This is a genomic window from Streptomyces sp. NPDC051776 (assembly GCF_040681345.1).
In the GTDB taxonomy this organism is placed as follows: Bacteria; Actinomycetota; Actinomycetes; order Streptomycetales; family Streptomycetaceae; genus Streptomyces.
The window spans coordinates 1-57671 of the sequence record NZ_JBFAYQ010000007.1; the positions used below are offsets into that span (position 1 = coordinate 1).

Sequence of the window (57671 nt, forward strand, 5' to 3'; positions counted from 1 at the left end):
CACGTCGAGTCGGTGGAGCTGCTCCACGCCGCACACGTGGAGGGCTTTGGCTCGTCCCCCGACCGGGGGAGCCCGGATGCGCCGCAGCGTGCTGTGCGGATCAGGCTCTATCGGTCCACGCCAATGACGCGCCGCAGGTCGGAGCCGGTACTTTCGGAAACTCCCGCAAGGCGTCCGTGACGTGCGACGATCCCCGCGTGCGGCATGATTGACGGATCGTCGGTCAAGCGATAGCTCTAGTCGGGCTGTCCCCACCCACCGACTGCTCGTCCCCCACCCGTCAGTCTGCGCATCACCTGGCACAGCCCAGCCCGAGGAGGCTGCATGCGAGGATCCGCTCCCGACAGTGCGAGAACCACGCGTCGACGCATGACCCGGGCGGCGGGCGCCACGGCGACCGCCGCTCTGCTGTTCCCCCTACTCTCCGCCGCACCTCCGGCAACCGCCGCGCTGCCCGGTCCCGACGGTTCCCCCGCCTCCCTGCAGCGCGCCTTCTCCGACGCCGCCCAGCACTACAAGGTGCCGCAGAGCGTGCTGCTCGGCGTCGCGTATCTGCAGTCGCGCTGGGACACGCACCACGGCGCGCCCAGCGTGTCCGGCGGCTACGGCCCCATGCACCTCACCGACGCGCGCACCGCCCTCGCCACGGCGCCCCACCACAGCCACGGCTCCGAGGACCCGCGCGGCGACGACGCCCGTCCGGCCGAGCGGCTCACCCGTGCCGTGCCCAAGGCCGCCGAACTGCCCGCCCGGCTGCGGACGCTGGACAGGGCCGCCGCCGTGACCGGCATCGCCCCGAAGAAGCTGCGCGAGGACGCGGCGGCGAACATCCGCGGCGGTGCCGCCCTGCTCGCCGCCGCACAGAAGAAGCTCGGTCTGCCGCTGAGTGCCGACCCGGCACAGTGGTACGGCGCCGTGGCCCGCTTCTCGGGCGCCGACGACAAGACCACCGCCTCGACCTACGCCGCGGACGTCTTCGACGTCATCCGCAAGGGAGCGTCCCGGACCACCGACAGCGGCCAGCGCGTCGTCCTGTCCGCAGCGCCGGGCCTCACCCCGGACACCGGGCAGAGCCGGAAGCTGGGCCTGCGCACCGTGGACGCCACGAAGGCGGACTGCCCGCGAACTGTGGCCTGCGAGTGGTTCCCCGCGGCGTATGCGGAATTCGGCGAGGGCAACGAGCGGGACTACGGCAACCACGACAAGGCGGACCGCCCGCGCAGCCAGACGATCGACCACATCGTCATCCACGACATCGAGGGCTACTACGACTCGGCCCTGGAGCTGGTCCAGGACCCGACGTATGTGTCCTGGAACTACACACTCCGCTCCTCCGACGGCCACACCGCCCAGCACGTGGCGAACAAGGACGTCGCCTGGCACGCGGGCAACTGGTACATCAACTCCAAGTCCATCGGCCTGGAGCACGAGGGCTTCCTCACGGCGCCCGACACCTGGTACACGGAGGCGATGTACCGCGCCTCGGCACGGCTGGTGCGGTATCTGGCCTCGAAGTACGACATCCCGCTGGACCGGCAGCACATCCTGGGCCACGACAACGTCCCCGGCCCGACCCCCATGACCGTCCCCGGGATGCACACCGACCCCGGGCCGTACTGGGACTGGGCGCACTACTTCCGTCTGCTGGGCGCACCGCTGAAGGCCACCGCGGGCGCGCGCAGCGACCTGGTGACGATCCTCCCGGACTACGCCGGTAACCGGCCCGTCTACATCGGCTGCACCGACGCCGGCGACGACACCTGTCCCGAACACGGCTCGGCGGCCGTACGCCTGCACACCGAGCCGCGGACGGACGCGCCGCTGGTGAAGGACATCGGCCTGCGTCCCGACGGCTCGGACTCCACCAGGGGCGTCAACGACACCGGCGCCCGGGCGACGACCGGCCAGCAGTACGCGGTCGCCGAACGAAAGGGCGACTGGACCGCGATCTGGTACCTCGGGCAGAAGGCGTGGTTCCACAACCCGCGGACCCAGCCGAAGGCGGTGCCCGCCAAGGGAATGGTCCTCACGCCCAAGAAGGGCCGTGGGGAAGTCCCGGTCTACGGGAGGGCCTACCCGGAGAAGGCGGCCTACCCGGACGGCATCACCGTCCAGCCCCTGGACCCGCTGCCGTACAAGCTTCTGCCCGGCCAGAAGTACGCGGCGGGACTGAAGACGCGCGGCGAGTACTACTGGGCCACCACGTTCGACACGACGAACCACACGGTGGTGCGGGGCAAGCTGCAGTACTACCAGATCCAGCTGGGGCACCGGGTCGCCTTTGTGAAGGCCGACGATGTGACCGTGCGCCGCTCACTCTCGTAGGAGCGGAACGCTCGCAGGAGGTTCGAGAGCCGCCGTCCGGCAGGGCCGGGCGGCGGCTCATCGTGATGTGTGGGGATATGCGGCCGCGACACGGGGACGGTTGCTTCAGGACTGCTGGAACATCTCCGCGGGAAGCGGCTTGAGCAGCGCGTACAGATCCTCGGTGATCGGCCGGTCCCAGCTCGCGATGGTGACCAGCACACCGTCGCTGCGGTCGAACTGGACGCAGGAGACCCGCTCCTCGGAGACCACGATGCGCTTGACGATGAGGAGGTTGTCCTCCTGCATCACGGGCGTGTCCTCGGTCTCGACGACATGCACCGGCTCATCGTTGCCGAGGGCGGCGAGGAGCTGCGCGACCTCGAACGGGGGCTGATCCTCGCCGACTTCCCGCGCCGGGGAGCCCTCGGGCAGATTGCCGATGATCATCGCAGGGCCGCGTCCGCCGAACAGGTCGTAGCGGAGAAAGACGCCCTGGCAGCTTCCGTCGGGGGCAGGCAGCAGGCCGGCGCCCAGATTGCCGGGCCAGTCGCCGGGGTCCATCGCCAGGACGTCGAAGTCCGGCCCGGTGGGCGAGGCTGCGCTGCGGCGGCGGAGGAAGGACATGCGGACATGGTACGTGCCCGCGCGTCGCCCGCGTCCGGGGGCACGGGCGCGTCATGCATGGGCCGGGCCGGTGCCGCCCCGGCGCGGCCGCTCCTGCGTGGCGTCCCCGGGCACGGGCCGGGGCGGCTTCCCCGGGCACGTTTGCCGGGGCGGCAGCCCCGGCCGCGGGCGGGGCGCAGGGTGCGGTCGGGACGGGCGGGAAGAGGGATGCCGCTGTGGTCGTCTCGGAGCCGCCGGCCTTGTGCTCTCGTACGTCGAGGGCTGTGCCGGCCTCCCCCCGGGCGGACGGCGTGCGCGGGTGGAAGGCGAACCGAGCACGGCGCGCGACGAGGGGCGCCCGTCGCGCGACAACGGGGCCCGGCGCGCGCCACCGCGATCGTGCGGGCGCGGGCCGTACGGCAGGACGCGGCCGATCGGCCGGAAACGACATCGCACCCGGGTCGTGCCCGCTCGGATGAGCGGGGACGGCGCGGGTGCGATGTCCTGCTCCGGGTCTCCGTCCGTCAGGTGAGGTCGAACTCGCCGTCACGCGCGCCGAGGACGAACGCGCGCCATTCCGCGGGGGTGAAGATGAGTGACGGTCCTTCCGGGTTGCGGCCGTCCCGCATCGCGATATAGCCCTCGACAAAGGCGATCTGGACATCGCCCGTGCCCTGGCTGCTTGACTGCCACTCGGCGGTGCTCAGATCGAGCTTGGGCTTGGTGAATTCCGCCAGTGGCTGTTGTGTGGTGCTGTCGGCCACGTCCGTGCTCCTCCCGGTTCGTCTACCCCGGTCAGCCTAGCGATCGTGACGGGAGGCGCACAGGCCGCAACGGCATTACGCACCCGGGGGTTCGGATCCGACCAGCCACATGGAGAAGAACTGCGAGCCACCGCCGTACGCATGACCGAGCGCCAGCCGGGCGCCGCCCACCTGGTGCTCCCCCGCCCGGCCGCGGACCTGCAGTGCGGCCTCGGCGAACCGGATCATTCCCGATGCGCCGATGGGGTTGGTGGACAGAACTCCGCCCGAAGGATTGACGGGCAGGTCCCCGTCCAGCTCGGTAACACCCGATTCGGTGAGCTTCCACCCCTCGCCCTCATCGGCGAAGCCCAGGTTCTCCAGCCACATCGGCTCGTACCAGGAGAACGGCACGTACATCTCGACGGCGTCGATCTCCCGGCGTGGATCGGTGATCCCGGACTGCCGGTACACGTCGGCGGCGCAGTCCTTGCCCGCCTGCGGGGAGACGAAGTCCTTGCCCGCGAACATCGTCGGCTCACTGCGCATGGCGCCGCCGTGCACCCAGGCCGGCGGATACGGGGCACGTGCGGCGCCCTCCCGTCCGGTGAGGACCATTGCGCAGGCGCCGTCGGAGGACGGGCAGGTCTCGGAGTAGCGGATGGGGTCCCACAGCATGGGAGAGGACTGCACCTTCTCCAGGGTGATGTCGTGCTCGTGCAGATGGGCGTACGGGTTCTTCAGGGCGTTGCGGCGGTCCTTGTACGCGACGAGGGAGCCGACGGTGTCGGGTGCGCCGGTCCGCCGCATGTACGCCCGTACGTGCGGTGCGAAGAAGCCGCCCGCACCGGCCAGTAGCGGCTGCTGGAACGGGATCGGCAGGGACAGGCCCCACATGGCGTTGGACTCGGACTGCTTCTCGAACGCACACGTGAGGACGGTGCCGTGGATACGGGCGGCGACCAGGCTCGTGGCGACGAGCGCGGTCGAGCCGCCGACCGATCCGGCCGTGTGGACGCGGAGCATCGGCTTGCCCACCGCGCCGAGCGCGTCGGCGAGGTAGAGCTCCGGCATCATCACGCCCTCGAAGAAGTCGGGCGCCTTGCCGATGACGACGGCGTCGATGTCGGCCCAGGTCAACTGGGCGTCGTCCAGGGCACGTACAGCCGCTTCGCGCACGAGTCCGGCGATGGAGACGTCGCGGCGGGCGGCGACGTGCTCGGTCTGGCCGATCCCGACGACGGCGACGGGCTCTTTGCTCATGCCGGATCCCCTTCCAGGACGGCGACGAGGTTCTGCTGGAGGCAGGGGCCGGAGGTGGCGTGCGCCAGCGCGCGGTCGGAGGCGCAGCGGTGGATGCGGGAGGCGGCCTCGCCGAGCCGGATGAGCCCGGCCGCCATGACGGGATGGGCGGCGAGAGCCCCGCCCGAGGGGTTGACGTCGACGCCGTCGCCGAGCCGCAGCGCCTTGCGCAGCACGACTTCCTGGGATGTGAAGGGGGCGTGCAACTCCGCGGTGTCGACGGGCTGTCGGAAGGCGCCGGCCCGTTCTGCCGCGAGCCGGGTGGACGGTGAGTCGGTGAGGTCGCGTACACCGAGGCTGTGGGCCTCGATGCGGTGGTCCATGCCGCGGATCCAGGCGGGCCTTGAGCACAGCCTGCGCGCGGTGTTCCCCGCGGCCAGGACGATGGCGGCCGCGCCGTCGCCCACCGGTGGCACGTCGTGGCGGCGCAGAGGCCGCACGAGGTAGTCGTCACCCAGGAGTTGACCGGGGTCGAGGTCGGCCGGGCCGCCGAGTTGCGCGTACGGGTTGTCCGCGGCGGCTGCACGGCTGCGGGCGGCGACCCCGGCGAGCGCACGCTCGTCCGTCTCCCCGGCGTCGATGAGCGCCTGCGCCTGGAGTGCGGCGAGCGAGACGGCGTCCGGCCAGAGCGGGGCCACGTAGTACGGGTCGAGCTGGCGCGTCATCACGTCGCGGACCCGGCCGGGCGAGGACTTGCCGTAGGAGTAGACGAGTGCGGTCTCCGCGTCTCCCGTGAGGAGCTTGACCCAGGCTTCGTACAGCGCCCAGGCGCCGTCCATCTCGACGTGGGACTCGGAGATCGGCGGCCAGGCGCCGACCCCGTCCAGGGCCATCGTGAAGGAGAACGCCCGGCCCGCCAGATAGTCGCTGGAGCCGGAGCAGGTGAAGTCGATCTCGCCGGCCTTGAGCCCGACCTGGCCGAGGACGTCCTCCAGGACCGGGAGCAGCATCTCGACCTCGGAGACCTCGGCCGTGTCGGCCCGGTGGCGGGTCTGGGCGAAGGCGACGATCGCGACGCCCCGACCGTCGTCGCTGAAGTCGGGTGTCACAGCAGCTCCTTGTACGTGTCGTAGTCCGCGTCGGGCTCGCCGGTGGGCCGGTAGTGGTCGGGGTAGCGGCCGCCCTCGGCCCAGACGGGCTCGACGCGCAGTCCCATGCGGACCTGGTCGTAGGGGATGCCGGCGATGCGCCCGTGGAGCGCCAGGTCGGCGCCGTCAAGGGCGATATGGGCGTAGACGTAGGGCACTTCGATGTCGAGGTTCTTGGCCTTGATGTTGACGATGCAGAAGGTGGTGACCGTGCCGCGCGGCCCGCACTCGACCTGCTCGGTGGTGGCCACCCCGCAGGTGGGGCAGGCGCCGCGCGGGGGCACGTAGACCTTGCGGCAGGACGGGCAGCGCTCGCCGGTCATGCGGTGCGCGGCGAGGGCGGTGAGGTAGCGGGTCTGCGCCCGGCCTGGCGAATAGCTGTACTCCAGCCTGGCGGGGGCGACGATGCCGGTGACGGGATCGTCGAACTCCCCGCTGTGCGAGGCCGCTTGGGGTTCGGCCGTGTCACCGCCGGGCGCGTTCCCGTGCTGCCCCTCCTCCTCCGGCTCGAAGCAGGCGATGTCGGTGATGGCGCCCGTGCGCTCGGCGGCCCACCGGACACGGACGCGCAGTCCGGTCCGTACGGCCTCTGGGCCGGGGACGTCGAGCGCGTGCAGCAGGGCGGTGCCGGCGCCGTCGAGACGCACGAGGACCCAGGCGAAGGGGGTGGAGAGCGGTTGGTTCGGTCGGGGGGCCGGGTTCCAGGCCCAGGTCGTGACGGTTCCGGTCGTGCCGACCTCGACGAGGTCGCGGAGTTCGTCGGCGGTCACCGGGTCGTACTCCACGGGCGGTACGAGCACCCGCCCGTCGCCGGTTCGCGCGCCGAGGACGATGCGCTCGCGCAGCCCGGTGAGGAAAGCGCTCTGCACCGGCCCGAGGGAACGGGTGAAGGGGAATTCCACGACCAGCTGTGCGCGGAGCACCTCCGGTGCGGGGGTGGATGTCATGGCTGTCTCTCCTCCGTCGGGGGCGGCGGTTCGTGCCGCGGCGGGGACGCCCTCCCGCACCAGCGGCACGGCGTACGGGGCGTGGCAGGGCAGACGGCGGCATGGGCTGGCGGTGCCCGTGGGCGGCAGGGCGCCGCCCGTTGGGTCGGCGCGTCCCGCTCGCCTCGCCCCGTCGGCCGATCGATGGGGAACCGGGTCGGCCGCCGCACCGGAGCGGGGCGGCACTAGGCGCGCCGGAAGTCGGGCCTGCGCTTCTCGGCGAAGGCCCGGGAGCCCTCCTTGGCGTCGGCGGTGTCGAAGATCGGCCACCCGCGGGCGAGTTCGTGCTTCAGCCCCTCCTCCTCGGTGCAGTCGGCGGTCTCGTACACGCTGGCCTTGACGGCCTCGACGGCGAGCGGCCCGTTGGCGTTGATGAGCTCCGCGGTCTCCAGGGCCATCTCCAGCGCGGTGCCGTCGGGGACGACGTGGCCCACGAGCCCGATGCGCTGTGCCTCGGCCGCGCTGTACGGGCGTCCGGTGAGCAGCATTTCCAGCGCGTGCGTGCGCGGGATCTGGCGCGGCAGGCGGACGGTGGAGCCGCCGATCGGAAAGAGGCCCCTGCGCACCTCGTAGAGGCCGAAGGTGGCACCCTCACCCGCGATGCGGATGTCGGTGCCCTGGAGGATCTCGGTACCGCCCGCGACGCAGTGGCCCTCGACGGCCGCGATCACCGGCTTGCGCGGCCGGTAGTGCCGAAGCATCGCCTTCCAGTGCAGGTCGGGGTCGGCCTTCATCCGGTCGCGGTACTCCTGCCCGTCCCTTCCGTTGCCCGCGAGGGCCTTGAGGTCCATGCCGGTGCAGAAGGCCCCGCCGGCGCCGGTGAGGACGACCGACCGGACGGAGTCGTCCTCGTCGGCCTCCGACCAGCCGTCGTGGAGACCCACCAGCATCGGCAGGGAGAGCGCGTTCTTCGCCTCCGGCCGGTTGAGGGTGAGCACCAGGGTGGCGCCTTCGCGCCGCACCGTGAGGTGCGCGGTCCCGCCCATGACAGTCCTCCCGTCTCGAGACCTGGAACAGGTTGCAGGAGGTGGAGGAGCAGTTCAAGAGTTTTTCTGACAGGTAGTCAGATTTCTTGGGGCGGGACTCTTCCCACCTGCGCCCGCTGACGCTCTAATAACCGCCCAAGGCCCGTGGCCGCACGCCGGGAAACACCTCGGTCGGCTGGAGCCCCCGACGGGATCAGGAGGAACGGTGGAGTTCAACCTTGCCGACCTGTTCGAGTCGATCGCCGATGTCGTCCCGGACCGGGAGGCGCTGGTGTACGTCGACCATCCCGGCAGCGGTGCCGAGCGCCGTCTGACGTACGCCGGACTCGACACGGCGGCCAACCGACTGGCCCACCACCTCGCGGACAGCGGCATCGGCGCGGGCGAACACGTCGGCCTGTACCTCTACAACGGCGTCGAATACCTCCAGACCGTCCTCGCCTGCCTCAAGCTCCGGGCCGTTCCGGTCAATGTGAACTACCGGTACGTGGAGGAGGAACTGGTCTACCTCTTCCGCGACGCCGATCTGGCCGCGCTGGTCTTCGATGCCGAGTTCACCGGTCGGGTGGCGGGGGCTCTGCGCCGAACCACGGTGCTGCGCCACCTCATCCGGGTGGGCGCAGCGGACGCGGAAACGCCCCGGCCCCTTGTCCGGCCGGTCGAGTTCACCGATGCCGAGGCGGCCGGCTCCCCCGGCCGCGGCTTCGGATCGCGCTCCGCCGACGACCGGTTCATCATCTACACCGGCGGCACCACCGGCATGCCCAAGGGTGTGATGTGGCGTCAGGAGGACCTGTTCTTCGCGGGCATGGGCGGCGGGGCGCCGACCGGCGTGCCGGTCTCCCGGCCCGGGGAGCTGGCGGAGCGGGTGGCCGGGAGCGGCGAGGGCATCGTCTTCTTCCCCACTCCGCCGCTGATGCACGGCACGTCAACGCTCACCGCGTTCATCGGCTTTCACTTCGGGCAGAAGGTCGTCCTGCACCGCAAGTTCGTGCCGGAGGAGGTTCTGCGCACCGTCGAGCGCGAGAGGGTGACCAGCATGTCGCTGGTCGGGGACGCGATGCTGCGGCCACTGGTGGACGCTCTGGCGGGGCCGCTGAAGGGGACGGACACCTCGTCGCTGTTCAGCGTCAGCAGCTCGGGCGCGGTCCTGTCCGAGACGATACGAGAGCGTTTCCGCGAACTCGTGCCGCACGCCGTCCTGCTCAACAACTTCGGCTCTTCCGAGTCCGGCTTCAACGGCACCGCGACGGACGACGCCGGGCCCGCCACGGGTTTCCGGATCCGCGTCAACGACCGTACGACGGTGGTGGATCCGGTCACACTGGTGCCCGCGGGGGTCGGTGAGCCGGGCCGGGTCGCCCAGTGCGGTCACGTACCCCTCGGCTATTACAACGACCCCGCGAAGACCGCCGAGACCTTCTTCGAGCGGGACGGCACGCGGTGGGTGCTGCTGGGCGACATGGCGACGGTGGACGAACACGGGGTCGTGACCGTCCTCGGTCGCGGCTCTCAGTGCATCAACACCGGGGGCGAGAAGGTCTATCCGGAGGAGGTCGAGCAGGCCCTCAAGGCGCATCCGGACGTGTACGACGCCCTGGTGACGGGCGTACCGGACCCGACCTGGGGCAACCGGGTCTCGGCGGTGGTGCAGGTGCGCGAAGGCGCGGCCGAGCCGACCCTCGAGGAGATCCAGGAGCACTGCAGGCCCAGACTGGCCGGATACAAGGTCCCCCGCGGCCTGGTCGTCGCCCCGTTCATCCAGCGCTCCCCCAGCGGCAAGGCGGACTACCGGTGGGCCCGTACGGTGGCGGCGGAGGGCCGGGTATGACCGGCGGCGGGCCGGGCCTCGGGAACGGCCTGCGCCTTCGGGGCGCTTCACGAACGGCCCACGCATGGAAGGGGCTTGACGAGCCGTCCGCCCCTCTTTGGGGGGCGGACGGCTCCGGGCTTCCGGGTGCGCGGACGGGGCCGCGACTCCTGGTGGGTGCGGACGGCTGCGGACTCCCCGGCGCCGCGACTCCCGGGGGGAGCGGCTCCGGGCTCCCTGGCCCCGCGACTCCTGGTGGGCGCGGACGGCTCCGGACTCCCTGGCGGCTCAGCCCTGCCGGGCGGTCACGGGGAACTCCGTCACCACGGCGTCGATGAACGCCTTGAGATCGGCCGGCTTGCGGCTGGTGATCAGCGTGCTCGGGGCTTCGCGACAGATGTGCACCTGCTCGTCGACCCACAGGCCGCCCGCGTTCCGGATGTCGGTCTGCAGGCTCGGCCAGGACGTCAGTGTGCGGCCGCGCACCACGTCCGCCTCGACGAGCGTCCAGGGCGCGTGGCAGATGGCGGCCACCGGTTTGCCCGCGTCGAAGAAGCTCTTGACGAAGGCCACGGCCCTTGCGTCCATCCGCAGGAAGTCCGGGTTGGCCACGCCACCGGGCAGTACGAGTGCGTCGTAGTCGTCCGCCGATGTCTCGGTGACGGTCCGGTCCACGGAGAAGCTGTCGGCCTTGTCGAGATGGTCGAACGCCTGGATCTTGCCGCCCTTGGTGGAGACGAGCTCCGGCGTGCCGCCGGCATCGCGCACGGCCTGCCAGGGATCGGTCAGCTCCACCTGTTCGACACCCTCGGGGGCCACGAGGAAGGCTACCTTCACGTTCTTCACGTCCTCTCGGCCATCGGCTGTGCTTGCCCTGCACCGCTCGACTGCCCGGCTCGAGGAGGACGAAACGGGCCTCCGGGGGCCACGGTGTGCGGTCAGGCACGCGCCCCGGGTGATCCCTCGAGGGTCTCGCCCAGGATCGGGGTCCCTTCGAAGATGCCCAGCCGCTCCCGGTAGAGCTCGATGGGCACGCCGTTCGGATCGTGCAGATAGAGGCTGTCCTCCACGCCGCGGTCCGGCCCCGCGTACGGTATCCCGGCCGCGTCGAGCGCCTTGCGCGCGGCGCCGAACTGCTCCTCGCCCACCGAGATCGCCAGGTGCTGGATCCCACCGACGGTCTCGGCGAACGAGGGGTGGTCATGGCCGGGAAAGTCGAAGAATCCGAGCAGATTGCCGTGGCCGATGTCGAAGAAGAAGTGGGTGGAGCCGCGGTAGTCGCGGTTCTCCACGATCTCGACGAGCGGGAAGCCGAGGAACTCCTGGTGGAACCGGATGGTCTCCTCGACGTCGCGGCAGATGAACGCGACGTGGTGGACGCCGCGCGCCGTGGTCACCGGCCGGCCCCGCCCCTCGCGGAGATAGCGGGCCCGAAGCTCCTCACGATGCGCTCGCAGGGCCTCAAGTGCGGCTCCCTCGGGCTGGGGCATTCCTGCACACCTCCTGAACGGTGATTGCATTCTCAACCATTATCCTGCGGTCGCCGTGCATACGGCGAGAGGGCCTCGGCCGGGGACCGTTCCGCGGGTGTGCGGGCAGAGGACGCGTACGGCGGGGTGCGTGAGCCGTACGGCGACAGGAGTTCAGAAGGGGGGCGAGCATCGGCGGTGCCCGGAACCGGCTCCGGAAGAACCGGCTCCGGAAGGCGGTGCCCGGTACGGATACCCCAGGGCGGCGCTCAGGAGGGGGTGAACCGCTCCCGCAGCTCACGCTTGAGAATCTTCCCGCTCGCGTTCCGCGGCAGGGCGTCGACCAGGAAGACCTGCTTGGGTGCCTTGAAGTGGGGCAGCCGTTCCCTCGCGTGGTCGAGCAGATCCCGCGGCTCGACCTCGCCGCGCGGGACGACGACGGCCGTGACCGCCTCGATCCACCGCTCGTCGGCGAGCCCGATGACGGCCACCTCGGCGACGGCGGGGTGCTCGTACAGCACGTCCTCCACTTGGCGGGACGCGACGAGCACACCCCCGGAGTTGATCACGTCCTTGACCCGGTCGACAACGGTGAAGTAGCCATCGCCGTCGCGTACGACGAGGTCACCGGAGTGGAACCAGCCGCCCCGGAAGGCCTCCTCCGTCTCCTCCGGCTTGCCCCAATAGCCTTCGCAGAGCTGCGGCGAACGGTAGACGACCTCTCCTGGCGTTCCGTCGGGCACCTCCTGACCCGCCTCGTCGACGACGCGTGCCTCCACGAAGAGCACCGGCCGCCCGCAGGAGTCCATGCGGCCCTCGTGCTCGTCCGGGCCCAGGACGGTTGCGAGCGGACCGATCTCGCTCTGGCCGAAGCAGTTGTAGAAGGCCAGGCCGGGCAGGCGGGCGCGGAGGCGCTCCAGGACGGGTACGGGCATGATCGAGGCGCCGTAGTAGGCCTTGCGCAGCGCCGTCAGATCGCGGTCGGCGAACCCGGGATGGCTGGACAGGCCGATCCAGACGGTGGGCGGGGCGAAGAGGCTGTCCGCGCGCCCGGACTCCACGAGGCCGAAGATCCGCGCCGCGTCGGGGGCGTCGAGGATCGTGTTCTCCGCCCCGACCGCGAGGCAGGGCAGCAGGAACACATGCATCTGCGCGGAGTGGTACAGCGGCAGTGCGTGGACCGGCCGGTCCGACTCCCTCAGATCGAGCGCGGTGATGGCGCTGACGTACTCGTGGACCAGCGCGCGGTGCGTCATCATCGCACCCTTGGGCAGCGCCGTGGTGCCGGAGGTGTACAGGAGCTGGACGAGTTGTTCGGCGGCCGGATCGGCGTCCCCTTCGTACGGGCGGGCACCGCCCAGCCGCGCAAGGAGCGAGTCGTCCACGTCGCGCAGCGGCAGGACCTCGAACGGTTCCGGGATCTCCCCCCTCATCCCGGGGTCGGCCAGCACCAGCGAACTCCCCGACTGCTGAAGGATGTAGCGCAGGTCGTCGCCCGTGAGGTGGTGGTTGACGGGTACGTGCACCAGCCCCGCGCGGGAGCAGCCGAGGAAGCCGATCAGATAGGCGTCGGAGTTGTGACCGTACGAGGCGACCCGGTCGCCGGGCCGGAGCCCTTGGTCGCGCAGGACGGCGGCCGCCGCGGAGACGGCCCCGTCGAGTTCGCCGTACGTCCAGGCGCGAGGCCCGTACCGTACGGCGGTACGCCCGGGCACCCGCCGTGCGCTGCGCCGCAGAACCCCGTCCACCGTGCTGCTCCATGCACCGGTCATGGCGTGATCCTGTTGGTCCGCACCTCCCGGGTCAAGTCGCCTGGCCCGGGCAGGCGCGAGGAGGATCCGGCCACGACCGGGCGGCCGGGCCGCTGTGTTGACGGGCCGTCATACTGCGCGTTCGCGACCTTCCCAGTACGGCTCGCGCAACCGTCGTTTGTAGAGCTTGCCGTTGGGGTCGCGCGGCATGGCATCGGTGAAGTCGACGGACCGGGGGCGCTTGTACCCGGCGAGCCGTTCCGCGCAGTGGGCGAGGATGGCCTCGGCGAGCACGGGTCCGGCGGTGTCGCCCTCTGCCGGTTCGACGACCGCCTTCACCTCCTCGCCCCAGTCGTCGTGCGGGATGCCGAAGGCGGCCGCGTCCGCCACGGCGGGGTGGGTGAGGAGGACGGACTCGATCTCCGCGGGGTAGATGTTGACCCCGCCCGAGATGATCATGTCGATCTTTCGGTCGCGGAGGTAGAGATAGCCGTCCTCGTCCAGGAATCCGAGATCGCCGACGGTGAAGAAGTCGCCGATGCGGTTCTTCCGGGTCTTGTCCTCGTCCTTGTGGTAGCTGAATCCGCCGGTGCTCATCTTCATGTAGACGGTGCCGAGTTCACCGGGCGGCAGGCGGTTGCCGTCGTCGTCGAAGACGGCGAGTTCGCTGATCGGCCATGCCTTGCCGACCGTTCCCGGCTTCTTCAGCCAGTCATCGGCAGGCGCGAAGGCGCCGCCGCCCTCGCTCGCCGCGTAGTACTCCTCGACGCAGTGGCCCCACCATCCGATCATGGCGCGTTTGACGTGGTCGGGGCACGGGGCGGCGCCGTGGATGGCGTGCCGCATGGCCGACACGTCGTACCGCTTCTTCACCTCGTCGGGCAGGGCGAGGAGCCGGTGGAACTGGGTCGGCACCATGTGCGTGTGGGTGCAGCGGTGACGGTCCATCAGTCGCAGCATGCCCTCCGGCGTCCACTTGTCCATCAGGACGACCCTGTGACCGATGTGCAGGGAAGCGCCCGCGAATTGGAGAACGGCGGTGTGGTAGAGCGGCGAGCAGACGAGGTGGACGTTGCCGTCGAAGGGCCGGATGCCGAAGATGCCGAGAAAGCCGCCGAGATGGGTCTCCTCCGGTGGCTTGCCCTGGAGCGGCCTGCGGATGCCGCGCGGCCGGCCGGTGGTGCCGGACGTGTAGTTCATGACCCAGCCGAGGGTGCGTTCGGCCGGCGGGGTCGCGGGACGTCCGGCGAGCAGGTACTCGTACGGCCGGAAGCCGTCGATGGCACCGACCGCGTAGCGCTGCTCGACGGGCAGGCCCGCCTCGTCGGCCGCCCGCCTCGCCTGCTCGGCGAAGCGCTCGTGGGCGATCAGCACCTTCGCCCCGGAGTCGGCGACGATCCAGGCGATCTCCGGGCCGACGAGATGGTGGTTGACCGGCACGAGGTAGAGCCCCGCCTGGGAGGCGGCGAGGTAGGCGGTGAAGAACTCCACACCATTGGGGAGGACGACGGCGAAGGCGTCGCCCTTCCGGAGCCCGGCCGCGCGCAGCCCGTGCACGAGCCGGTTGCACGCGGCGTGCAGCCGGCCGGCGGTCCACTCCTCGCCGTCGGGGGCGATGAGGACCGGACGGTCCGGGTCCTGGACCGCCTGGGCCCAGAATCCGTTGGGGGCTTCCGACATGGCTCGGGTCTCCTTCCGGGGAGGACCGGGGCTGATGGAAACGGACTGGCCGATTGCTGGTGACGAGGCGTCAGGATTCCTGTCCTGCGATGCGGTTGATGCGGTCGACAGCGCTCTCGAAGCCCCGGGTGAGGTCGTCGACGACGGCCTGCACGCTGCGCTCGGAGGTCATCGACCCCACGATCTGGCCGACGGGCGTGCCCAGCAGCGGCTCCACCTCGTACTTCTGGATGCGGGATACGGCCTCGGCGACCAGCAGCCCCTGGAGCGGCATCGGCAGGGCGCCGGGTCCGGCCGGGTCGTCCCAGGCGTCCGTCCACTCCGTGCGCAACTGGCGTGCGGGCTTGCCCGTGAGAGCCCGTGAGCGGACGGTGTCGCCGGAGCCCGCGGCGAGAAGCTTCCGCGTGAGGGCCGGTGAGTGCAGGTCGGCCTCCTCGGTGGTGAGCCAGAGGGAGCCGAGCCAGACGCCCTGAGCGCCGAGCGCGAGTCCGGCGGCGATCTGTTCGCCGCTCCCGATGCCGCCCGCGGCGAGTACGGGCAGCGGATCCACGGCGCGTACGACCTCGGGGACGAGCACCATGGAGGCGATCTCTCCGGTGTGGCCGCCCGCCTCGTAGCCCTGTGCGACGACGATGTCGATGCCCGCCTCGGCGTGGCGCCGCGCGTGCTTGGCGCTGCCGGCCAGGGCGGCCACGAGGATGTCGTTGTCGTGGGCGCGGGCGACGACATCGGCGGGTGGCGAGCCGAGGGCGTTGGCGAGGAGCCGCACCGGGTAGTCGAAGGCCACGTCGAGCTGGGAGCGGGCGACGTGTTCCATCCAGCCGGTGATGCGCCATCCGGACGCCTCGCCGGACCTCAGCTCGGGGACGCCGTGCTTGGTGAGCAGGTCCTGGACATAGGCACGGTGTCCCTCGGGGATCATCGCCTCGACGTCCGCCTCGGTCACGCCCGCGACCCTCCTGGCGGGCATGACGACATCCAGGCCGTACGGCCTCCCGTCGGTGTGATCCTCCATCCAGTCGAGGTCGCGTGCCAGATCGCCGGGCGCACCGTAGCGGACGGCACCGAGGACGCCGAAGCCGCCGGCGCGGGTGATGGCCGCGGCCACGGCGGGGAACGGCGTGAACCCGAAGATGGCGTGCTCCGCGCCCAGTTTCCTGCTCAGCTCCGTCTGCATGCGCGCAGGATGCCGCAGCGGGCCGGACGAGGGAAGAGATTTTCTGATGCGGCGTCAGATTGGCTGGGCTCCTTGACAGGGCCACGGTACGGGAAGAAAGTTTCGACGTCGGATCGGTGGATCGAAAGATTCTTTCAGGAGGTCCTGTGAATCGGCGTCAGTTCGGTGCCGGTGCGCTGGCGCTCGGCGGATCGTTGTTGCTGGCCTCTCCGCCCGTGCACGCCACCTCCGCGCCGGGTGCCCGCTCCCGCGCGCACACCACGCTCCGGCGTGGCACCCCGGCCCGCGCCGGACTCCTGGAGCAGCACATCGGGCAACTGGTCACCGACGCCGGTGCGTACCTGGGTCCGTCGCCGAAGTACCCCTACTACGCGGGGGCGGCGATGCTCGCGGGCCGCGGAGGCACGGTGGCGCTGGAGGACGCCATCGGCTACGCACTGCGGTACTCCCGGTACGACGAGGCCACCGACACCGGTGTGGAGCTCCCGGCCGCGGAACGGATCCCGATGGCCCCGGACACCGTCTTCGACCTCGCCTCCGTTTCAAAGCTCTTCACCTCGATCCTCGCCGTACAGCAGATCGAGCGCGACGAGCTGAAGCTGGATGCCACGGTCGCCTCGTACCTCCCCGAGTTCGGCGCCGCGGGCAAGCAGGCCATCACCATCCGGCACCTCCTCACCCACACCTCCGGGTTCCGGCCGGACCTGAACTTCTTCGACCAGCCGACCTGGGAGGAGAAGCTGCGGCTGCTGTGGAACGAGGCGCCGCTCAATCCGCCGGGCAGCAAGTACCTCTACTCGGATCTCAACCTCATCTCGCTCCAGTTCGTCCTCGAGCGGATCACCGGCCGCCCGCTGGACGTCCTGCTGCGCGAGGACATCACCCGCCCGCTCGGGATGGCGTCCACCCGCTACAACCCGCCCGCCGACTGGAAGCCCCGGATCGCCGCCACCGAGGACGAGCGCAAGCCCTGGGCACGGCTGGACCGGGGACTGGTGTGGGGCGAGGTGCACGACGAGAACGCCTGGTCCTTCGGCGGAGTCGCCGGGCACGCGGGCGTCTTCTCCTGCGCCTGGGACCTCGCCGTACTGTGCCGCACCCTGCTGAACGGCGGCGCGTACGGCTCCGCGCGCATTCTGCAACCCGAGTCGGTGGAGCTGATGTTCACCGACTTCAACACCGCCTTTCCCGGCGACGAGCACGGGCTCGGCTTCGAGCTGTACCAGCACTGGTACATGGGTGCGATGGCGACCCCACGCACCGCCGGGCACACCGGCTTCACCGGCACCTCGATCGTGCTGGACCCGAGCACCGACTCCTTCCTCGTGCTCCTCTCCAACTCCGTTCACCCGTGCCGCACCTGGCGCTCGGGCAGCGCGCCGCGGGCCGCCGCGGCGGACAACATGGCGCGCGCCGTGCCGGTACGCCCTGCTCACGGGGGTACGGCCTGGTTCTCCGGGATGCCGACGGCCCGCTCGGTCACGCTCGCGCTGCCGCCCGTCACGGTCACGCACGCGAGCGCGTCGCGGCTGCTGTTCTCGCTCTGGTGGGACACCGAGCCGTCGGCCGACCGGCTGTTCCTGGAGGCGTCCACGGACGGCGGCGAGAGCTGGCAGCGCGTGGCGTTCGCAACGGCGGCTCCCGGCGGTTCGCCGGTGCAGCACCCGGACGGTGCGCTGACCGGCTGGTCCGGGCGCGTCTGGCACAGGGCGCAGGCCGACCTGTCGGCGTGGCGCGGCAGGCCCGTGACCCTGCGCTGGCGATACACCACCGATGCCCAATACGTGGGGCGGGGCGTGTACGCCGACGGGATCCGGGTCGAGGACGGCGGGCGCATCCTCTTCGACGACGCGCGGTCCGCGGACGCCTCCCGCGTCGCCCTGGCGGGCTGGTCCGCGGAGAGGAACTGATCCCGGGCACCCGGAAAGCCGCGGTGCTCCGCGAGTGGCCGACGTGGTCCGTGAGTGGCCGGCGCGCTCCGCGAGTGGCCGACGCGCTGCGTGCGTGGCCGGCGCGCTGCGGGTACGTCGTCGCGCAGAGGACGTGTGGACGGCGGTCCGGCACACACGCCGTTCTGGGCGCCGCTGTGCGCCCCCCCACCGCGAGGAATCGCACAGCGAACTCCCCCGCTACTCCCCCATCACCGCCATCGCCGCGTTGTGCCCCGGGATACCGCTGACACCACCGCCGCGGACCGCACCGGCGCCGCACAGCAGGATGTTCGGATGCGCCGTCTCCACGCCCCAGCGGCCCGTGGATTCGGTCGCGTACGGGAAGGAAAGCTCGCGGTGGAAGATGTTGCCGCCGGGCAGCCCGAGGTCGCGTTCCAGGTCCAGTGGCGTCTTCGCCTCGATGCACGGCCTGCCGTCGGCGTCCGTCGCCAGGCAGTCCGTGATCGGCTCGCCGAGACAGGCGTCGAGCTGGGCCAGCGTGGACTTCAGCAGCTCCTCCCGTACGGCGTCGTTGTCGCGCTCGAACAGCCGGGCGGGCACGTGCAGCCCGAAGAGGGTCAGCGTCTGACAGCCCTCGGCGACCAGCTCGGGACCGAGGATCGACGGGTCGGACAGGGAGTGGCAGTAGATCTCCGACGGCGGTGCGGACGGCAGCTCACCGGCCGCGGCCTGCTCGTAGGCCGTCGCCAACTGCCCGTATCCCTCGGCGATATGGAAGGTCCCGGAGAAGGCGTCGCGCGGGTCGACGTCCGGGTCGCGCAGCCTGGGCAGCCGCTTCAGCAGCATGTTCACCTTCAATTGCGCGCCCTCGGGCTTGGGCACCGTCGCTTCCTCACCGAGCAGGGCGGCGAGGGCGTGCGGGGCGGCGCCTACGAGGACGTGCCGGGCGCCCACAGTCCCTTCGCCGTCGGCGGTGCGGTAGGTGACCTCCGCGTTCCTGCCGTCGGTGGCGATCGCGGTGGCCTCGTGTCCGGTGACGATCTCTGCGCCCGCGGTCCGGGCCGCGCCCGCGAGGGCGTCGGTGAGCGCCCCCATTCCTCCGACGGGGACGTTCCAGTCGCCGGTTCCGCCACCGATCACGTGGTAGAGGAAGCAGCGGTTCTGCCGGAGCGTCTCGTCGTGCGCGTCGGCGAACGTGCCGATCAGCGCGTCGGTGAGGACCACGCCGCGGACGAGGTCGTCCTCGAAGGTCTCTTCCAGCGCGACCCCGATCGGTTGCTCGAACAGCGCCTGCCAGGCCGCGTCGTCCCTGACCAGCCTGCGCAGCTCCTCGCGTGCCGGCAGCGGCTCGGTGAGAGTGGGGAACACGCGACCGGCGAGCCGCAGTGTCATGCCGTAGAACTCCTGCCAGGCGCGGAAGTCCCGGTCCGACTCGGTGAGCCGGGTGAACGCCTCGCGAGTACGCGCGTCGCTCCGGCTGTCCACCAGCAACCCGGTCGCACGGCCGTCCCGTACGGCGGGGGTGTAGGAGGAGACGGTGCGTTCGGCCACCGCGAAGCCCAGGTCCAGGTCCCGCACGATCTTCTGCGGCAACAGGCTGACCAGGTAGGAGTAGCGGGACAACCGGGCGTCGACCCCGGCGAAGGGGCGCGTGGACACGGCGGCGCCGCCGGTGTGGTCCAGCCGTTCGAGCACGAGCACGCTGCGCCCGGCGCGGGCGAGGTAGGCGGCGGCGGTGAGGCCGTTGTGGCCACCGCCGATGATCACTGCGTCGTAGGTCTCCTTGGCAGGCATGCCTCTTGGTAACACGGCCTCCACCTCCTGCGCAGTGGTGCCTCCGGCGGTGGGCGCGGAGAACGGTCGCTGTGCGCGCGTAGGGAGCCGTACGACGGGTTGCGCCGGGTCGTACGACGGGTCCGCGCTCAGGCCCGCCGTACGACAGCGTCCGCGCTCGGGTCTGCCCTACCACGGGTCCACGCTCAGGCCCGCCGTACCACGGTTCCCGCCGGGCCGTACGACCGGACCGCTGGGCCGCGCGGCTGGGGTCGTGCCGCTCCGGCGGACGGCTCCCGGCCGCCGGGCCGGTCAGCGGCCGCCCGCGGGGCGCTGCCGACGGAGGTCCGCAACGCGGCGAAGAAGCGCCTGCGCCTCCTCCGAGCGGCCGAGCTGCTCCAGGCAGTGGGCCTCGTCGTTGCGGCTGGTCAGGGTGTCGGTGTGGTCCACGCCGAGGACCCGCTCACGGGCACGGGCCACCTCGCGGTGGACGGCCAGCGCCTCGGGCCAGCGGCCCAGCCGGCCGAGTCCGACGGCCACCTCACGGCGGCTGGCGACCGTGTCGGGATGGTCGCCGCCCAGGACGTCTCCGCGGATCTCACCCACCGTCCGAGCCTCGGCGACGGCCTCCTCCCAGCGCTCCAGTCGCCCCAGGTTGACTCCGAGGACGTGGCGGGCGCGCAGCGTCTCGGGGTCGGCCGCTCCCTGCACGCGGGTGCGGTCCTCCACCAGGTCGCGGCAGAGCGCGAGCGCCTCCTCGCTCCGGCCGAGCCGCCCCAGGCTGATTGCGACCTCGTAGCGGGCGGCAAGGGTGTCGGCGTGGTCGGGGCCCAGCGCCTCGCTCCGCGCCGCGGCGACCTCGCGGTAGGCGTCGAGGGCTTCCTGCCAGCGGCCCAGCAGGCCGAGCGCATAGGCGACTTCGCACCGGGTGACGAGAGTGTCCGGATGGTGCTCGCCGAGTACGCGGGCGCGGTCCGCGGCGGTGTCGCGCGCCATCGCGTACGAGTCCTCCAGCCGCCCGAGGCGGCCGAGGTTGAAGGCGAGGTTGTGACGGCAGCGGAGGGTGTCGGGGTGGTCGGCGCCCATCGTCCGCTCGCGCACGGCGAGTACGGCGGTGTAGATCTGGTGCGCCTCGAAATGGCGGTCGAGCAGCCCCAGGACGTAGGCGGCCTCTTGGCGGGCGGCGAGGGAGTCGGGGTGCTCCGGGCCGAGCACTCGCTCGCGCCCCTCGGCGACCCGGCCGAACTCCCGGAGCGCGTCGGCGGCGCGGCCGAGCCGGGTGAGGGTGAAGCCGATTTCGTAGCGGCTGGCGAGCGTATCGGGGTGATCGGGGCCGAGGGCATGCTCGCGCTCGGCGGCGACCGAACGGTGCACCTCGCCCGCCTCGGCCCAGCGGCCCAGACGGCCCAGGCTGAGCCCTGCGTTGTGCCGCCCGGCGAGGACGGTGAGCAGTTCGGGCGGCGGCGGTGTGGGCCGGTCCTCGACGGGTGACGGCTCGGGCGGCCGGTACGGGGCGGGGCGTGCGATCCATTCGCCGGTGAGCGCCGCGGCCAACGGATCCGGCCGCGCGGCGGACGTGGCCGGGCAGGAGTGCGCCCTCGATCCGGTGGTCATGGAGCGGGCCCAACCGGGCAGCGCGTGCGAGCCCGCGGCACGGGCGACGCGCAGCGTCGGCGACTCGGCGCGGGGCGGCCGTGCGGCGGGGCCGGCCTCCGGGTCGCCGCCGGCGCCATCGCCCGCGCCCGCGTCGTCCGCGTGCGATGCGCTGGGCGACGCGGCGCCGGGACCATGGAGCGCGGAGCCCTGAGGCCCGCTGCCCGGACCATGAGACGCGGTGGCCGAGGTGCCGTGAGGCGCGGTGGTCGGGGCGCCATGGGACGCGGCGCCGGGACCATGGAGCGCGGAGCCGTGAGGCCCGCTGCCCGGCGTGCCTTGGGGCGCGGTGGCCAAGGTGCCGTGAGGCGCGGTGCCGTGCCGGGTACCACCGTGCCGAACGGAGAAGACCGGCGCGTCGCCCGGGGCGGGAGTCCACACCGCCCCGGCCGCACCGCCGTACCGCGTGGCGTCGCGGGCCGCCGCGAGGCGTACGGCGATCGCCTCGGCGTCCCGCGGCCGGTCCTCGGGGTCCTTGGCGAGCAGGTCGAGCACCACCCGCTCCAGGAATTCGGGGAGTTCGGGCCGGTGGGTGCGTGGCGGCTCGGCCGGTGTGTCCCTGTGCCCGATGAGGATGGCCCAGGCGTCGCCGAGGTCGAACGGCGGGGCTCCGGTGGCGAGTTCGTACAGCACACAGCCCAGCGAGTACAGGTCGCTGCGGTGGTCCACGCCACCGTCGCCGATCTGCTCGGGCGACATGTAATGCGGGGTTCCCATGGCGATGCCGGTACCGGTCAGGCGGGCGGTGAAGCCGATGTCGTGGCCGAGCCGGGCGATGCCGAAGTCGCAGATCTTCACCGTGCCGTCGGTCAGCCGCATGATGTTCGCCGGCTTGAGGTCGCGGTGGACGATGCCCTGGCGATGCGTGTAGGCGAGGGCGGCGGCCACTTGATCGGCGACCTCCACGACGTCCGCGACGGGCAGCGGCTTGCGGCCGTTGTCCCGCATGAGCTGGCTGAGGTTACGGCCCTCCAGCAGCTCCATCACCAGATAGAGCACACCGTCGTGCTCGCCGAAGTCGTGGACGACGGTGATCCCGCGGTGCTGGAGCGCCGCGGCGACCCGCGCCTCTCGCCGGAACCGTTCGCGCAGCGCCCGGACGGTGGGCTGGTCGTGCTGACGGCCCACCGGCTTGAGGCACTTGACGGCCACGCGGCGGCCCAGGGCCTCGTCGACCGCGCGCCAGACCTCGCCCATGCCCCCGCGCCCGATCAGGTCCAGCAGCCGGTAGCGACCGTTGATCAGACTGGATTCCCCCATCGTCCGCTGTCGCCCCCGTCGGTCATTTCGGCCCGCCTCCCGGTCCGTCCAGTATGGCTGCCAGCTCGCGCAGCCTGTAGGGCGACGGGCGAGCTCCTGGGCCGAGGCGGTCCATGGCCCGGGGTATGTGGCGGGGCGGCAGCCTCCAGCGCAGGTCGTCCGGCACGGTGCGGAGGATGGTCCGCACGGCCTGCAGCCGCCTGGTGACGGTCGCGGGCGGCGGGGCGGGAAGCCGGTAGAGACGGTGGGCGTACGGCGGCAGTGCGGCGTACGCGAGTGCCGCGATGCGCCGCCAGAGCACTTCGCGCGCGGGGACGAGCAGCGGTGCGACGGGTGGACGGCGGAGGAAGGCCTCGACGTCGTACGCCTCCGGGCTCGCCGCGAGATCGAGCCGCACCGACGCGAAATACGCCGCCATGCTCGCGGTGTCGCCCGGGACCCCGGCCGGGTCGAGGCCGACGAGACGGGCCGCCGCGCGCTGCTCGCGCACATACGCGTCGGCCTGGCGGTCGGTGAGCGGGATGCCGGAGCGGCGGGCCACCTGGAGGTAGGAGTCGATCTCCGCACAGTGCACCCACAGGAGCAGCTCCGGCTCGTCCACGCCGTAGCGCTCGCCGGTCTCCGGGTCGGTCGCGGAGAGGTGCCGGTGGATGGCGCGGACCCGGGCACCGGCCTTCTCGGCGGCCCGGGTGGTGCCGTAGGTGATGGTGCCGACGAAGTTGGCGGTGCGCAGCAACCGGCCCCAGGCGTCCTGCCGGAAGTCGGAGTTCTGGGTGACGCCGCGGACAGCTCGCGGGTGCAGCGCCTGGAAGTACAGCGCGCGCACCCCGGCGATCCACATCACCGGGTCGCCGTGGATCTGCCAGGTGACCGATCGGGGGCCGAACAGGCCCGGGTCGTCGTCGGCCATCGCCTCACCTCCCGGCAGCAGGGGCAGGGTCCGTCCTCAACGTAGCGTCGTCCGTTTCAACTGGCGTCGTCCACCCGAAGGGCGGGGCCCGGGGCGTCCGGTGCGTGCGGTCGCAGGGCAGCGGAGAAGAGCGCACCGGCACCGCGTGCGACGACGACACCGCGGCGTGGGGGCCCTCTCCCGGCCACCGCTGGCGGGGGTGCCCACAGGTAGCCGGGGGCGGGCGTGCCGGATACCGCGGGGCGGACGGGTCCGTGAAGACCGGGCCCGATGCGCGCGGCCGGGCGGTCAGCGGCGCACCCGGGGCATGCCGAGGCCGATCCAGGAGATGATCTCGCGCTGGATCTCGTTGTTGCCACCGCCGAAGGTGAAGATCACGGCGCTGCGGTAACCGCGCTCCAGCTCTCCGTGGAGCACCGCCCCCGCCGAGCCCTCCTTCAGGGGAGCGGCCGCGCCCACGATCTCCATCAGCCAGGCGTACGCGTCCCGGCGGGCCTCGGAGCCGTAGACCTTGACGGCCGAGGCGTCGTGCGGGGTGAGCGCGCCCCGCTGAAGGGCGTCCACCATCTGCCAGTTGAGGAGTTTCATCGCGTCCAGCCGGGCGTGCGTACGGGCTAGGCGGCCGCGGACCCAGCCCAGGTCGATGACGCGGCGCCCGTCGACGAGCTTGGTGTCGGCGGCCCAGCGCCGGACGTTGTGCAGCGCGCGGATGGCCATGGTGCCGTGCGCGGCGAGTGTGACGCGCTCGTGGTTGAGCTGCGTGGTGATGAGCCGCCAGCCCTTGTTCTCCTCGCCGACGCGCCGGCTCACGGGGACGCGGATGTTCTCGTAGTAGCTGGCGGTGGTGTCGTGGGAGGCGAGGGTGTTGATACGGGTGCAGGAGTAGCCGGGCTCGGTGGTCGGCACGAGCAGGATGGAAATGCCCTTGTGGGGCGGGGCTTCGGGATCGGTGCGGACGGCGAGCCAGACCCAGTCGGCGGTGTCGCCGTTGGTGGTCCAGATCTTCTGCCCGTTGACGACGTAGGTGTCCCCGTCCCGTACGGCCCGTGTCTTGAGGGAGGCGAGATCGGTGCCGGCGTCGGGCTCGCTGTAGCCGATGGCGAAGTCGATCTCGCCGGAGAGGATGCGCGGGAGGAAGTACGCCTTCTGCTCGTCGGTGCCGAACTGCATGATGGTGGGACCGACGGTGTTCAGGGCCATCAGGGGCAGCGGCACGCCCGCCTGGGCCGCCTCGTCGAAGAAGATGAACTGCTCCATGGGCGTCATGCCGCGGCCCCCGTACTCGGTGGGCCAGCCGACGCCGAGGCGGCCGTCCGCGCCGAGTCGGCGGATGATCTGCCGGTAGAACCGCTTCTGGTCGGCGGGGTCGGCGTAGCGGGCGTAGGCGTTCTCCGGCACCAACTCGGCGAAGTAGGCACGCAGTTCGGCGCGCAACTGCTGCTGCTCGGGCGTGTATTCGAGGTGCACGGCCCCTCCTGGGAGTCTGGCTGTCCTTCGCTGTCCCTGCGGCGGCGCACAGAGTAGAACTCGTTTCACTAATCCGGAAGGGACACGGCGCGACGGCGGGCCGCGCCAAGGACCGTACGATGGGCGGGCGTTCGGAAAGGGGGCGCGGGCCGGTTCGGCCGCGCCGCCTATGTCACCCGGCGCGCCTGGAGCCCGTGTTCGCCGAGCGACCCGACCCTCATCCCCCGCTCCCGGCAGAGCTCCACCAGCATCGGCAGGGCCCCGAGCGCCGCCCGCCACGACTCCGGCGCGCTCACCCGGTCCGAGTCGTGCAGCAGGACCGTCCCCCCACCGCGCAGAGTCGCCCCCACCTCGGACAGGACGCTGCCCGGGTCGGCCTCCGCCGTCCAGTCACGCCCCCAGGCCGACCACAGCACCGGCTGCAGCCCGGCTCGGCGAGCCGCGGCCCAGCGACCTCCGGTGAGGATGCCGTACGGTGGCCGGTACCACAGGGGCCGCTCGCCCGCGACCTTCAGCACGGTGTCCGCGGCGCGCGGCAGTTCGCGGAGATCACGCCGGAGCCGGGGGTACCAGGGCCACTCGTGGCGCCATCCGTGCACGGCGAGTTCATGGCCCTCCGCCACGATGCGCCGGCCGAGATCGGCGTACCGCTGCAGCTCCGAGCCGAGGACGAAGAACGTGGCCCGGACGGAGAGTCGGTCCAGCTCGCGCAGGAAGCGCGGCGTGCTCGCCGGGTCGGGTCCGTCGTCGAAGGTGAGCGCCACGTGGCCCGGGTCGCCCTGGCCGTCCAGCGCGGGGGCCAGCGTCCGGCGCACCGCCGGGATCCAGGTGGCCGCGGGTCCGATGTGCCAGCCCGCCGTGGCCAGGGCGGCCCCGCCCGCCAGCCCCGCGGCGGTACGCACGGTCACCACATCTGCTCCTCGTTCTCTCCGGAGATCACGGGCGACCTGGCCAGTTGGACGCTGCCCAGGACGAGTACGGCGAGAGCCACCGCCTCCGGCAGTATCCGCACGCCGAGGGCGATGTGCTCGTCGAAGAGAACGATGCCGAGGATGACGCTGAGGAGGGCGTCGCCGAGGGTGAGGGCGGGCTGCGAGGCCACCAGAGTCCCCGCGCGCAGCGTCATCTGCAGGAGCAGGAAGCTGCCAAGACCCACCACCGCCACCGAGTACGTCTGCCAGGTCGTCAGGAAGTCCCCCACGCCGCCGTCGGCCAGGATCCCGATGGCGTCCTTCATCAGCGCCGCGGTGCACGAGAAGCCGATGGCCGTCGCCGTACCGAAGACCGCGGCGCGCGGCGCAGACCGCAGCCGCGACCCGACCGCCATCAGCGCGGCGCCCACCACCAGCACCCCCAGGGCCACCGGCACCCACCGCCCGTCCGGCACCGTCGAGCTGCCCCTGGAGGGTTCGGCCAGGCGCATGAACGCCGCGAGCCCGGCCGCCATGGCGAAGAAGGCCCACCAGGTGCGCCGGTCCGGCCGGTGGTGGAAGACGGCACTGCCCACGACGAGGGTGAAGAGGAGTTCCGTGGTCATCACGGGCTGCACCACGGCCAGCGGCCCGGTCGCCAGGGCGCCGGCCTGGCAGACACCGGACAGGACAAGGGCGCCCGCGCCCCAGAGCCAGACGGGCCGGTGAAGGAGGCCGACGAGCCAGGCGGCCCGCCGCGCCGACGGCGGCGGTCTCTCCTCGGCCGCCGCGCGGCGCTGCAGGACGGAGGCGGCGGCGTTGCCGAACGCGGCCAGCAGCGCCAGGACGACCGACAGTGCCGCCGTCACGCCGTGGACCTCGCGCCGCCCACCCTGGCCCGTCCCCTGCCCGGCACCTCAGCCGAAGCGTTTCGCCAGCGCACGGAACACGCCCGGGGCCGCGCCCTGCATCCGTGCCGGCCAGCCCAGCCACGCCGGGACGAACGCCTCCTCCCGCCCGGAGACCAACGCCCTCAGGACGGCGTCGGCCACCCGGTCCGCGGATACGGGCCGCGGCCGCGTGCGGTGGTAGGGCACCCCGCGCCGGCTGAAGAAGGGAGTGTCCACGGCTCCCGGCATGATCATCGAAACCCCCACGTGCGTGTGCCCCAGCTCGTAGCGCAGGCTGTCGGCGAAGGCGATCAGACCGCCCTTCGCGGCGGCGTACACCGCCTCGTCCCGTACGCCCACGCGCCCGGCCATGGAGCCGATCATTACCACCCGGCCCGTCCCGCGGGACGCCATCTCCGGCAGGAACAGCCGTACGAGATGCACCACCGACGACAGGTCGACCGACAGCACCCGGTCGACGGCGTCGGCGGGCATCGTGGTGAAGGGCCCGGCCCAGCCGATGCCCGCAGCGGCGACCAGCGCGTCGACCCGGCCGGTGTGCTCCAGGGCCTCCTCCGCGAGCAGTTCGCGGCCCGCGGGGTCGGCGACGTCGGCGGGCAGCGCGGTGCCGTCCGTCCGTTTGGCGACCGCGGCCAGACGGTCCGGGTCGCGCCCGTTGAGCAGCAGCCGCCAGCCGCCGTGCGCGGCGAGCCGCTCGGCGACCGCGGCCCCGATCCCGGAGGAGGCACCCGTGATCAGCGCGACCGGTCTCTCAGCACCGAACGAGGCGCGGCGCCGGGGCCTGTGGGGCATCGTCGGTCCTCCGGAATCTGAAGAAGCTGCGCTTCCAGGATCCTGGCTCCCGGCCGGGTCCGCCTCTCCACAGCTCCCGGGCCCGTCACCCGAAAGGCTCGATTCACCCGGCCGCCCGCGCGGCATTCAGCCCTTCGGCACACCAGCCATCGGCAGATCGGGCACACCGGGCACATCGGTTCCGGCCCGGACGCGACCCGGTCCTGCCCGGCCCGCCTCGACCTCTGGAGTCTCATGGAGCGGCGTTTCGTGGTGCTCAGCGCGAGCATGGGCGCGGGCCACGACGCGGTGGCACGCGAACTGGCGCGGCGGCTGCGGACCCTGGGCCACGACGTCCTGGTGCAGGATGTCCTCGCGCTGCTGCCGCCCGGCACCGGCCCCGCCCTGCGCTCGTTCTACCGCGCCTCGGTCCGCCACACTCCCCGGCTCTACGCGGGGATCTACGCGACGTTCCTGGCCCCGGGGCCCGGTCCGCGGCCGGGCAGTTCGCCCCTGGCCGCCCTGGCCGAACGCCGCCTGGCGGAGGTGGTACGGCGCTGGCGGGCCGATGCCGTGGTGTCCACCTTCCACCTCGCGGCGCAGATCACCGGGAGGATGCGGGAGCGCGGGACCCTCGACGTCCCGAGTGCGGTCGTCGTCATCGACTTCGCCGTCCACCGGGGATGGCTGCATCCGGGCAACGACCTGCATCTCTGCCTCACCGAGGCCGCGGCGGCGACCGCGCGGCGGGCCACCGGCCGCCCCGCCACCGCTGCGGGACCCGTCGTCTCCCCGCAGTTCGGTGCGGAGACGGCCGGGAGCCCGTGGTACCCGTGGCGCACCACGTTCGCCCGGCGGGCGCCCGGACGGCCGCCGGTGCTGCTCTCCGCGGGCGCGTGGGGCGTCGGCTCGGGGCTGCTCGCCACCGCGCAGGCCCTGGCCCGGGGCGGGTTCCTGCCGGTGCTGCTGTGCGGCCGGGACGAGCGGTTGCGGCACCGGGCGGCCTCCGTGCACGGGGTGCTGGCGCTGGGCTGGGTGCGCGACATGCCGGGCCTGATGGCCGCCTGCCGGGTCCTGGTCGACAACGCGGCCGGGCAGACCGCCGTACAAGCCCTGGCCGCCGGGCTCCCGGTGGTCGGGCACCGCCCGATCCCGGGCCACGGCGAGGAGGGTGTACGGGAGATGGCGGCGGCGGGGCTCTCCGCGTACGCCTCCGGTCCGGGCGGGCTGGTCGCCGAGGTGGGGCGACTCGCCCAGGACGGTCCGGAGCGGACGCGGCTCATCGACCGGGGCAGGACGGCTTTCGCGGCGGACGCCGCGCGTCTCATCGCGGATCTGACGGGCTCCCCCGCGCGCTCCTAGGGACCGGCAGGGTTTCAGGAGCACCGCAGGGTCTCAGGAACCCGGCAGAGTCCCGGAGTCTTGGCAGTTTGTCGGGAACCCGGCGGGTCCCCGCGAGCGCGGGGTGGGAGGACGGGCCCTGCTTCTTCGACGCTCCTTCGACGCGGACGGCGGCGGTTCCATGGACGAGTTCCTGTACGCATGGCGTACCGCGCAGGGGTCATTCGGCGACCGCGGATACTCCGTACTCCCCACGGCCGGACTCCCCACGGCCAGCCATGACTTCACAGCTGGAGCGGTGGCGGCGCGCAGGGAAGCCTCGGCGCACGCCCGCCGGGCTCTCAGTCCGCGCGGTCCGTGCTCCGGAATCCGCGGAGCCCCGCCAGTGCCGCCGCGTCCGCCAGCACCTCGCGGAGCATGGCGGGGGTGAGCCTGCCGGTGAAGGTGTTCTGCTGGCTGACGTGGTAGCAGCCGAGGAGGTGCAGCGCGGGTCCGCCGTGCCGGTTGGCCAGTTCGATGTGGACGCCGTGGCCGAACCGGGGCAGCGGGCGGGGCACCTGCCATCCGGCATCGGCGAGGACCGGTAGCAGCGCCTGCCAGCCGAACGCCCCGAGCACCACGACGGCCCGCAGCGTCGGCCGCAGCAGTTCGAGTTCGTGGGCGAGCCACGGGTTGCAGGTCCGGCGCTCCTGCGGCGTCGGTTTGTTGGCGGGCGGTGCGCAGTGCACGGGTGCGGTGACACGTACCCCGTGGAGTTCGAGGCCGTCGCCGGGCGCGGTCGACGTCGGCTGGGAAGCAAGCCCCACGGCATGGAGCGCGGCGAAGAGCACATCGCCGGACCGGTCGCCGGTGAACATGCGGCCCGTGCGGTTGCCTCCGTGCGCGGCGGGTGCGAGGCCGACGAGGGCGAGCGCGGCGTCGGACGGTCCGAACCCGGGTACGGGCCGCGCCCAGTAGTCCCAGTCCTGGTACGCGCGCCGCTTCTCCCGGCCGGTCTCCTCCCGCCAGGCCACCAGGCGCGGGCAGGCGCGGCAGGTCGTGAGGGCCGCGTCGAGAGCGGCGAGGTCGGGGGCGCGCGCTGCCGCACGGACCGGGAAGTCCGGTGCGTCGGGCGCGTGGTCTCCTGCCGCTGCGTCGGACGCGTGTTCTCCTGCCGTGTCGGCGCCGCGTCGTTTCCGCCGCGCCGGCGATGCGCGCCGCACCTGCGGTCCGCGCTGACCTTGAGGCTCCCGCTGCCCACCGGGCCCCCGCTGCCTTTCCGGCTTCCGCTGCCCTTCCGGTTTCCGCACGACGCCCTCTCCCTCGCAGTTCCCGGCCTCCTGGCGACGGAGCCGGGTTCCTCTCCGATCATCGCGCGTTCCCTCGCGCCCCGCTCGGTCACGGGCCCACCGTCCGGCGCTGCTTGACGCACCGCGAAGACGGGTGACGGGCTGCAGCCCCAAGGGCCAAGTGTGTCAAGTGGTGCGATGTTCACGCCTATTTGGCAGCTTCCCGAGCGAGCCGCTTCGACGTCCAGCGCCACCTGTTCCGGCTTCATCCCCGTGGCGGCCCTCGGGGTCTCCTGATCATTGCCGGGCTGGAAGCTCGTTTCCCGTACGGCAGTTGGGCCAGCTGTGGCGTGGGCACGGATGATCGGCTTCGTCATGAGCGGCACCGGGTGCGGGAACTCCCGCGCGTGGAAGGGACGTTGCACGGCCGGCCCGGTGGCGTGGACTCCGGTGCGCCCGTTTGCACGGCCGCCCCGGCGACTATCACACGCTCCCGCGGCCCGCCATCTCGGGCCGCCACACCTGAGTACCGCGTACTCAGGCGTGCCCCCCATCGATCCGCAAGACTGCGCACGACAGGCGTACGCAGTACGCCGACCACCCCCCACGTGCGAGACCCCATCATGATCAGAGTCCTTGTGGCTGACGACGAACCCCTCATCTGCACCGGAATCACCACCGTCCTCGGAAGCGCCGACGACATCGAGGTCGTCGGAGTGTCGGCGGCCGGGGATGGCGTACGAGCCGCGGCCCGGCTTCACGCCGCCGACGTCGTCCTGGTGGGGCTCGGCATGCCCGAGGCGCAGGAGCTGCGCGTCATCGAGTCGCTGCTGAGCGAGGCCCCGTCGCTGCGGGTGGTCATCCATGTGACGTTCTGGGACCGGGACAGCGCCGCCCACGCGCTCGCCCGGGGCTGCTCGGGCGTACTCATGAAGGGGGCGACCCCCGACGATCTCATCACCGCCGTGCGCGCGGCCGCGGCGGCCAACGTCTACGTCTCCCGGGACCGGGGCCGGGACGCCCACGAGCCGCCCGTCCCCGCACCGGCGGGAGCCGATCGCTGCGATTCCGGCACCCCGGTACGGCAATGCGCCCGGGCGACCGGGCTCGGACGTGCGCGGCGGCCGTCCTGGACGCGGGTCATCGGCGGCCTGGCCGAGATCCTCCCGCCTCGCCGCTAGGCCCCGCTCCAAGGGCGCTCTCCGGGAGGGCCACACGCCCGGAATCCGGCACCGCACCGCCCCCGGGCATCGCATACAGTCGACAGTTGGCTCGTGGTGATCTTGCGCACGTGGCCGGGGACCGACTGCCGACGCGCGCATACGGAGCGATACTGGCAGTGCGTGGGATCGCCAACACCCCGGGGGTTGCATCGGACGATTCATCTGACGCAGAGTCAGCGACGCCGCGACCGGACCCGCGTGAGCCGCTCGCACCCGCCATGGACCGCCAAGATCATTGAGCTCTCGAGCACCTCGGAGGTACCCATGAAGATGTTGATCAACGTCCCGGAGAACGTGGTCCCCGACGCCCTGCGCGGACTCGCCGCCGCTCACCCCGAGCTGACGGTCGATGTCGAGAACCGCGTGATCGTACGGCGGGACGCCCCGGTTGCGCACAAGGTGGGGCTGGTCTCCGGCGGCGGTTCGGGACACGAACCGCTGCATGGCGGGTTCGTCGGGCCCGGGATGCTCGATGCGGCCTGTCCCGGGGAGATCTTCACCTCGCCGGTGCCGGACCAGATGGCGCGCGCCGCGGCGGCCGTGGACAGCGGCAAGGGCGTGCTGTTCATCGTGAAGAACTACACGGGCGACGTGCTGAACTTCAACATGGCGGCCGAGCTCGCGGAGGATGAGGGCATCCAGGTCGCCAGCGTGCTGGTGAACGACGACGTGGCCGTCACCGACAGCCTCTACACCGCCGGCCGGCGCGGCACCGGGGCGACCCTGTTCGTGGAGAAGATCGCGGGCGCACTGGCCGAGGAGGGCGCGCCGCTGGAGCAGGTCGAGGCCGTCGCCCGCAAGGTCAACGAGGTCTCGCGGACCTTCGGCGTCGCGCTGAGCGCCTGTACGACACCGGCCAAGGGCGGCCCGACGTTCGAGCTGCCCCCCGGCGAACTGGAGCTCGGCATCGGCATCCACGGCGAGCCGGGCCGCGAACGCCGCGCGATGATGACGTCGCGTGAGATCGCGGACTTCGCGGTCGACGCGATCCTGGACGACATGCGCCCCGACGCCCCCGTACTGGCCCTGGTCAACGGCATGGGCGCCACCCCGCTCCTCGAGCTGCACGGGTTCAACGCCGAGGTGCACCGTGCGCTGGGCGAGCGCGGGGTGTCCATCGCCCGCACGCTCGTGGGCAACTACGTCACCTCGCTCGACATGGCCGGATGCTCGCTCACGCTGTGCCAGGCCGACGAGGAACTGCTACGGCTGTACGACGCGCCGGTGGCGACCCCGGGGCTGCGCTGGGGCCGCTGACCCGCGGTCCCTGTAACGCAGCGGACACGGTGCGAGCCGGGGACTCCCCGTCCCCGGCTACCCCGTGTGCCATTCGGACAACGGTCCTCAGGTCGCTCCTGCGTTCCTTCCGGGGCCGCCTCTTCTGCGGCCCCGCGGTCTTCCGGTACCCGGGGTCGCTCGCGCCGCCGTTGCCGCCCCGTCAAGGATCGCCTGCTCGCCGCCCGGACACGGCCGCCTGCTGCGTTGCCGGATCAGCCGAGCAGGCCCCACTACGAAGCCGATCCGGCGCCTTGCATCCGACCGCATCAGGACGCCTCGCCACCGGGCAAACCTTGACGGGGCGGCACTAGAGACCCCGCTCGGCGAGGTACGCGTCGAACTCCTCGCCGCGCTGGGTGTCTTCGAACACCATGTACCGGGTCAGCTTGCCCCAGCGCACGTGCCCGTAGATGACGCCCTCGTTCTCGTAGACGGTCTCGCCGCGGTCGTCCTCGCCGACGTCGTGGAAGCGAAGGCAGATCCGGGTCGCCCACGGGGGTCCGGAGACGAGTACATCGTCGAACTCGATCCGCAGACCGGCGTCCACGAAGCGCTGCAACCACTTCTCCACGGCCGGTTTGCCGCGGAAGTCCCCCGCCCACGAGCTGCGGCCCGGGAAGATGAAGCGCACATCGTCGGTGTACGACCGGAGCTGCGGCTCCAGGTCGCCCTCGGCCAGCCGCCGCGCGTTGTGGCGCACCATCGCGCCGACGGCGGCCTCGTACACGGCGGGAAGGACCGCCCCGACGACCACTCCGGCGACCACGGCTGATCGGCTCCTGCCCGGCATGCGGGTCCTCCCTGCACTCGACGGCCCGGTCCGCATGCGACCGTAGCGCCCCGTCCTCTCGTTCGCACCGCGGCGCGAGCGGAGGAACCGGGCCGGTCAGGCCGTTGGTCCGTGCCCGTCGGCGGATGTCCGGCGCGTGGATGCCCGGGGGGCGCACTGGCCGGGGGTAGCGTCGCGCCCGTGGATGAGCGAAACGATCTGGCCGTTCCCCGAACGCTCGAAGAGGTGTGCGACCCAGGACGCCTGGCGCTGCTGGTCTACGACATGCAGGCCGGCGTCCTGGGCCAGATCGGCGACCGCGAGCGCGTGGTGAACCGGGTCGTCGATGTGCTCGGGGCCGCGCGCGCCGCGGGAGTCCGCACGGTCTTCCTCCGCCATGTCACGCTGCCCACGGCGCTGATGGGCACCGGCCAGCTCCGCATGTGGCGGAGCTGGCAGCGCGCCGGCAGCGCGGCCGACGTGATCTCCGCCTTCCCGCCGGACGCCGAGCAGACGCAGCTCGTTCCCGAGCTGCGCCCGACCGACCGTGAGGCGGTCCTGGACAAGGTCACCATGTCGGCGTTCGAGGGGACGTGGCTCGATATCGTCCTGCGCGACTGCGGGATCACCGCCATCGCGCTCGTCGGCGTCGCCACCGAGATCGGCATCGAGCCCACCGCACGCCATGCGGCGGACCTCGGCTACATCCCCATCGTCGTCACGGACGCCTGCGGTGCGGGGGACGCGGACGCGGCCGAACGGGCGCTCGCCGGGCTCCGCTTCGCGGGCGACTCACTGCTGACGACCAGCGGGGAGTTCCGGGCGGCGCTCGCCGCGCACCTGCCCCGGGCTAAGGCGTAGGTCCCGCACCCAGGTCAGGAGTGGTCGGCACCCATCACATCGGCGAATGTGTCGGGGTCGGCATCGAAACCCCGGACACCCGGACGGAGTTGCCAGACGCCGGAGTCCGCGCGCGTGAACTCCGCCACCGTCGCGGCCGTGGCACCCGCGACACCCCCGAAATCGTCCCCCGCCAGCTCGATGTGCCCCTCCAGTACACGGACCTGACTGTTCGGTACATCCCCGAAGGTCTTCCGCCCCGTGCGCTGCTGAATGGCCACGCCCACGACGACCCGCCCGAACGAGGGCGCCAGCCGGTCGAGTTCCAGGGTCATCGCCTCGTCCGTGCCGAAGCCCTGGCCGGTCTGGCTGTCCCGGTTGAGGGTGATGGTGCCGTCGGGCGATCGGCTGTCGAAGTGCACGAGATAGACCGGTCGCCCGTACGGGTCGTCCGCTGCATAGGTCGCGGCGATGATGTCGAGGTCATTCGCCGGTGTGCCGGACGGACTGGGATCCCATTTGAGCGTCACCTCTGCTTTGGAGATCCCCTTGTTGAGACTGCTCACCGACTTCCCTTCCACAGAACCGGACCGATACGGACGCACGCATCCGCTGGGGCTCGGCACCGGCACACGGCCCACTGCCGGACTCGCTGTCCCGCCCCGGGTGCGTCCCGCACACGCCGGCCCCCGTGGGTGCAGTGTCTCAGCCCGGTGCACCGTGGCTCCAGGAGGTGGAGCCGACACCGTCCTGTGGGGTCGGGTTTCGGCCATATCCACGGGCGGGAAGCCGAGTTCACGTCGTCCCGGAGTCGGCCGTCTCCGGTTGCGTGCCGCGCGACGGCACGACGACCTCCGGTTCCCCGGAAGCACGGAACCGGCGGGCGTCGCGGGCGCCCTGCACGAACGCGGCGATCCGCGCCGCCGCCTCGCGCGCGGAGCGTCCCCCGACGCCCCGCGTGCGGTTCAGCGGCGGCGGTACGAGGGGAACCGGCCGGTGGCGGGGGCGCGTCGGCATCCCGGAGGGGGCGGGGGGCCCGACGGACCCTTCGCGGTCCCCTCCCGGGTACGGCGCGTCCGTGCCGTACGTCGCGGGGGTGGCGGTCGCGGCCAGGATCTCGTCCGGTAGATCGACCACCGCCCGCACCCGGCCGCGCGTCGCGGAGGAGTCCACGGTGACGCAGAACCCGTAGCGCCGGGCGAGGAGTCCGCAGAAGACGAGGCCGAAGCGGGGCGAGGTGCGCAGGGTCGAGATGTCCGGGGAATCGCTCTGCAACAGCAGTGACGTCCGGCCCCATTCGGCGGTGTCGAGGGCGCGGCCCTCGTCCTCGATGACGACGGCGAGGCCGTGGCGGGTGCGCTGGACCTGCACCCGGACCGTGGTCCGCGGCCCGGAGGCGGTGGCGGCGCTCTCCAGCAGGTCGGCAAGGACGAGGATCAGCCCGTCCACCGCCTGCCCCGACACGGCACGGTCCCGGTCGGCGAGCATGACCCGGACCCGGTTGCCGCCCCGGATCTGCCCGATCGCCGTCCGGACGACATCGTTCAGCGAGGTGGCGGCCCGCCGGCGGGCGGGCGAGGTACCGCACTCGACGACGAGCGCGGTGGCGCGCCGGAGTATCTGCGCATTGGCGTGATCGATGTCCGCGAGGAGCTGCTGGACCTCCGGGTCGCCGTCGCGCCGGGCCATCTCCACGATCTTCGCCTGCTGTGTGTGGGAGAGCGCCTGGGCCTCACGTGCCACCGTGAGGAGAAGCCGCATCGTCTCCTGTCCCGCGCAGTCGCGCGACTCGGCCATCGTCCGTGCGACGTGCGCCCCGGCGGTGCGCAGATGGCGTGCGAAGGCCGAGCCGGACAGCTGCGCGGCCGGCCCATGTCCGGGCGGCTCACCCTCCCCGCCGGGTTCCCCCGTGATGGCGGGAAGGGCTTCGGTGACCCACCGCGCCAGCTCCTCGTCGCGGGCGTCGAGGAGCCGGCGGAGCGTACGGGCGTCGCGGACCGAGCGTATGAGCATCACCGTCAAAGCGGTCGCGAGCGCCGCGCCCCCGGTGATGAGGGAGAGCAGCAGCGCGGTGTGAGGGGGGTTCATGAGTGCGTCGTGCTGCCTTCGGGCCAGGGGCGGCCCGCCGGAAAGGGCCGTCCTCGGTCTCGGGGTGTGGTCATCCGAATCTTTCGCTCTCGTTCTGTGCGGTTTCCTCGACCCGGCGGATCGACAGGTCCCGGCAGGCCCGGAGGGCGTCCTCGAACGCTCTGGCCGTGGCCGCCTCGAGTTCTCTGGTGGGTACGGGCGTGGGTGTGGGGAGGAAGCGGACCTTGATGCCCTCCATACGGGCCGAGCACTCCACTTCGACCATGGACCTTCCGTCCTGGCCCCGCACCGTCGTCGTCGACAGCTCCCTGGAGAGGCGGTCGAGGGAGACTCCGAGGTAGCTGAGCGAGCGCACGACACGGGAGAAGTCCTCCTGGAAGCGCTGCGGGCTCACGGTCTCGTCGGCGGCGATGGCGGTCGACGCGATGCCTCCGAGATGGTTGGTCATGGACGGCAGGCGCTGGCGCAACCGGCCCAGATAGGCGGCCAGTTCCTCGTCCAGTGGACGGTCGGGGCCGGGGATCGATGACGGTCTCTCGGTCATGTCAGGGTTTCCTCTCGGGGTGTTGCTTCTCTCGGGTCTGCTCCGCCGCGCCCCGTGGTCCCGACCCAGGGGACCTGGATCACCACGGACGGCGAGCCGTCGGAGGGGTCGTAACGGGCGCGACCGGGCGGGCCGATGACCGGCAGGTGGCCGAACACGGGACGGCCGGCCGTCTCCTTGCCCAGCAGCACCATCGGCGCGCCGAAGGAGCGCATCGTGTCGACGATGCCGGGGAGCCCGGCCGCGCCCTGTCCGCTGTCGCAGGCGACGACGGTGGTCAGTCCGAGCAGCGAGCCCAGCGGCAGCCAGTCGTTGAGCGGGGCCAGCGCGGCACGGGAGATGACCTGGGCGTTGTCGATGACCACGACCGTTCTGGGGCCCTCGTACCGCTCGCGGGAGAGCAGGTCCCCGGCCGCGCCACCGCCCTTGGGCAGACGGTTGCCGAGGTCCGAGACCAGCTCGTCGACGAGGTGGCCGGCGCGTACGGAGGAGGCCGCGAACGCCTGGACGTACGCCTCGGGCAGGGTCTTGACGATCTCCAGGCGCGGGTCGATGACGATCAGGCGCAGGGAATCGGGGTCGTGCGCGGCGGCCAGCTGCTCGACGACGGCCCGCAGGACGCTGGTCTTCCCGCGCTTGCGCCCGCCCAGGACGATCAGGCCCGGCTCGGCTCCCAGCAGGTCCTGCGTCTGCACCCCGCGGTCGACGTCCCGGAGCCCGATCACGACCCGCTCACGCGCATCGGCGCCGGACTGGGTGGCCAGGGCGGAGACTTCGGCCAGGTCCACGCTGGAGGGCAGGGCCGGGATCGAAGGCGCCTGAGCCGGGTCCCAGAGGCCGAGGACGTGCTCGATGGAGCGCGCGTATCGTGTCTCCGGCTCGTCGTCCGCATCGGCGAGATGCGGCTCGGCCACCTGGACCAGGCCCAGGGGGCACAGCGCGCGGCCGGGGCCCGCGCCGTCGAGGGACTGGCCATTGCGTCGCTGGTACATCGAGTCGATGACGTCGTTGAGCCGGAACTCCAGCTTGCTGGGGACGAGTTCGGTGGTGCCGGACCGGAAGTCGCCCCAGCGGCGCCCGGTGAGGACGACATGCACGCCCAGTCCCGGCCCCCGGGCCATGAGTTCGTTCAGCACGCTCTCGAAGTCCTCGGAATTCCGCTTGATCTCGGCGAAGTCGTCGAGGACGAGGATGAGATCGGCCGGCCCCGCCTGTGCGGTGTCCCGCGCGGTCCAGGCCGCGCGCAGATGCTCGGCACCGTCGAGTCCGCGCTCGGAGAGAGCCTGTTCGCGGTAGAGCAGGGAGGCCTGCAGGAAGTCGAGCGTCTGCTGGAGGAGACCCTCGCTGCCGCGCGGCACGACGCGCATGACATGGGGGAGTTCGCGCAGCGCCGACAGGCCGCCGCCGTAGTCCACGACCACGAAACCCAGGTGCTGCGGCGGATACAGGCTCGCGGCGGACAGGACGACCGTACGGAGCATGGTGGTCTTGCCCGTCTGCGCGGCGCCCACGACGGCGGTGGTCCCCGACGAGCCGCCGAGGTCGAGCAGCAGCGTCTCGGTGCGTTGGCGCGCCGGCTGGTCCAGGAGCCCGAAGGGCACGCGGACGCCCGCCGCCCCCTGCTCCCGTTCGGCGAGGAGATCCCGCAGTGCCAGGGCGGCGGGCAGCGGCGGGAGCCAGATCTGCCGGACCGCGGGCAGGGCGCGCCGCAGGGCGGTGACCGCGCGGTCCACGACCGTCTGGGGTCCGTAGACGTGCGAGGCCGTGGTCCCACCGATCCGGTCGCCGTCCTCGGTACGGATGACGACGCCGGTCTCGCCGGCCCGCTGCTCGCGGATCCGCCCGGAGACGTAGCCGCTCCGGAATACCCGCAGGGCATCGCCGCCCGCCTTGAGGATCGCGGCACCCGGGCGGCTCGGCAGATGGAACGCGTCCCTGACCCCGATGGCCGCCACGCTGTCCGCGGCGTTGAAGGTGCGCAGCGCCACGCGGTAGCTCAGATGGCTCTCAAGGCCGCGCAGCCGCCCCTCGTCCAGGCGCTGCGAGCAGATGAGGAGGTGCAGCCCGAGGCTGCGGCCGAGACGGCCGAGCGCGGTGAAGGTCTCGACGAAGTCATGGTGGGCCTCGATGAGTTCACTGAACTCGTCGACGATCACCAGCAGGTGCGGAAGGGGTTCCCAGTCGGTGTTCCGCGTCTGCCGCAGGGCGCGGTACTCACGGAGCGAGGAGACGCCCCGGTCGGCCAGAACCTCCTGGCGGCGCTGGAGTTCGCCTTCGAGGGCGAGCTTGACGCGGTCGACGAGGGTGGCGTCGCCCTCGAGGTTGGTGACGACACCACAGACGTGCGGCAGGGCGGAGAGGCCCACGAAGGTGGCGCCGCCCTTGAAGTCGGCCAGCATCATCGCCAGGTCGTCGGTGTGGTGGCGTACGGCCAGCGACGTGACGAGCGTGCGGAGGAGCTCGCTCTTGCCGGAGCCGGTCGCGCCGACGACGGCGCCGTGGGGTCCGGCCCCGCCGCGCGCGCTCTCCTTGAGGTCGAGGCGTACGAGGCGGCTTTGCCCGTCGAGTCCGAGATCCGCGCACAGGAAGTCCGGGGCGTCCTCGTGGACCCAGGCGATGTCCGCGGGGGCCCGGTCGAGGTGGGCGGTGGGGACGAGTTCGTCCAGGCTGAGCCCGTCGCCGCCGGCGGCCACGGCGTCGCCCGCGAGCGTCAGATGCGCGAGGCAACGGGCGACCGCGTCCGCGGCGGCCGGTGCCAGCGTCTCCAGCTCGATGTCCTGCGGGTCGCCGCTCACCAGGCTCAGGACGCCTCGGCCGTCGGCCCGGCACTCGAGGACGGCCTGCTCCGCCGTCTGCGCCGTCGGCGGCGTCTCGGCGATCCGGATGATCGAGAACGCGTCGGAGGCGCGCGGCAGCCGTTCGATCAGCGAGGCTGTGGCCTCGCCGTCCACGAGGATCAGGGTGTGACCGCAGTCGTCCGCCCGCTGCCGGTCCTCGCCGCCCATCTGCCGGCCACCGTGGTCGGGCTTCTGCAGGGATGCCGGCTCGGGCCGGCCCGCTGCCCGTTCCGCGGCCCGTTCGGCTCCCGCGAGATGCGGCAGCCAGCGGCACCAGCGCCACTCCGTCATACGGGCGGAGTCCGTGGCGAACACCGTCGTCAGGGCGTCCGGGCCGTGGAACATCGCGGCCTGCGCGATCAGACTCCGGGCCATCGCGGTGGCGGTCGCCCGGTCGCCGCAGAGCGTCAACTCCCGGAAGCGGGCGAAGGGGACGACCACCGGCCAGTCCCGGACCGTGGCGAGCAGCCGTACGAGATCGGTCTGCGCCTTGGTGCAGGCGATGTCCAGATCGATCTGCTCACTGGCCGAAGCGGTCGGACTGAGCCCCAGCCGCCACGGCAGGGGGCCGGCACCGAGGCGGACGCACAGGAAGTCCGGGTCGCTCGGCACGCGCTGCCAGAGCCGTTCGGGAACGTGGGCGAGGACGGGCAGGTCGCACGCGGGCGGCACGGACCACCGCAGGCCGGCACGCCGGTGCTCGATGGTTTCGGCGAGCCGGCGACGTGCCTCCCGCAGATCGAGCAGGTACGCGAGCTTGGTGCGCCGCATGCGACGGGCCTGCTGTCTGCGGTTCAGCACGGCCATGCCGACCGAGGACATCATCGTCGCGAAGACCAGGCCGGCGCCCATGAAGACGGACGACAGCGAGGGGTTGACGAGATAGATGAAGGAGAAGCCGATCATGCCGACGAGCGGCATGAGGGCCTGGGCGAGGGCCGAAGCGTCACGGTGGAACGTATCGACTTTGGGGACCTTGGGGAGGTCGACCTCGACGACGTCCGCGGGGTCGAGCGCATCGGGGCGCACCTCGCGGACCACGCGGGAGCGGCGGCCTCCGGTGGGCCGCGGACCGGGGGGCGTCATTGTCAGAACCACCCCTGGGCCAGCTCGTATCCGATGGACCAGGCCCACGTCCAGCCGCCCAGCTCCATGACGAGGGTGGCGAACACGGCGATGTGCACCAGCGGTCGTAGCCGCAGACAGGTGACCACGGCCCATCTGCTGGGCACGAAGGCGTGCCCGATGAGGACCAGCGCGGCCGCGAGCAGGGCGAAGGCGGCCAGGACCAGGGACGAGGCGAGCGGCAGCGTTACGTTGGCCGCCAGCAGGCTGAGAAGCAGCAGCAGCGCGAGGCCGCCGATGGCGCTCCTGCCGGGGAAGGTCCCGCTGAGCGGCAGCAGCGCGGCGGCTGCCAGGGCGCAGGCCCAGAAGGCCACGTCGTACGGCAGTGCGACACCGTCGATCAGCACGCACGCGACCAGTCCGGCGAAGGACGCGGCGGCGACGGCCGCTTGAACGGTGCGGGCACGGTCGACGAGCCGGGTCTCGCTGTGGCTGAGCCTGTCGAGCATGCGGGTGGTGGAATCGGTCCGGGCGGCCGTCTCGGCACCGGCGGTGCCGCTCGCGCCGACGGCCTCGGTGATGTGGGAGATCCAGAGTCCGAGCCGGTGGCTGGTCACCATCGCCGCGGTCCAGGCGGCCCCCAGGGCGAGCAGGCCGATGCCGAACGACCGGGGCGCCAGGTGCATCGCGCCCGCCGCGCCGCCCAGCGGCGCGAGCAGCACCAGGAGGGCGCCTGCGGAGGCCGGCCCCAGCACCTTCGCGATGACCAGGGCGGCCGCGTCGAGGAGAACGACGAGTGCGGCGAGCGCCGTCCCGGCGGCGGGGCCGGGGGCATGCAGCAGGGTGAGGATCGCGGCCGACGCGACGGCGGCCCAGCCCACAACGGGCAGGCTGGGCACGTCTCTTGAGGGACGCCGCGGATGCCGTCCCGGCCGTCCCGGCTTCCACGCGGACGATCTCGCCATGAGCAGGGCCCAGGCGTGCAGGCATACGGCGGCCAGAACGGCCGGAACGTCAGCGAAGGAGCCCCGGGAGGCGCCGAAAGCGACGACGGACAGCAGCACCCCGGCCGCGATGAGCGCGGGGACCACGCCCTTCGGGCCCGCCGGTGACGTTCCCGTCCGCCCGGACGGAAGGCCGGCGTCCCTGGGCGCGGACACCCGGGGGCGTTCCGGCGGGACGGTGAACCACAACCGGTCGCCGCTCACGACCCCTTGGCCCGCGAGCGGCACGTCCAGCGCGAGCGGCCGGCCTGCGCTCGTGGTCAACGGGCCGGAGAAGTCGGCGGCGAATCCCGTCTCGTGGAGGGTGGCCACCACGTGGTGCAGCCACTCCCCCACGGGGGCGCGCGCCGGGGCGTCCACGTCGACCGCGTAGCGGTTGGTGTGCAGGGTGATCCTGATGTGCTGGCCGCGGTCGGCTCGCGCCTCGGGAACCTGAATCGACATGTACGGATTCACCCGTCCTTCGACGCGGGATGGTGAGGCGCCGAAACACTGGGCGCCTTCTCGGTCTTCCGGATCTCTTCGCGCTGGTGGGTGATGACGGCCCCGGCCATGCCGGCCACGAAGGCGGCCACGACGGAGAGCCCGGCGAGCGTGGTGCCGGAGATGAGCCCGGCTCCCGGCCGTCCGCGCCCGGTCGCCTCCGCGAGGAGGTTGCCGTGCACCTCGCCGGCGTGAATGCGGTCGTGCAGGCCGCGCAGTTCCTGGTCGGCGATCTGTTCGGAGATGGATCCGCTGCCGGATCCGCTGAGCGGGCCGGTGGGGGTTCCGGTGCCGCTCATGGTGTCGTCCGTGCTTGGACCGCGTCCGGCGGAATGCCGGGCAGCGTGCTGGGGTCGGGAGGCGTGGGCTGCCCCTCCAGCTTGGGGGCGAGCGCCTGCTGGTACGCGTAGAGGGGACCGAACCCGGCGACCGGGTCGAGTGTCATCTTGCGGAACTGGGCCAGCCCGGTGTCGATGAGCACGTTGCCCAGGTAGTTCGCGGGGATGTTCAGTCCGGGGAATTCCGCGGGGAACTTGTCGTCCGTGCGGAAGGGGCCGAGGGCTTTGTTCGTCACATAGAAGCCGTTGCGCTTGAGTATGGGGATCGCCATGCCGGTGACCGTTCCGGCGGCGAGGTAGTAGAGGAAGGCCTTCGGGTCGATCTTGAAGTCCTTCCCGTCGACCGCGCTGGCCAGGGTGGCGAAGAGAGGCTGTACGGCCGTCTGGACCAGGACGTTCTGGAATGCGGTGATCGTTCCGTCCTTGATGAGCCGGGCACCGCGCGGGTCCGTTCCGTCGAGAATGTGCTGCCAGTTGAACGGCTCGCCCTTGATGGGACCGACGTCCGCCTGGCTCCACGGCAGGTCCTTGATCGCGGTGTCGAGGTCGTCGAATCGCTTGAACACATCGACGCCCATGTCCTTGCCGTGTTTGATCACATGCTTGGTGATGGTGTGCAGCGCATCGAACGTCATACCGCTGGCGACGATGCCGCCCCCGATGGCGAACAAGGGGAAGAGAAGATCGCCCTTGACGCTCCACAGGTCCTTGAAGCTGATACGGGGGTCCATCGCCAGCACGCCCTTGGCCAGCGTGTCCTCCACGAAACCCTGGCCGGCCGGGACGACGAACCTCCACAGATAGTCGCCGGTCTTCCGGAGGATGTTCTCCGGAAGGGCGGCCAGGTGGGTGGAGAGATTCCCCAGGGCGTTCTCGAAGAGGGCTCCCGAACTCCGCGTGCCGGCGAACGATCCACCGCGGACGAAGCCGCCGACGTTGACCTCGGCGCCACCCCGCAGAGCCGCCCCGGCGCCGCCCCGGACGAGGGAGCTTCCCCCGACCTCGGCACCGAGACGGCCCCCTGTTGCCCCCAGCCCCCGACCGACCGCCACCGCGCCGCGCAACCCTGTGCCGCCGACCGCGCGGACCAGGGCGGACGTGGCGAACTCGATGCCCTGGAAGAAGGTCCGGGCGATGGCTCCGAAGACCGACTGCAGGGCCGCCGTGATCACACCGCCGAAGAAGACACCGACGATGATCTCGGCTATGGCGAAGACGACGAGCAGCACCCACGAGAGGATTTCCCAGACTGAGCACTTCTGGGCTTCCTCCAGCTTGTCCGCGTACTCCATCAACTGCCGTGCGTAGTCGCGGAGTTGACGGGTGTACTGGTTCAGGTCGAGCCGTGACTGAGTGAGGGTCGCCGTGGCCTTGTCCGCCGCCTCGCCCTTCCAGGCGAAGGCCAGGGAAACGGTGTCGGCCTGGTGGACCGGAGAACCGTCGAGCGACTGCTGTACGACGCTGGTGTGCCCCAGCAGAAGCGTTCCCGCCATCGCGTCCACCGTCGCCCAGAACTGGTCGATGGAATCGGCGTACGAGTCGTACGCCCTCGCGGCGGTGCGGATCGCTTGCGGATCCCCCGACGGTTTCCCACAGGCCACTGCGGACCCTCCCCATATTTCGTGTGCGTTACCTCTGCGCTCCGTGGTGCGTCACGTAGCGAGATAGTCGTCCAGTGGACCCTTGGCAGACATGTCCGCCGCCCCGTAGTTGACAGCCACGGCCTGGATGCGGTCGATGACGTTCGCGAAGAGGTTCGCAATGTTGGATTCCGAGCCGATGACCTGGTTCAGGGTCTCTTCGTATTTCTGGTTGTCCTCGTCGGTTGCGAAGGCACCCTTCGCTCCGGCGGTCCTGACCCGGAACTCGAAGAATTCGGCGCCGTGCGCCCAGGCGTGCATCCGGCTTCCGGCAGCGGCCATGTCGAGCTGCTGCGCGTCCACCCAGAAGGTGCTCACGCCTTCCCCCTCACCACATCTGGGAATTGAGCGCTTCGCACTCCTCGTAGTTCATCGCCATTCTGTTCGTGCACTGCGCGACGTCGCCCAGTGCCAGGTTGAGCGCTTCCGCCGCCGCCCGCCATTCGTCACGGAAGGTGGAGTATCGGACGTTCGCCGGACCGACCCAGCCGGTCATCAGCCCCTGGATGCTGTTCTCAAGTTTCCTGAGACTGTTGCCGATCTCGTTGGTCTGGCTCGTCATGTCCGCGGAGACGCGCTGCAGCGCTCCGGTGTCGATGTTCATCACGTTGTAGGCCATGGTGTTTCTCCTCGTGCTGGGTCTGGTGGGTCAGATGGAATTCATGAGCTGGGTCATGTGGTCCATCGTCCTGACGTGCGCGAGTTCGGTCCTGTCGTAGTTGACCTGCGTCTGCTCCAGCGCGAGGCCCATCTCCCGAAGGGTGGTCTGAATCCGGTCGGCCTGGACCTTCCACCGGGCGATGGCATTGCGGTAGCTGTCCGACGCGGGACCCTGCCAGTCGGCGATGGTCGTGTGCGTCCGGGACATCATCGCCTCGGTGAGGTCGACGATGTGCTGGTGGCAGGCCTTGGTCAGCTCGCCCGCCTCGGCGATATTGCCGGTCCTGGCGTGGTACTGCGTGCTCATCAGGATTCCTCCCCTGTATGGCCGGTGCCGCCCTCGGATCCGGGACGGAACCGGCGTTCTCAGCGATCCGATCTGCTGGGTGTCGGCCCGGGCGGTATTTCGGTGCCGACTCCGTCGAGCCTGTCGATCCAGCCCCTTGTGCTGACGCTGTAGGTGAAAGGCAATGTGTCGGCGTTCTTCTTGTCGATGGCGGTCAGGAACTCGTCCACAGTCACGGCGGTGGCGGAGGAGTCCTCGCTCATCGGCGCCACCACGGTGATGTCCGCGGCACGTTCGAGGTTGAACGTCTTCCGCTTGCCGGTCAGCACGAAGGAAGCCCGGTCCGCCGTGCCGAAGCAGACGAAATAGCCCTCCTCGGTCCTCAGCGTGAGGACACCGGCGTTGGTGCCGCTTCCGGTGACCGCGATGTATTCGGCGCTCCTCGGATGCCGGGGGCACGGCTTCGGTTTCGGCTTCTCGGCCGGCTTCTTCTTGCCCGCCGGCTTTTCCGGCGCAGACGCCGTGGGCGACGCGCCCGATGTCCCGGGCGCGGCCCAGAGCGCGTCGGACGAGTCACAGCCGGCGAGTGCGATCAGCGCGATGGCGGCAGTGATGGCGGAGACGGGCCGGAAAGGTCTCCGTACCGCCCCGCTGATCCGGTATCGGTCTCGAAATGGTGGCGCGGGCGCCTCCTTGCTCCGCTCGCACACCCGTGTCTCCAGTGGGGGGTTGAAAGTGGTCGGTGGAAGGAAGTTCCTGCAGAACTCCCTACTGGTCGGCCATCTTTCAACTTCTCCCATGGACGAATATCCGCCACCTGGCGGAACCCAAGCACGCCAGGGCGCCATGAAAGTCCATCAATCCTGACAAGAGTCAACTGGTCCGTTTTCCCCCGGATATGCATAGGGTCGACGGGTAAGTCAACCGCCGCCGACCCCAACTGCCCCTCGGTTCCGACCGGTTGGAGCGGCGCGTCAGGGCACCCCGGGCATGCGAACGGCCCGCACCCATGGGGGGAGGTGCGGGCCGGGCTTCGGCGCCGAGCGTGCGTCACGCGGAATCGGGCGTCACGCAACGACCGGCATTGTGGTCGCGCTATCGCGGCGTGGTGCGCAGGGCCTCCTCCACGAGCCGTACCTGATGGCCCAGCGTCACGGCGCGCTCGGCCTCGTGCCGGCTGATGGCGACGGCCTCCGCCGCCGGACGCCTCGCCACACCCCTGGACAGCTCGTCCTCGGCGAGTGAGCAGAAGAACGCCGTCGCGAGGGTCGCCTGGAGATGGTGACGCACCATGCGGGCGAGGACCACCGGGTACTGGTGCAGCACCGTCTGGCCGATCCACCGATCGGGCGCCAGACCGAAGAGCCAAGCCTTGGCGCCCTGCTCGAAGCGCGAGGAACTCGGCGGGGGGACGTCACCGGGCCACCCCGGAGGGGTGGGGTGACCACTGTTGAGCCAGGACCGTGCAGGACCGGGCCGCTCCCCGTCATGCATGGCGTTCATAAATGCCACCTAGGACCACAATTACGGACAGTGGTGCCACAGGCACGGAGTGAGCGGTGGTGGACCGTCACCGCTCGCTCCTCCCACAGGACAGCAGGGTGTTCGTCCCCCGTCACCCATGCGTGAGCCTGCGCCCTGCCACCTGCTCCCGTATATCCGCCATGTGGCGGGTTTCGGGCGGACCCCGGAGTACGGCGGGGCCACCTGGCGGATGCCGGGGAGACGCGCAGCGGCCGCCCTCCGCGGAGACGCCGCCCCGCGATCGCTCACCGCACCGGCACGCGCACGGAGAGCGCACGGACCGCGAGAGAACTCCCGCGACGGATGACCCGCCCGGTGCGCTCCACGCCCGACGGCAGCCGGATCGATGCGCCTGCGGCCCCCTCCTCGCGTCCTCTGCGCCCCTTCAAAGGGCGGATACACGGCACACCGCAAAGATTGCCGCCAAGTGGCGGATACAGGATCAACGCCACCGCTCCAGGCTTGAGGTGATCGGGGGATCCGAACTGGATGGCCATGTGGCCCGAGAGGAACCCGCGATGCCGTTCCGCATCGAGAAGCAGACCATGCAACAGTCGTGGCGGGAGGTGCACCCCGCCGAGAGCGAGTTCGGTGTGCCGCCACTGGTCGCCGCGGAGACCTGGATGCAGCGGGCCTCCGCCACCGCGCCCCGTGAGGCACGGGCGCACATCGTCGAGCAGCTCACCGCCTGGGGGCTCCAGGCCACGGGCGACGATCTCGAACTGCTGGTCAGCGAGCTGGTCACCAATGGCTACCAGCATGTCGCGGACTGCGCCCACCTGCGGATGCAACTCCTGCTGGACTCCGGAAGCCTCACCGTATGCGTCTGCGACGACGGCGGCGGCGAGCCGGACCTGCGGCACGACCCCATCGGGGACGATGCCGATGTCGACGCGCTGCGCACCGGCGGGTACGGCCTGCTGCTGATGCGCCAGCTCTCGAGCGCGTGCGGAGTCGAGACGTACGACGGCGCCACGACCGTATGGTTCCGGCTGCCGCGCCCGCCGGACCGCCGCCCCGCCCCGGCCCCCCGTGCCCCGGGAGTCCGCCACGGGATCGCCCCCGCCGACCGTGCGCCGTCCGGTGCCGCGCCGCTCGGCATCGCATCGGATGCCGTCGCGGCCGCGCAGCACCACGACGATACGGCGCCTCTGTTCCCGCCCCGGTCCGGGGCCCCCGTCCTGACCGACGGTTGACCGCTCGGCAGGGCGGCCCCCTCAGGACTGCGCCCGGACCAGCCCCGACTCGTACGCGATCACGACGAGCTGGGCCCGGTCGCGGGCGCCGAGCTTCGTCAGGATCCGGCTGACATGGGTCTTGGCCGTCAGCGGGGAGAGCACCAGGTCGCGGGCGATCTCGGCGTTGGTCAGGCCGCGACCGACCAGGGTCAGCACCTCCCGCTCGCGGTCGGTGAGCATGGTCAGGTCGGGCGGGTCGACCCGCTGGTCCGGGCGGGAGACGAAGGCCTCGATGAGCTGCCGCGTCACCTTCGGTGAGAGCAGGCTGTCCCCCTGCGCCACGACTTTCACGGCGTTCAGCAGCTCCGTGGGCGGGGTGTCCTTCAGGAGGAAGCCGCCCGCACCGGCCCGCAGCGCGGCGAAGACGTGCTCGTCGTGTCCGAACGTGGTCAGCACCAGGACCTTCACCCCGGCCAGGCCCGGGTCGTCCACGATCATCGAGGTGGCCTCGATCCCGTCGACCCGGGGCATCCGGATGTCCATCAGCACGACGTCGGGGTGTGTGGCGCGCGCCAGCTCGACGGCCTGGGCGCCGTCCTCGGCCTCACCGACCACGGCCAGCTCCGGGTCGGAGTCGATGAGCAGCTTGAATCCGGCTCTGACCAGCTCCTGGTCGTCCGCCAGCAGAACCTGCACCGTCATGACGCCTCCGTGGTACTCGCCCTCTCCACGCTAGATCACCACAGCCGGAGCGGAATTCCGGGACACGTCGGCCACCCGCGATCGGACGCACGCGGCCACCCCCCGGCGGCCGCGCGCCCGGGATCACCGGCGGCCCGCGATGTACGTCGCCAGTTCCACCCGCGAGGACAGCGCCAGCTTGGCGAGGATGCTGGAGACATGCGACTGCACGGTCCGCCGGGAGACGAACATCTGCGCCGCGATGGTGGGGTTGGACAGCCCCTCGGCGACCAGAGCGGCCACCCGGTGCTCGGTTTCGGTCAGGGCGGCCCAGCCGCTGGTCGGGCGCCGTTCGCGGCGGCGCTGCCGACGCCGTACGACACCGTGCGCGCCGAGCCGCGCCTCCGCCTGCTCGGCGCACCAGTCGGCGTGCAGGTCCGCGTACATGCCGAGGGCCGTGTCGAGTTCGGTGCGCGCTTCGTCCATCCGGCCGGCCTCGGCCAGGACGGCGGCGGCGTCCTCGTGGTACTGGGCACGGGAGACTGCCCAGTTGCTGCGGGCGTAGGCATCGGCCGCGGCCGCCATGACGGCGGGGTCCGCGTCGAGCAGCCCCCGGCAGTGGGCGGCGATGCCGCGCATCCTGAGGGTGGCGTGCTGCTCCGAGGCGTTGCGCAACTCCAGTGACACCGTCACGTCCTCCGCCGTCGCCCGGTCGCCCGCCTCCAGGGCCAGGCGCACCAGATCGGCGGCGCGGCACGGGATCGCCCGGCCCGTCACGGGCCCGAAGCCGTGCCGCCACCCTTGCCGCAGATCCGTCAGGGCCTCCTGCCGGTGGCCCTGCGCCTGAAGCAGGATCTGCTGCGCCCAGTGGACCAGGTACTCGTAGTACGTGGTCGTGGGCGAGGGGGTGGTGACCTGGTCCGCGGCGGCCAACCGGGCCTTGGCGGTGGCGAATTCACCGCGGTACGCGGCAATGAGCGCCGCGAGCCCCTGGAAGGCCCGGGGGATGCCCAGATAGGCGGGGAGTTCGAGGGCGACGTCGATCTCGGCGAGGGCGTCGTCCCACTGCCCGGAGTGGAACATGAAGGTGGCACGGCACATATGACACGTCGCCAGAAGGATGCCACCGCTGCGTTCCGCGAGTTCGAACCCGGCTTCGAGACCCGTTTGCGCCTCCGGCCCCCGGTCGAGCTCGAACAGGCAGGCCGCACGGATGAGTTGGAGCGCGACCTGTCGGTGGGTGTTCATGGGCTGGGCCCGCGCCGACTGCAGCGCGTGGTCGGCGCCCTCCACGGCTGCCGCGATCTCCCCGCGCACCTGCCGGATGCCGACCAGCGTCTGGAGCGCGTCGATCGTGGCGTCCGTCTGCTCCGTCCCCCTGGCGCGCTCCTGGACCTTCCGGGCGGCCGCTTCGGCCTCGTCCAGATTCCCGAGGAAGTACATCGCGGTGGAGAGGAAACCCTGGAAGCGCAGCGTCTCCTCCGGGGACAGCGTGCCCGGGGCCAAGGCCTCCCGGGTGCGCTGGGCAGCCCCTTCGAGCTGCCCGGAGACGGTGTCGGCCTGCACGAGGACCCACAGCAACTCGGCGCGCAGGGCATTGTCGTGCAGACCTCTCAACGCAGCTTCCGCCCGTTCGCGCGCATCGGACGCGCGCCCGTCCCACAGCAGCGCGTAGGCCAGCATGAGCTGAAGGGTGTCGCCGCGCGTGTCGTCGGAGGCCGTCTCCTTGAGCACCTGGCCCAGGAGCTCGACCCCGAGGGCGGGGGCGCGCAGGATGAGCGTCCCCGCGTTGTTGAGCAGCCAGTCGACCGTGCCATCCCAGCCGTACCCGGCTCCCAGCAGGAGGTGTTCCGCGACGCGCTCCACGGGTGCGCCGCTGCGCGCCAGGGCGCGGGCGACGGCCGTATGGGAGGCCGCCCGCGACGGGGTCGACTCGTAGAGCGCCTGCCGGATGAGGTCGTGGCGGAAGGCGAGCCGGTCGCCGCACTCCGTCAGAGCGCCGCAGCGTACGACCTCCAGAACCGGCTCGACGAGCTTGGCCGCCGAGTGGCCTGTGACGGTCGAAAGGTCCGAGACCGTGAAGCTCGATCCCAGCAGCGAGGCGGCGCGCAGCAGGGCCAGGCCCTCATCGGAGATCCACTCCAGCCTGCTGAGGACCGCCGAGGCCAGCGACTGCGGGACGGAGGAGGTGACGGCCTCCGCGGTTCCCTCGGCGACGCGGATCAGCCGGTCCCGCTCCAGGGACTCCACGACCTCGGTGACGAACAGCGGATTGCCCGACGCCCCGCGCAGCAGTCGGCGCAGCCGGGGGCCGATGGCCGTGCCCAGCAGATCCTCGGCCACCTTCGAGACCGCGTCGTCGCCCAGCGGGCCCAGCGTCAGCACGCGGGCGTCCCGCGCGGTGAGGCTGCGGCGCAGCCGCTCGAGCCCCTCGTCGGGCACCGGGCGGTACGCGCACACCACCGCCATGGGCAGGGTCGCCAGGGACTTGCCAAGCCGGTGGAGCAGCAGGAGGGACGCCTCGTCCGCCCAGTGCACATCGTCGATCAGCAGGGCCAGTGGACCCGAGGCGCACCACTCGTCGAGCAGCGCCAGAATCGCCTCGACGATCGCGAAGTCGGCGTCGCGGGCCTGCATGGCATCCGGCTGGCCCTCGCCGCGGATCATTGCGGCGACGCGCCGCACCCGTGGGTCACCGTCCGGGGCCCCGATCCCGAGGCACCGGCCGATGGCGGCGAACGGGACGCGGCGCTCGAGCTGTTCGGCCGCGCCCTCCAGGACCCGTACCCCGTGGCTGCGGGCATCGGCCGCGCTCGCCCTGAGCAGCGCCGTCTTCCCGATGCCCGGCTCGCCCTCCACCAGCACCGCCCGGCCGGACCGGGTCCCCAGGACCGTACGCGAGCGGGTGCCGACGCGGGCGATGACGGCATCCAGCGCGTGGCGTTCCGCTGCCCTGCCCGGCAGTTCGCCGTTCGGCCCGCTCATCTTCCCTCACCATCTGTCGGATCTCAGGTCGTCCTCCGTGCACCGGTGGGCACGTGCCGCAGCGCCCGTCCCGGCACCGCTCAACGGCGCGGTAGGCCGCGGCCGCTGACGGTGTAGGTGCTCCCTTCCCCGGCGGGCCGGTGCGACGTACGGCCTCGGCCGGATGTGGCAAGCCCGTGTGCGGTGACCACCGTGGCGAGTTCGACACGGGAGGCGAGGCCGAGCTTGGAGAGGATGTTGGACACATGGGTCTGCACGGTCCGGCGTGAGATGCGCAGGCGCACGCCCACGTCCGGATTCGACAGGCCCTGGGCGACGAGCGAGGCGACGGCCAGTTCGGTGTCGGTGAGGCTGTCCCAGCCGGTGGCGGGGCGGCCCCGGAGTCCGCGGTGGCCCCGGCGGACTCCCAGGGCCCGCAGCTTCGACGCGGCCCGCGTCGCGTCCCAGGTGGCATTCAGGTCGGCGTAGATGTCCATGGCGCGGTAGAGCATCACGCGCGCCTCGGCCAGCCGTTTCGCCCGGGCCAGTGTGGCGGCCGCGTCCTCGTAGTAGCGGGCGCGGAAGAGGACCCAGGGGAGCCGGTCGTAGTAACCGGCCGCTTCCAGAAGGGTGTCCGGGTCGTTGTCGAGCAGGCCGCGGCAGTGGGCGGCGATACCGCTCATGTCGTCCAGCCCCTCGTCCCCGTCACCCGCGGCCGCCTTGGACTCGATCGCGGCGGTCATCTCGCGGGCTGCTTCGGTGTTCCCCGTGGTCAGGGCGAGGCTCACCGCTCCGGGGGCGAAGAAGGCGAGCACCGAGCACAGCACCGTGGCCAGGCCCTGTCGGCTGGAGTCGAGGCACCGGCTCAGGGCACGCTCGGGAGCGCCTTCCGCCTCGTCCACGAGGCAGCCGGCCCAGGCGGCGAGGAACGCGTAGAACCGCCCGTCCGGCGACCCGTCCTGCACGGCGCCGATATCGGCGAGGTGCGCGCGTGCGGTCGCGAGGTCGTTGCGGTGCACGGCGATGACGGCGGCCAGACTGTGCAGGGCCCGGGGCAGCGACTGGTCGGAGGGTTCGAGACCGGCCTGGATCTCCGCCAGCGCGTCGTCCCACCGGCCGTCGGCGAACATCACGAGCGCCCGGGACAGATCGCACAGCGGTACGTGGTCCCAGAGCTGCTTGGCGACCTGCTGGCCCGCTCGCATCGCGTCGTCGGCCTCCTGCGTACGGCCCAGCGCCAGCAGACAGTGGCCGCGGATCATGTGCAGCGGAATCCGCTTGTCCACGGGGGCGTTGGACTCGTGCGCGATCCGCAGCGCCCGGTCGGCCAGGTCGAGCGCCTCGGGGGTGCGCCGCTGCAGATGGTGCAGCACGGCCAGGGTCTGGAAGGCGTCCGAGAGGGCGTTGACGTCGCCGAGTTCCCGGGCGTCCCGCTCGGCCTGGCGCGCCGTCCGCTCGGCACGTTCGAGCTCCCCGAGGGTCAGCAGTACGACGGAGCCGAACGCCTGGAGCCGTACGGTCTCGACCCGGGAGAGGGAGACGGAGCTCAGCGCGTGCTCGATCTCGGCCCAGGCGAGGTCGGGGTGGCCGGCCACGTACGGGGCGCGGGCCAGGATCCACCAGAGGGCGCCCTCGGAGGTGCGGTCCTGATGGTGGGCGAGCACCTGGCGCGCCTGGTCCTCGGCCTCCGCCGCCCGGCCCGAGCGCAGGAGGGCCGCGGCGAGGAGGATGCGCAGCCGGTATCGGCGGGGCTCGGCCGCATCGGCGTAGTCCAGCGCCCGCCGCAGCAGTTCGACCGTCATCTTCGGGATGGTCACCATGAGGTGCTCGCCGTGTCCGGCCAGCCAGTCGACCACGCGGGGGCTGCCCGACGGGGTTCCCAGACCGAGGTGCTCGGCGATCAGTTCCGGTGGTGCGGAGGTCCCGGCGAGCGCAAGGCCCGCCTCCAGGTGCAGTGCCGCACGCAGCGGTGCCGGCAGGTCGTCGTAGAGCGCCTGGCGGATCACGGTGTGCCGGAACCAGAACCGGCCGCCCCGCTCCGAGAGGACACCGGCGTCGCAGGCGTCGAGCAGGATGCCCAGCACGTCGGGCACGGGCCGTTCGGCGACGGCGGCCAGGTCCTCCACTGTAATCGCGGAACCGAGCACGGAGGCGACGCGCAGGACGGACAGCGCGTCGGAGGACATGAAGTCCAGCCGGTGCAGGACCGCGGCACCGGGCGACGGGCTGTCGGGGGCGAGCGTGGTCTCCGCCTCCCCGTCCCTGACCCGGATCTGGTCACCGGCCGTGAGGGTCTCGACCATCTCGGTGATGTAGAGCGGGTTCCCTCCGGCGTCCTTCATCAGGTGCAGCAGCCCGGGCCCGGGGCTGGCGCCGAGCATCTGGGTCACCAGTTCGCGGACCATGTCGTCGTCCAGGGGCTCCAGCGGCAGCACCGTGGCTCCCTGGGCCAGCAGGGCGCGGCGCAGGCGGTCGAGCTCCTTGCTTCGCGGGGGCGCGGTGCGGTAGGCGCCGACCAGCAGCAGGGGAAGCTGTCCGAGCGACTGGCCGAGCTCTCCGAGCACCCGCAGGCTGGCCCGGTCCGCCCAGTGCAGGTCGTCCAGCACGAGCACCAGCGGGCCCGACGCGCACAACTGGTCGACCTGCGCGAGGAAGGACTCCGCGAACCCGGCGTCGGCCGCGTCGACGCCCAGGGGCGCGCCGGACCATCCCTCGCCACGGATGAGCAGGCCGACGCCGGCCTCGTGGGCGTCACTGGGCGCGGTACGGCTCCCGAGGCAGCTGGAGATCGCCGCGAACGGCAGACCCTGCTCGATCTCTTCCGCGGCACCGCTGAGGACGCGCATTCCGAGGCGTTCCGCGTACATCCCCGTGAGATCCAGAAGCGCCGTCTTGCCGATCCCGGGCTCGCCCTCGACCAGCAGGGCGCGTCCCACGCCCCTGGACGCCTGGAGGACGAGCCGTTCCAGGTGGGCAGCCTCGACCCGTTCGAGCAGGCCTACGGGGAAGTCGCCCACCGCTGCCTCCCTCCGCCTGGAGGCCCATGTCTCAAGTGTGCGACGCCCGGGGTGCCTGCACCAGCGCCTGATCCGGGGACCGTACGGTCCGGCGTGAAGTCCCCTGCGGAACTGCCGTCCGCGGCGCCCGGACATGCGGAAACCGCGCCCGCCCCCCAGCGGCAAGAGATCATCGCGCGATTTCCTCCCTGGAGAGGAGCACTCCAAGCCCTCCGTTCACTGGCCGCCGTGGCGACGGGTTCCGGCTGGCCGAGCATGCGACGGGGGCGCGCGGGCAACATCCGCCAGATGGCGGATTTTTGCCCTCGGACGTCCGATGCGCCCTGCCATGGCCGGGGCCGTCGTCCGGGCTTCCGGGCATCGGCCCGCGTCCGCGCCGCGGAGAGCGGACGCAGGCTAGTCGCAGGAGCGGGCCGCCGTACAGGCCCCGTCTTCGAAGTCCGTCCATCCTGCCCGACCGTTTTCGCGCATGGCTCTCCTTTTTCGCGCATGGCTCTCCTTCCGGTCCGGGGCGGCATCACGGTCCGGGGCGGCATCACGGTCCGGGGCGGCATCCGGCCTGTACCGGCCGTCGGTACCGTCCGAATCCGGCGACCGACCGGGCATCAGGCCCTCCGGGAGCAGGGCCGGCTCCGCCGAAGGGCCCGCCAAGCCAGCTCCTGGACGCCCCGCATCGGACGGCTCACCGGGCGTTCCTGCACCCAGCTCCGGAACTGCTGGTCGGAGGTGGTGGATCGGACCAGCAGCCGGCGGATGCGGACCGGGTCGTCCCGTTCGGAGGAGTGGACGTTGCCCATGGCGCACGCTGCGGTGAAGCCCGCTTCCCGTACGGCCCGTCGCGTCGCGCGGCTGGAACGGCCGTGCGGATAGGCGAAGTGCGGCACGGCGTGGCCGACGAGGTCCTCCAGTTCGCGCTTGGACTCCGCGATCTCCCGCCGTACCGCGTCCAGGGTCACCGCCTCCAGATGCGGGTGCGTACGGGGATGGGCCCCGATGTCGAAGTCGGCCTGGTCCAGTTCGCGTATCTGCTGCGCGGTGAGCATGTCGGCAGGTGGCAGGAAGCCGTGCGCGGGCACGTCCGGGAGGACGGCGCCCGTCGTGACGAACACACTGGCCGGTGCATCGTGGCGGGCCAGCAGCGGTGCCGCGGCCGTGGCGAAATCGGCGTACCCGTCATCGAAGGTGATGACGGCGGCGCACTCCGGGACGGGCGGGCCGCCGCGGAGCGCGCTGACGAGCTGCCGCAGCGGGATGACGATTCTGCCCGCGTCCCTGATGAGGCGGAGCTGCCGGGCCAGGTCCCGGGGAGTGACGGCGTACGGGGCGGTCCACGCGGGTGGGTCGTCCGACACGGAGTGGTAGCAGAAGACGGGGAGAGTCCTGGCCATCGTTGCTCCTGGCGCCCGGGGGCAGTGCGTCACGCGCCTTTCTGGGGAGGTGGGAGCGGCCCGGTACGCGGCCGGTCGTACGCGGTCCTACGCGGTCGTACGCGGTCCTACGCGGTCGGTGCCTTCCGGGCCCCGTTCGTGCCGGGGTCCTGGCCCCGTTGGTGCCGGGGTCCGGCCGTGGTGCCGGGGCCCGGCCGTGGTGCCGGGCGGTTCCGTCGCGAGTCGGCACGGTGGCCGGTCCTTCGGTGGCGGGTGTCCCCGGGGGGTGGGGTGCAGGTCCGGTCCCCCCGGGGGGGCCGCTCATGCCGTTCGCGACACCTCCACCCTGCCGTCCGGCCCCCGCCGCCGCGTCCGCCCCGAGGAGTCCGTTTCCGTACACCTCGGGCAGTACGGAGACGGCCGTGCACCTCCCGGGGGAGGCACAGGGCAGCCGGGCCGGAGGGCGGGGCCGCGGTCATTGCTCGGCGCAGCGCTGCAGCACGTCGCAGGTGAGCTGGAACTCCTCCATCAACCGGCTCGCCTCGAAGAGCAGAACCCCGTACGGCCGGGTCGGTTCCGCCACTTGCAGCGCGTCCCGCTCGACGCACTCCGCCTTCCGCGTTCCGCCTACGGCACTCCTGGGCGCCGCGGATGCGCTCGCGGGGCGGAATCGGTGGTCGAGCCGCGCGTGCCCGCACGTGGGGCGTCACACCCGTACGTGGCCCGGCCACGAATCGTGGAAGGGGCACCCGCAGTCCTGCACCGCGGGCGTGAGCTCGTCGAGGCCGCCCGCCCGTCGCCGGCACCGCGCGGGGCCACCGCGCATGGTGGGGGCGCGCACACCCGGAGTCCGAACTATGGTGTCCCGTCACATGGGCCGGTGACCTGCGTATTTCTACGGTGTGGCGACACGGAACCCGTCCCCGTCCCCGCCCGGAAGTGGTGACCATGGCAGCCCCGGCCTCCGCGCCCCCGCCCCCCGGCTCGCTCCGCCGCATCGTGGCCGCGAGCCTCATCGGCACCACCATCGAGTGGTACGACTTCTTCCTCTACGGCTCCGCGGCCGCTCTCGTCTTCAACCAGCTCTTCTTCCCCGGCTCCGACCCGCTCGTCGGCACGCTGCTCTCCTTCCTCACCTACGCGTTGGGATTCGCGGCCCGGCCCATCGGCGCCCTCGTCTTCGGCCACTACGGCGACCGGCTCGGGCGGAAGAAGCTGCTCGTGCTGAGCCTGCTGCTAATGGGCGGCGCCACCTTCGCCATCGGCCTGCTTCCCACCCACGCCGCCATCGGCTCCGCGGCCCCCCTCCTCCTCACCGGGCTGCGCCTGGTCCAGGGCTTCGCGCTGGGCGGTGAGTGGGGCGGCGCGGTGCTGCTGGTCTCGGAACACGGAGACGCCCGGCGGCGCGGGTTCTGGGCCTCGTGGCCGCAGACGGGCGCACCGGCCGGGCAGTTGCTCGCGACAGGTGTGCTCTCCGCGCTGACCGCGGTGCTCTCGGACGGCGCATTCACCGCGTGGGGCTGGCGGATCCCGTTCCTGCTGTCCGGCGTGCTGGTGCTGGTAGGGCTGTGGATCCGGCTGTCCGTCGACGAGTCGCCCGTCTTCAAGGAGGCCCTCGCCCGCGCCGAGGCGCGCAAGGCGGCGCAGAGGGACTTGGTGGAGCAGTTGCCGCTCGTCGCGGTGTTCCGGTATCACTGGCGGGACGTGCTGGTGGCGATGGGCGCTCGGATGGCGGAGAACATCAGCTACTACGTGATCACGGCGTTCGTCCTCGTCTACGCGACCAGCCGCGCGGGTCTGGACAAGCAGACGGCGCTGGGCGCCGT

At 71.9% G+C, this 57671-nt stretch carries 45 protein-coding genes (1 of these 45 running past the window's edge); 9 read left to right on the forward strand and 36 right to left on the reverse strand.

The window, feature by feature from the left end; genetic code table 11:
* The first annotated feature begins 324 nt into the window (after positions 1–324).
* The gene (locus tag AB0M26_RS08140) at positions 325–2325 is read left to right on the forward strand and encodes an N-acetylmuramoyl-L-alanine amidase (protein WP_365256403.1); all 2001 of its coding nucleotides are present in this window, start codon (positions 325–327) and stop codon (positions 2323–2325) included.
* Positions 2326–2430: 105 nt separating this feature from the next.
* Here AB0M26_RS08140 and AB0M26_RS08145 read toward each other — a convergent pair whose 3' ends face one another.
* The 6 genes from AB0M26_RS08145 to AB0M26_RS08170 form a co-directional block, all read right to left on the reverse strand.
* The gene (locus AB0M26_RS08145; protein ID WP_365256406.1) at positions 2431–2931 is read right to left on the reverse strand and encodes a hypothetical protein; all 501 of its coding nucleotides are present in this window, start codon (positions 2929–2931) and stop codon (positions 2431–2433) included.
* Positions 2932–3434: 503 nt separating this feature from the next.
* Positions 3435–3674, reverse strand: coding sequence for a DUF397 domain-containing protein (locus AB0M26_RS08150; RefSeq protein ID WP_365256409.1), 240 nt, complete (start codon positions 3672–3674; stop codon positions 3435–3437).
* A gap of 75 nt (positions 3675–3749) precedes the next feature.
* Positions 3750–4916: a thiolase domain-containing protein gene (locus tag AB0M26_RS08155; protein ID WP_365256412.1), complete on the reverse strand. Its 1167-nt coding sequence runs from the start codon at positions 4914–4916 to the stop codon at positions 3750–3752.
* Entirely contained in the window at positions 4913–6004 is a 1092-nt protein-coding gene (locus AB0M26_RS08160; protein ID WP_365256415.1) for a thiolase domain-containing protein, read from the reverse strand. Before AB0M26_RS08160 ends, AB0M26_RS08155 begins: the two co-directional genes overlap by 4 nt.
* Positions 6001–6990 (reverse strand): OB-fold domain-containing protein, encoded by a 990-nt coding sequence (locus AB0M26_RS08165; RefSeq protein ID WP_365256418.1) that lies wholly within the window; start codon positions 6988–6990, stop codon positions 6001–6003. The genes AB0M26_RS08160 and AB0M26_RS08165 overlap by 4 nt, the downstream gene beginning before the upstream one ends.
* A 224-nt stretch (positions 6991–7214) precedes the next feature.
* Positions 7215–8015, reverse strand: coding sequence for a crotonase/enoyl-CoA hydratase family protein (locus AB0M26_RS08170; protein ID WP_365256420.1), 801 nt, complete (start codon positions 8013–8015; stop codon positions 7215–7217).
* A gap of 205 nt (positions 8016–8220) precedes the next feature.
* On the opposite strand from AB0M26_RS08170, the gene AB0M26_RS08175 reads away from it, so the two are divergent.
* Entirely contained in the window at positions 8221–9846 is a 1626-nt protein-coding gene (locus AB0M26_RS08175) for an acyl-CoA synthetase (RefSeq protein WP_365256423.1), read from the forward strand.
* A gap of 267 nt (positions 9847–10113) precedes the next feature.
* Here the strand turns inward: AB0M26_RS08175 and AB0M26_RS08180 are convergent, their stop codons facing one another.
* The 5 genes from AB0M26_RS08180 to AB0M26_RS08200 all read right to left on the reverse strand — a co-directional run bounded on the left by AB0M26_RS08180 (position 10114) and on the right by AB0M26_RS08200 (position 15902).
* Positions 10114–10662, reverse strand: coding sequence for a type 1 glutamine amidotransferase domain-containing protein (locus AB0M26_RS08180; RefSeq protein ID WP_365256425.1), 549 nt, complete (start codon positions 10660–10662; stop codon positions 10114–10116).
* A gap of 101 nt (positions 10663–10763) precedes the next feature.
* Positions 10764–11315 carry a VOC family protein gene (locus tag AB0M26_RS08185; protein ID WP_365256428.1) on the reverse strand — a complete coding sequence of 184 codons (552 nt, stop codon included), beginning with the start codon at positions 11313–11315 and terminating at the stop codon, positions 10764–10766.
* A 248-nt stretch (positions 11316–11563) separates the two neighbouring features.
* Positions 11564–13066, reverse strand: coding sequence for an acyl-CoA synthetase (locus AB0M26_RS08190; RefSeq protein ID WP_365256431.1), 1503 nt, complete (start codon positions 13064–13066; stop codon positions 11564–11566).
* A gap of 108 nt (positions 13067–13174) precedes the next feature.
* A complete protein-coding gene (locus AB0M26_RS08195; RefSeq protein ID WP_365256434.1) occupies positions 13175–14725 on the reverse strand; it encodes an acyl-CoA synthetase in 1551 nt (516 codons plus the stop codon).
* Positions 14726–14795: 70 nt separating this feature from the next.
* The gene (locus tag AB0M26_RS08200; protein ID WP_365256437.1) at positions 14796–15902 is read right to left on the reverse strand and encodes a nitronate monooxygenase family protein; all 1107 of its coding nucleotides are present in this window, start codon (positions 15900–15902) and stop codon (positions 14796–14798) included.
* A 146-nt stretch (positions 15903–16048) separates the two neighbouring features.
* Between AB0M26_RS08200 and AB0M26_RS08205 the strand changes: the two genes are divergently transcribed.
* On the forward strand, positions 16049–17812 hold the full coding sequence (locus AB0M26_RS08205; protein WP_365256440.1) for a serine hydrolase: 1764 nt from the start codon (positions 16049–16051) through the stop codon (positions 17810–17812).
* Positions 17813–18031: 219 nt separating this feature from the next.
* On the opposite strand, the gene AB0M26_RS08210 is transcribed toward AB0M26_RS08205, so the two are convergent.
* The 7 genes from AB0M26_RS08210 to AB0M26_RS08240 form a co-directional block, all read right to left on the reverse strand.
* Positions 18032–19588: an NAD(P)/FAD-dependent oxidoreductase gene (locus tag AB0M26_RS08210; RefSeq protein WP_365256443.1), complete on the reverse strand. Its 1557-nt coding sequence runs from the start codon at positions 19586–19588 to the stop codon at positions 18032–18034.
* A 291-nt stretch (positions 19589–19879) separates the two neighbouring features.
* The gene (locus AB0M26_RS08215) at positions 19880–22480 is read right to left on the reverse strand and encodes a tetratricopeptide repeat protein (RefSeq protein ID WP_365256446.1); all 2601 of its coding nucleotides are present in this window, start codon (positions 22478–22480) and stop codon (positions 19880–19882) included.
* Between the two features lie 22 nt (positions 22481–22502).
* Positions 22503–23390 carry an oxygenase MpaB family protein gene (locus tag AB0M26_RS08220; protein WP_365256448.1) on the reverse strand — a complete coding sequence of 296 codons (888 nt, stop codon included), beginning with the start codon at positions 23388–23390 and terminating at the stop codon, positions 22503–22505.
* Positions 23391–23678: 288 nt separating this feature from the next.
* Positions 23679–24857: an acyl-CoA dehydrogenase family protein gene (locus tag AB0M26_RS08225; RefSeq protein ID WP_365256451.1), complete on the reverse strand. Its 1179-nt coding sequence runs from the start codon at positions 24855–24857 to the stop codon at positions 23679–23681.
* A gap of 167 nt (positions 24858–25024) precedes the next feature.
* On the reverse strand, positions 25025–25765 hold the full coding sequence (locus tag AB0M26_RS08230; protein ID WP_365256454.1) for a polysaccharide deacetylase family protein: 741 nt from the start codon (positions 25763–25765) through the stop codon (positions 25025–25027).
* The gene (locus tag AB0M26_RS08235; protein ID WP_365256457.1) at positions 25762–26637 is read right to left on the reverse strand and encodes a DMT family transporter; all 876 of its coding nucleotides are present in this window, start codon (positions 26635–26637) and stop codon (positions 25762–25764) included. Before AB0M26_RS08235 ends, AB0M26_RS08230 begins: the two co-directional genes overlap by 4 nt.
* A 48-nt stretch (positions 26638–26685) precedes the next feature.
* Complete coding sequence (locus tag AB0M26_RS08240) at positions 26686–27471, reverse strand: SDR family oxidoreductase (RefSeq protein WP_365256459.1); 786 nt, start codon at positions 27469–27471, stop codon at positions 26686–26688.
* Between the two features lie 234 nt (positions 27472–27705).
* Between AB0M26_RS08240 and AB0M26_RS08245 the strand changes: the two genes are divergently transcribed.
* Positions 27706–28812, forward strand: coding sequence for a galactosyldiacylglycerol synthase (locus AB0M26_RS08245; RefSeq protein WP_365256462.1), 1107 nt, complete (start codon positions 27706–27708; stop codon positions 28810–28812).
* Positions 28813–29132: 320 nt separating this feature from the next.
* Here the strand turns inward: AB0M26_RS08245 and AB0M26_RS08250 are convergent, their stop codons facing one another.
* Positions 29133–29993 carry a uracil-DNA glycosylase gene (locus tag AB0M26_RS08250; protein ID WP_365256469.1) on the reverse strand — a complete coding sequence of 287 codons (861 nt, stop codon included), beginning with the start codon at positions 29991–29993 and terminating at the stop codon, positions 29133–29135.
* Between the two features lie 704 nt (positions 29994–30697).
* On the opposite strand from AB0M26_RS08250, the gene AB0M26_RS08255 reads away from it, so the two are divergent.
* Both AB0M26_RS08255 and dhaK read left to right on the forward strand, forming a co-directional pair.
* On the forward strand, positions 30698–31240 hold the full coding sequence (locus AB0M26_RS08255) for a response regulator transcription factor (protein WP_365256472.1): 543 nt from the start codon (positions 30698–30700) through the stop codon (positions 31238–31240).
* Positions 31241–31546: 306 nt separating this feature from the next.
* Positions 31547–32539: a dihydroxyacetone kinase subunit DhaK gene (gene dhaK / locus AB0M26_RS08260; protein ID WP_365256475.1), complete on the forward strand. Its 993-nt coding sequence runs from the start codon at positions 31547–31549 to the stop codon at positions 32537–32539.
* A gap of 328 nt (positions 32540–32867) precedes the next feature.
* Here the strand turns inward: dhaK and AB0M26_RS08265 are convergent, their stop codons facing one another.
* Positions 32868–33350 carry a nuclear transport factor 2 family protein gene (locus AB0M26_RS08265; RefSeq protein ID WP_365256478.1) on the reverse strand — a complete coding sequence of 161 codons (483 nt, stop codon included), beginning with the start codon at positions 33348–33350 and terminating at the stop codon, positions 32868–32870.
* Between the two features lie 180 nt (positions 33351–33530).
* Here AB0M26_RS08265 and AB0M26_RS08270 point away from each other — a divergent pair, with 180 nt between their 5' ends.
* A complete protein-coding gene (locus AB0M26_RS08270; RefSeq protein ID WP_365256481.1) occupies positions 33531–34190 on the forward strand; it encodes a cysteine hydrolase in 660 nt (219 codons plus the stop codon).
* A 14-nt stretch (positions 34191–34204) separates the two neighbouring features.
* On the opposite strand, the gene AB0M26_RS08275 is transcribed toward AB0M26_RS08270, so the two are convergent.
* From AB0M26_RS08275 to AB0M26_RS08330, 12 genes are all read right to left on the reverse strand, one after another.
* Positions 34205–34735 carry a TerD family protein gene (locus AB0M26_RS08275; RefSeq protein ID WP_365256484.1) on the reverse strand — a complete coding sequence of 177 codons (531 nt, stop codon included), beginning with the start codon at positions 34733–34735 and terminating at the stop codon, positions 34205–34207.
* Positions 34736–34964: 229 nt separating this feature from the next.
* Positions 34965–36257, reverse strand: a complete 1293-nt coding sequence (locus AB0M26_RS08280) for a hypothetical protein (RefSeq protein WP_365256487.1) — start codon at positions 36255–36257, stop codon at positions 34965–34967.
* Positions 36258–36327: 70 nt separating this feature from the next.
* A complete protein-coding gene (locus AB0M26_RS08285) occupies positions 36328–36801 on the reverse strand; it encodes a hypothetical protein (RefSeq protein WP_365256490.1) in 474 nt (157 codons plus the stop codon).
* Positions 36798–40724, reverse strand: a complete 3927-nt coding sequence (gene eccCa, locus AB0M26_RS08290; protein ID WP_365256492.1) for a type VII secretion protein EccCa — start codon at positions 40722–40724, stop codon at positions 36798–36800. The genes AB0M26_RS08285 and eccCa overlap by 4 nt, the downstream gene beginning before the upstream one ends.
* Before the next feature lie 2 nt (positions 40725–40726).
* Positions 40727–42151, reverse strand: a complete 1425-nt coding sequence (locus AB0M26_RS08295) for an EsaB/YukD family protein (protein WP_365256495.1) — start codon at positions 42149–42151, stop codon at positions 40727–40729.
* 8 nt (positions 42152–42159) lie between these two features.
* Positions 42160–42489 (reverse strand): hypothetical protein, encoded by a 330-nt coding sequence (locus tag AB0M26_RS08300; protein WP_365256498.1) that lies wholly within the window; start codon positions 42487–42489, stop codon positions 42160–42162.
* The gene (locus AB0M26_RS08305; RefSeq protein WP_365256501.1) at positions 42486–44129 is read right to left on the reverse strand and encodes a hypothetical protein; all 1644 of its coding nucleotides are present in this window, start codon (positions 44127–44129) and stop codon (positions 42486–42488) included. Before AB0M26_RS08305 ends, AB0M26_RS08300 begins: the two co-directional genes overlap by 4 nt.
* 51 nt (positions 44130–44180) lie before the next feature.
* Positions 44181–44486: a hypothetical protein gene (locus AB0M26_RS08310; RefSeq protein WP_365256504.1), complete on the reverse strand. Its 306-nt coding sequence runs from the start codon at positions 44484–44486 to the stop codon at positions 44181–44183.
* 10 nt (positions 44487–44496) lie between these two features.
* The gene (locus tag AB0M26_RS08315) at positions 44497–44787 is read right to left on the reverse strand and encodes a WXG100 family type VII secretion target (RefSeq protein ID WP_365256507.1); all 291 of its coding nucleotides are present in this window, start codon (positions 44785–44787) and stop codon (positions 44497–44499) included.
* A 30-nt stretch (positions 44788–44817) separates the two neighbouring features.
* On the reverse strand, positions 44818–45135 hold the full coding sequence (locus tag AB0M26_RS08320; RefSeq protein ID WP_365256510.1) for a WXG100 family type VII secretion target: 318 nt from the start codon (positions 45133–45135) through the stop codon (positions 44818–44820).
* 59 nt (positions 45136–45194) lie between these two features.
* Positions 45195–45824 carry a hypothetical protein gene (locus AB0M26_RS08325; protein WP_365256513.1) on the reverse strand — a complete coding sequence of 210 codons (630 nt, stop codon included), beginning with the start codon at positions 45822–45824 and terminating at the stop codon, positions 45195–45197.
* A gap of 385 nt (positions 45825–46209) precedes the next feature.
* On the reverse strand, positions 46210–46617 hold the full coding sequence (locus AB0M26_RS08330; RefSeq protein WP_365256516.1) for a hypothetical protein: 408 nt from the start codon (positions 46615–46617) through the stop codon (positions 46210–46212).
* A gap of 539 nt (positions 46618–47156) precedes the next feature.
* On the opposite strand from AB0M26_RS08330, the gene AB0M26_RS08335 reads away from it, so the two are divergent.
* Positions 47157–47834: an ATP-binding protein gene (locus AB0M26_RS08335; protein ID WP_365256519.1), complete on the forward strand. Its 678-nt coding sequence runs from the start codon at positions 47157–47159 to the stop codon at positions 47832–47834.
* Positions 47835–47855: 21 nt separating this feature from the next.
* On the opposite strand, the gene AB0M26_RS08340 is transcribed toward AB0M26_RS08335, so the two are convergent.
* From AB0M26_RS08340 to AB0M26_RS08355, 4 genes are all read right to left on the reverse strand, one after another.
* Entirely contained in the window at positions 47856–48518 is a 663-nt protein-coding gene (locus AB0M26_RS08340; RefSeq protein WP_365256522.1) for a response regulator transcription factor, read from the reverse strand.
* Between the two features lie 123 nt (positions 48519–48641).
* Positions 48642–51482: an AAA family ATPase gene (locus AB0M26_RS08345; RefSeq protein ID WP_365256525.1), complete on the reverse strand. Its 2841-nt coding sequence runs from the start codon at positions 51480–51482 to the stop codon at positions 48642–48644.
* A gap of 80 nt (positions 51483–51562) precedes the next feature.
* Positions 51563–54478, reverse strand: a complete 2916-nt coding sequence (locus tag AB0M26_RS08350) for an AAA family ATPase (RefSeq protein ID WP_365256528.1) — start codon at positions 54476–54478, stop codon at positions 51563–51565.
* Positions 54479–55083: 605 nt separating this feature from the next.
* Positions 55084–55866 carry a polysaccharide deacetylase family protein gene (locus AB0M26_RS08355; RefSeq protein WP_365256531.1) on the reverse strand — a complete coding sequence of 261 codons (783 nt, stop codon included), beginning with the start codon at positions 55864–55866 and terminating at the stop codon, positions 55084–55086.
* Between the two features lie 927 nt (positions 55867–56793).
* Between AB0M26_RS08355 and AB0M26_RS08360 the strand changes: the two genes are divergently transcribed.
* A protein-coding gene (locus AB0M26_RS08360) for an MFS transporter (RefSeq protein WP_365256534.1) crosses the window boundary here: on the forward strand, positions 56794–57671 show its 5' portion. 508 nt of this gene lie beyond the right edge of the window; the window shows 878 of its 1386 coding nt (coding positions 1–878); its start codon is at positions 56794–56796; its stop codon lies off the right edge, out of view.

Bases quoted from the DNA above. Each gene is read 5' to 3' on its own strand.
- AB0M26_RS08140 (WP_365256403.1), top strand. From the start codon at position 325: ATGCGAGGATCCGCTCCCGACAGTGCGAGAACCACGCGTCGACGCATG.
- AB0M26_RS08145 (WP_365256406.1), bottom strand. From the start codon at position 2,931: ATGTCCTTCCTCCGCCGCCGCAGCGCAGCCTCGCCCACCGGGCCGGAC.
- AB0M26_RS08155 (WP_365256412.1), bottom strand. From the start codon at position 4,916: ATGAGCAAAGAGCCCGTCGCCGTCGTCGGGATCGGCCAGACCGAGCAC.
- AB0M26_RS08165 (WP_365256418.1), bottom strand. From the start codon at position 6,990: ATGACATCCACCCCCGCACCGGAGGTGCTCCGCGCACAGCTGGTCGTG.
- AB0M26_RS08170 (WP_365256420.1), bottom strand. From the start codon at position 8,015: ATGGGCGGGACCGCGCACCTCACGGTGCGGCGCGAAGGCGCCACCCTG.
- AB0M26_RS08185 (WP_365256428.1), bottom strand. From the start codon at position 11,315: ATGCCCCAGCCCGAGGGAGCCGCACTTGAGGCCCTGCGAGCGCATCGT.
- AB0M26_RS08190 (WP_365256431.1), bottom strand. From the start codon at position 13,066: ATGACCGGTGCATGGAGCAGCACGGTGGACGGGGTTCTGCGGCGCAGC.
- AB0M26_RS08195 (WP_365256434.1), bottom strand. From the start codon at position 14,725: ATGTCGGAAGCCCCCAACGGATTCTGGGCCCAGGCGGTCCAGGACCCG.
- AB0M26_RS08200 (WP_365256437.1), bottom strand. From the start codon at position 15,902: ATGCAGACGGAGCTGAGCAGGAAACTGGGCGCGGAGCACGCCATCTTC.
- AB0M26_RS08210 (WP_365256443.1), bottom strand. From the start codon at position 19,588: ATGCCTGCCAAGGAGACCTACGACGCAGTGATCATCGGCGGTGGCCAC.
- AB0M26_RS08215 (WP_365256446.1), bottom strand. From the start codon at position 22,480: ATGGGGGAATCCAGTCTGATCAACGGTCGCTACCGGCTGCTGGACCTG.
- AB0M26_RS08220 (WP_365256448.1), bottom strand. From the start codon at position 23,390: ATGGCCGACGACGACCCGGGCCTGTTCGGCCCCCGATCGGTCACCTGG.
- AB0M26_RS08240 (WP_365256459.1), bottom strand. From the start codon at position 27,471: ATGCCCCACAGGCCCCGGCGCCGCGCCTCGTTCGGTGCTGAGAGACCG.
- AB0M26_RS08245 (WP_365256462.1), top strand. From the start codon at position 27,706: ATGGAGCGGCGTTTCGTGGTGCTCAGCGCGAGCATGGGCGCGGGCCAC.
- dhaK (WP_365256475.1), top strand. From the start codon at position 31,547: ATGAAGATGTTGATCAACGTCCCGGAGAACGTGGTCCCCGACGCCCTG.
- AB0M26_RS08265 (WP_365256478.1), bottom strand. From the start codon at position 33,350: ATGCCGGGCAGGAGCCGATCAGCCGTGGTCGCCGGAGTGGTCGTCGGG.
- AB0M26_RS08280 (WP_365256487.1), bottom strand. From the start codon at position 36,257: ATGAACCCCCCTCACACCGCGCTGCTGCTCTCCCTCATCACCGGGGGC.
- AB0M26_RS08285 (WP_365256490.1), bottom strand. From the start codon at position 36,801: ATGACCGAGAGACCGTCATCGATCCCCGGCCCCGACCGTCCACTGGAC.
- eccCa (WP_365256492.1), bottom strand. From the start codon at position 40,724: ATGACGCCCCCCGGTCCGCGGCCCACCGGAGGCCGCCGCTCCCGCGTG.
- AB0M26_RS08295 (WP_365256495.1), bottom strand. From the start codon at position 42,151: ATGTCGATTCAGGTTCCCGAGGCGCGAGCCGACCGCGGCCAGCACATC.
- AB0M26_RS08300 (WP_365256498.1), bottom strand. From the start codon at position 42,489: ATGAGCGGCACCGGAACCCCCACCGGCCCGCTCAGCGGATCCGGCAGC.
- AB0M26_RS08315 (WP_365256507.1), bottom strand. From the start codon at position 44,787: ATGGCCTACAACGTGATGAACATCGACACCGGAGCGCTGCAGCGCGTC.
- AB0M26_RS08320 (WP_365256510.1), bottom strand. From the start codon at position 45,135: ATGAGCACGCAGTACCACGCCAGGACCGGCAATATCGCCGAGGCGGGC.
- AB0M26_RS08330 (WP_365256516.1), bottom strand. From the start codon at position 46,617: ATGAACGCCATGCATGACGGGGAGCGGCCCGGTCCTGCACGGTCCTGG.
- AB0M26_RS08335 (WP_365256519.1), top strand. From the start codon at position 47,157: ATGCCGTTCCGCATCGAGAAGCAGACCATGCAACAGTCGTGGCGGGAG.
- AB0M26_RS08340 (WP_365256522.1), bottom strand. From the start codon at position 48,518: ATGACGGTGCAGGTTCTGCTGGCGGACGACCAGGAGCTGGTCAGAGCC.
- AB0M26_RS08345 (WP_365256525.1), bottom strand. From the start codon at position 51,482: ATGAGCGGGCCGAACGGCGAACTGCCGGGCAGGGCAGCGGAACGCCAC.
- AB0M26_RS08355 (WP_365256531.1), bottom strand. From the start codon at position 55,866: ATGGCCAGGACTCTCCCCGTCTTCTGCTACCACTCCGTGTCGGACGAC.